This is a genomic window from Sphaerisporangium melleum, assembly GCF_014646695.1.
In the GTDB taxonomy this organism is placed as follows: Bacteria; Actinomycetota; Actinomycetes; order Streptosporangiales; family Streptosporangiaceae; genus Sphaerisporangium; species Sphaerisporangium melleum.
This window is the reverse complement of the sequence record NZ_BMNT01000019.1, coordinates 1-57,671: the sequence shown is the minus strand read 5'-3', so window position 1 is coordinate 57,671 and position 57,671 is coordinate 1. Positions and strand designations below refer to the sequence as shown.

At 72.6% G+C, this 57,671-nt stretch carries 45 protein-coding genes (1 of these 45 running past the window's edge); 22 read left to right on the top strand and 23 right to left on the bottom strand.

From position 1 onward, the window contains the following. The 6 genes from IEY93_RS17940 to lanKC form a co-directional block, all read right to left on the bottom strand. On the bottom strand, positions 1–1,153 hold the 5' portion of the coding sequence (locus tag IEY93_RS17940) for an ATP-binding cassette domain-containing protein (protein WP_189164230.1). 650 nt of this gene lie to the left of the window's left edge; 1,153 of the gene's 1,803 nt are visible here — the first part of the coding sequence; the start codon lies at positions 1,151–1,153; its stop codon lies beyond the left edge, outside the window. Beyond that, entirely contained in the window at positions 1,150–3,081 is a 1,932-nt protein-coding gene (locus tag IEY93_RS17935; RefSeq protein ID WP_229691236.1) for an ATP-binding cassette domain-containing protein, read from the bottom strand. The genes IEY93_RS17940 and IEY93_RS17935 overlap by 4 nt, the downstream gene beginning before the upstream one ends. A 79-nt stretch (positions 3,082–3,160) precedes the next feature. Continuing rightward, positions 3,161–3,286, bottom strand: coding sequence for a SapB/AmfS family lanthipeptide (locus IEY93_RS17930; RefSeq protein WP_189164319.1), 126 nt, complete (start codon positions 3,284–3,286; stop codon positions 3,161–3,163). Between the two features lie 63 nt (positions 3,287–3,349). Further along, positions 3,350–3,475 (bottom strand): SapB/AmfS family lanthipeptide, encoded by a 126-nt coding sequence (locus IEY93_RS17925; RefSeq protein WP_203968687.1) that lies wholly within the window; start codon positions 3,473–3,475, stop codon positions 3,350–3,352. A gap of 41 nt (positions 3,476–3,516) precedes the next feature. Further along, a complete protein-coding gene (locus IEY93_RS17920) occupies positions 3,517–3,642 on the bottom strand; it encodes a SapB/AmfS family lanthipeptide (protein ID WP_189164228.1) in 126 nt (41 codons plus the stop codon). A gap of 6 nt (positions 3,643–3,648) precedes the next feature. Continuing rightward, positions 3,649–6,339, bottom strand: coding sequence for a class III lanthionine synthetase LanKC (gene lanKC, locus IEY93_RS17915; protein ID WP_203968678.1), 2,691 nt, complete (start codon positions 6,337–6,339; stop codon positions 3,649–3,651). Between the two features lie 530 nt (positions 6,340–6,869). Here lanKC and IEY93_RS17910 point away from each other — a divergent pair. After that, positions 6,870–7,061 (top strand): DUF2795 domain-containing protein, encoded by a 192-nt coding sequence (locus tag IEY93_RS17910; protein ID WP_189164227.1) that lies wholly within the window; start codon positions 6,870–6,872, stop codon positions 7,059–7,061. 182 nt (positions 7,062–7,243) lie between these two features. Here IEY93_RS17910 and IEY93_RS17905 read toward each other — a convergent pair whose 3' ends face one another. Both IEY93_RS17905 and IEY93_RS17900 read right to left on the bottom strand, forming a co-directional pair. Further along, complete coding sequence (locus IEY93_RS17905) at positions 7,244–7,915, bottom strand: response regulator (protein WP_189164226.1); 672 nt, start codon at positions 7,913–7,915, stop codon at positions 7,244–7,246. Further along, the gene (locus tag IEY93_RS17900) at positions 7,912–9,402 is read right to left on the bottom strand and encodes a sensor histidine kinase (RefSeq protein ID WP_268241563.1); all 1,491 of its coding nucleotides are present in this window, start codon (positions 9,400–9,402) and stop codon (positions 7,912–7,914) included. Before IEY93_RS17900 ends, IEY93_RS17905 begins: the two co-directional genes overlap by 4 nt. 22 nt (positions 9,403–9,424) lie before the next feature. On the opposite strand from IEY93_RS17900, the gene IEY93_RS17895 reads away from it, so the two are divergent. The 3 genes from IEY93_RS17895 to IEY93_RS17885 all read left to right on the top strand — a co-directional run bounded on the left by IEY93_RS17895 (position 9,425) and on the right by IEY93_RS17885 (position 13,790). Further along, positions 9,425–10,621, top strand: coding sequence for an RNA-guided endonuclease InsQ/TnpB family protein (locus IEY93_RS17895; protein ID WP_189164224.1), 1,197 nt, complete (start codon positions 9,425–9,427; stop codon positions 10,619–10,621). Beyond that, positions 10,618–11,304, top strand: a complete 687-nt coding sequence (locus IEY93_RS17890; protein ID WP_275412018.1) for a cation:dicarboxylate symporter family transporter — start codon at positions 10,618–10,620, stop codon at positions 11,302–11,304. Before IEY93_RS17895 ends, IEY93_RS17890 begins: the two co-directional genes overlap by 4 nt. Positions 11,305–11,723: 419 nt before the next feature. Next, positions 11,724–13,790, top strand: a complete 2,067-nt coding sequence (locus IEY93_RS17885) for an aminotransferase class I/II-fold pyridoxal phosphate-dependent enzyme (protein ID WP_189164223.1) — start codon at positions 11,724–11,726, stop codon at positions 13,788–13,790. A 107-nt stretch (positions 13,791–13,897) separates the two neighbouring features. On the opposite strand, the gene IEY93_RS17880 is transcribed toward IEY93_RS17885, so the two are convergent. Continuing rightward, positions 13,898–14,959, bottom strand: coding sequence for a serine hydrolase (locus IEY93_RS17880; RefSeq protein ID WP_189164222.1), 1,062 nt, complete (start codon positions 14,957–14,959; stop codon positions 13,898–13,900). A gap of 52 nt (positions 14,960–15,011) precedes the next feature. Between IEY93_RS17880 and ppgK the strand changes: the two genes are divergently transcribed. From ppgK to IEY93_RS17855, 5 genes are all read left to right on the top strand, one after another. Next, a complete protein-coding gene (ppgK, locus tag IEY93_RS17875) occupies positions 15,012–15,782 on the top strand; it encodes a polyphosphate--glucose phosphotransferase (RefSeq protein WP_189164221.1) in 771 nt (256 codons plus the stop codon). Positions 15,783–15,902: 120 nt separating this feature from the next. Then, positions 15,903–16,334: an ATP-binding protein gene (locus IEY93_RS17870; RefSeq protein ID WP_189164220.1), complete on the top strand. Its 432-nt coding sequence runs from the start codon at positions 15,903–15,905 to the stop codon at positions 16,332–16,334. Between the two features lie 248 nt (positions 16,335–16,582). Then, complete coding sequence (gene hrpA, locus IEY93_RS17865; RefSeq protein WP_189164219.1) at positions 16,583–20,485, top strand: ATP-dependent RNA helicase HrpA; 3,903 nt, start codon at positions 16,583–16,585, stop codon at positions 20,483–20,485. A gap of 278 nt (positions 20,486–20,763) precedes the next feature. Next, on the top strand, positions 20,764–21,807 hold the full coding sequence (locus tag IEY93_RS17860; protein WP_229691235.1) for a polysaccharide deacetylase family protein: 1,044 nt from the start codon (positions 20,764–20,766) through the stop codon (positions 21,805–21,807). 188 nt (positions 21,808–21,995) lie between these two features. Continuing rightward, positions 21,996–22,673: an HAD family hydrolase gene (locus tag IEY93_RS17855; protein WP_189164217.1), complete on the top strand. Its 678-nt coding sequence runs from the start codon at positions 21,996–21,998 to the stop codon at positions 22,671–22,673. Positions 22,674–22,724: 51 nt separating this feature from the next. Here the strand turns inward: IEY93_RS17855 and IEY93_RS17850 are convergent, their stop codons facing one another. From IEY93_RS17850 to IEY93_RS17830, 5 genes are all read right to left on the bottom strand, one after another. Then, entirely contained in the window at positions 22,725–24,692 is a 1,968-nt protein-coding gene (locus IEY93_RS17850; protein WP_189164216.1) for a sensor histidine kinase, read from the bottom strand. A 79-nt stretch (positions 24,693–24,771) separates the two neighbouring features. Beyond that, positions 24,772–26,076: an amidohydrolase family protein gene (locus IEY93_RS17845; RefSeq protein ID WP_189164215.1), complete on the bottom strand. Its 1,305-nt coding sequence runs from the start codon at positions 26,074–26,076 to the stop codon at positions 24,772–24,774. Then, on the bottom strand, positions 26,073–26,897 hold the full coding sequence (locus IEY93_RS17840; protein ID WP_189164214.1) for an energy-coupling factor transporter transmembrane component T family protein: 825 nt from the start codon (positions 26,895–26,897) through the stop codon (positions 26,073–26,075). The genes IEY93_RS17845 and IEY93_RS17840 overlap by 4 nt, the downstream gene beginning before the upstream one ends. A gap of 4 nt (positions 26,898–26,901) precedes the next feature. Continuing rightward, positions 26,902–27,465 carry an ECF transporter S component gene (locus IEY93_RS17835; RefSeq protein WP_189164213.1) on the bottom strand — a complete coding sequence of 188 codons (564 nt, stop codon included), beginning with the start codon at positions 27,463–27,465 and terminating at the stop codon, positions 26,902–26,904. After that, complete coding sequence (locus IEY93_RS17830; RefSeq protein ID WP_189164212.1) at positions 27,465–29,117, bottom strand: ABC transporter ATP-binding protein; 1,653 nt, start codon at positions 29,115–29,117, stop codon at positions 27,465–27,467. The genes IEY93_RS17835 and IEY93_RS17830 overlap by 1 nt, the downstream gene beginning before the upstream one ends. 306 nt (positions 29,118–29,423) lie before the next feature. Here IEY93_RS17830 and IEY93_RS17825 point away from each other — a divergent pair, with 306 nt between their 5' ends. Beyond that, the gene (locus tag IEY93_RS17825; RefSeq protein WP_189164211.1) at positions 29,424–30,290 is read left to right on the top strand and encodes a tyrosine-protein phosphatase; all 867 of its coding nucleotides are present in this window, start codon (positions 29,424–29,426) and stop codon (positions 30,288–30,290) included. On the opposite strand, the gene IEY93_RS17820 is transcribed toward IEY93_RS17825, so the two are convergent. Continuing rightward, positions 30,283–31,332 carry a Gfo/Idh/MocA family oxidoreductase gene (locus IEY93_RS17820; RefSeq protein ID WP_189164210.1) on the bottom strand — a complete coding sequence of 350 codons (1,050 nt, stop codon included), beginning with the start codon at positions 31,330–31,332 and terminating at the stop codon, positions 30,283–30,285. The two genes, IEY93_RS17825 and IEY93_RS17820, sit on opposite strands and share 8 nt — an antisense overlap. Next, on the bottom strand, positions 31,329–32,231 hold the full coding sequence (locus tag IEY93_RS17815) for a proteasome assembly chaperone family protein (protein WP_189164209.1): 903 nt from the start codon (positions 32,229–32,231) through the stop codon (positions 31,329–31,331). Before IEY93_RS17815 ends, IEY93_RS17820 begins: the two co-directional genes overlap by 4 nt. A 221-nt stretch (positions 32,232–32,452) precedes the next feature. Between IEY93_RS17815 and IEY93_RS17810 the strand changes: the two genes are divergently transcribed. Beyond that, complete coding sequence (locus IEY93_RS17810) at positions 32,453–32,797, top strand: ankyrin repeat domain-containing protein (RefSeq protein ID WP_229691245.1); 345 nt, start codon at positions 32,453–32,455, stop codon at positions 32,795–32,797. Positions 32,798–32,858: 61 nt separating this feature from the next. Then, complete coding sequence (locus IEY93_RS17805; protein ID WP_189164207.1) at positions 32,859–33,854, top strand: 4-epi-cubebol synthase; 996 nt, start codon at positions 32,859–32,861, stop codon at positions 33,852–33,854. A 31-nt stretch (positions 33,855–33,885) separates the two neighbouring features. On the opposite strand, the gene IEY93_RS17800 is transcribed toward IEY93_RS17805, so the two are convergent. After that, positions 33,886–36,000: an ATP-binding protein gene (locus tag IEY93_RS17800; RefSeq protein ID WP_189164206.1), complete on the bottom strand. Its 2,115-nt coding sequence runs from the start codon at positions 35,998–36,000 to the stop codon at positions 33,886–33,888. A 188-nt stretch (positions 36,001–36,188) separates the two neighbouring features. Between IEY93_RS17800 and IEY93_RS17795 the strand changes: the two genes are divergently transcribed. Then, on the top strand, positions 36,189–36,356 hold the full coding sequence (locus tag IEY93_RS17795) for a hypothetical protein (protein WP_189164329.1): 168 nt from the start codon (positions 36,189–36,191) through the stop codon (positions 36,354–36,356). A gap of 141 nt (positions 36,357–36,497) precedes the next feature. On the opposite strand, the gene IEY93_RS17790 is transcribed toward IEY93_RS17795, so the two are convergent. Next, complete coding sequence (locus tag IEY93_RS17790) at positions 36,498–37,835, bottom strand: hypothetical protein (RefSeq protein ID WP_203968679.1); 1,338 nt, start codon at positions 37,833–37,835, stop codon at positions 36,498–36,500. Between the two features lie 220 nt (positions 37,836–38,055). Between IEY93_RS17790 and IEY93_RS17785 the strand changes: the two genes are divergently transcribed. Further along, positions 38,056–38,997, top strand: a complete 942-nt coding sequence (locus tag IEY93_RS17785; protein ID WP_189164205.1) for a hypothetical protein — start codon at positions 38,056–38,058, stop codon at positions 38,995–38,997. A 70-nt stretch (positions 38,998–39,067) separates the two neighbouring features. Here the strand turns inward: IEY93_RS17785 and IEY93_RS17780 are convergent, their stop codons facing one another. Together IEY93_RS17780 and IEY93_RS17775 are read right to left on the bottom strand one after the other, a co-directional pair. Next, positions 39,068–39,946, bottom strand: a complete 879-nt coding sequence (locus IEY93_RS17780; RefSeq protein WP_229691234.1) for an ABC transporter permease — start codon at positions 39,944–39,946, stop codon at positions 39,068–39,070. Then, positions 39,943–42,663 carry an alpha/beta fold hydrolase gene (locus tag IEY93_RS17775; RefSeq protein WP_189164204.1) on the bottom strand — a complete coding sequence of 907 codons (2,721 nt, stop codon included), beginning with the start codon at positions 42,661–42,663 and terminating at the stop codon, positions 39,943–39,945. The genes IEY93_RS17780 and IEY93_RS17775 overlap by 4 nt, the downstream gene beginning before the upstream one ends. Positions 42,664–42,784: 121 nt before the next feature. Between IEY93_RS17775 and IEY93_RS17770 the strand changes: the two genes are divergently transcribed. Further along, positions 42,785–43,993 carry a DUF3488 domain-containing protein gene (locus tag IEY93_RS17770; protein ID WP_189164203.1) on the top strand — a complete coding sequence of 403 codons (1,209 nt, stop codon included), beginning with the start codon at positions 42,785–42,787 and terminating at the stop codon, positions 43,991–43,993. A 144-nt stretch (positions 43,994–44,137) separates the two neighbouring features. On the opposite strand, the gene IEY93_RS17765 is transcribed toward IEY93_RS17770, so the two are convergent. Continuing rightward, complete coding sequence (locus IEY93_RS17765) at positions 44,138–45,274, bottom strand: CopD family protein (RefSeq protein ID WP_189164202.1); 1,137 nt, start codon at positions 45,272–45,274, stop codon at positions 44,138–44,140. Beyond that, positions 45,271–45,888, bottom strand: a complete 618-nt coding sequence (locus tag IEY93_RS17760) for a copper resistance CopC family protein (RefSeq protein ID WP_189164201.1) — start codon at positions 45,886–45,888, stop codon at positions 45,271–45,273. Before IEY93_RS17760 ends, IEY93_RS17765 begins: the two co-directional genes overlap by 4 nt. A gap of 288 nt (positions 45,889–46,176) precedes the next feature. Between IEY93_RS17760 and IEY93_RS17755 the strand changes: the two genes are divergently transcribed. Continuing rightward, positions 46,177–46,986 (top strand): class I SAM-dependent methyltransferase, encoded by an 810-nt coding sequence (locus IEY93_RS17755; RefSeq protein WP_189164200.1) that lies wholly within the window; start codon positions 46,177–46,179, stop codon positions 46,984–46,986. 433 nt (positions 46,987–47,419) lie between these two features. Here IEY93_RS17755 and IEY93_RS17750 read toward each other — a convergent pair whose 3' ends face one another. Further along, the gene (locus IEY93_RS17750; RefSeq protein ID WP_189164199.1) at positions 47,420–48,433 is read right to left on the bottom strand and encodes a LacI family DNA-binding transcriptional regulator; all 1,014 of its coding nucleotides are present in this window, start codon (positions 48,431–48,433) and stop codon (positions 47,420–47,422) included. A gap of 240 nt (positions 48,434–48,673) precedes the next feature. On the opposite strand from IEY93_RS17750, the gene IEY93_RS17745 reads away from it, so the two are divergent. From IEY93_RS17745 to IEY93_RS17720, 6 genes are all read left to right on the top strand, one after another. Beyond that, positions 48,674–49,969 (top strand): extracellular solute-binding protein, encoded by a 1,296-nt coding sequence (locus IEY93_RS17745; protein WP_189164198.1) that lies wholly within the window; start codon positions 48,674–48,676, stop codon positions 49,967–49,969. A 135-nt stretch (positions 49,970–50,104) separates the two neighbouring features. Then, positions 50,105–51,103, top strand: a complete 999-nt coding sequence (locus tag IEY93_RS17740) for a carbohydrate ABC transporter permease (RefSeq protein ID WP_189164197.1) — start codon at positions 50,105–50,107, stop codon at positions 51,101–51,103. After that, positions 51,100–51,960, top strand: a complete 861-nt coding sequence (locus IEY93_RS17735) for a carbohydrate ABC transporter permease (protein WP_189164196.1) — start codon at positions 51,100–51,102, stop codon at positions 51,958–51,960. Before IEY93_RS17740 ends, IEY93_RS17735 begins: the two co-directional genes overlap by 4 nt. Positions 51,961–52,084: 124 nt before the next feature. Next, positions 52,085–55,105 carry an endo-1,4-beta-xylanase gene (locus IEY93_RS17730; RefSeq protein ID WP_189164195.1) on the top strand — a complete coding sequence of 1,007 codons (3,021 nt, stop codon included), beginning with the start codon at positions 52,085–52,087 and terminating at the stop codon, positions 55,103–55,105. 42 nt (positions 55,106–55,147) lie between these two features. Continuing rightward, the gene (locus IEY93_RS17725) at positions 55,148–56,683 is read left to right on the top strand and encodes a glycoside hydrolase family 43 protein (RefSeq protein WP_189164194.1); all 1,536 of its coding nucleotides are present in this window, start codon (positions 55,148–55,150) and stop codon (positions 56,681–56,683) included. Positions 56,684–56,926: 243 nt separating this feature from the next. Further along, positions 56,927–57,671: glycoside hydrolase family 27 protein (locus IEY93_RS17720; RefSeq protein ID WP_229691233.1), on the top strand; the 745-nt coding region annotated here is incomplete at its 3' end.

Below are 57,671 nucleotides of genomic sequence, written 5' to 3'. Positions count from 1 at the left end.
GCCCGACGACGGCCAGGTGGTCGCCGTCCGGCACCGCCAGGTCCAGATCACCGACCACCGGGTCGGCGCCGGGCCCGTACGCGAAGCGCACCCCGCGCAGCCGCAGCGCCGAGCCGGGCGGAGGCCCCGCGTCGCCGGTCGTGGCCGGTGGCCGGGCGCTGGTGGCCGAGATCCGCTGGAGCGCGGTCATCAGCCGCACGCCGTTCACCCCCGCGCCCTGCACCAGGCCGCCCAGAGCGGGGGTCAGCGACTGCGCCACGTAGGTGAGCGTGCCGAGGATCATCCCGGCGGTCGCGCCCTGCCGCACCAGGGCCGGCGCGGCGACCAGCACCAGCAGGATCGGCAGCCAGCCGCCTATGGCGAGCGCGACGGTGCGCACGGCGGTGAGCCGGGCCAGCGCGCGGGCGGCCCGTGCCTGCCGTTCGACGTCCAGCCCCGCCGCCGCGGCCACGCGTTCCTCGGCGCCGCACGCCGTCACGTCGCGCAGCCCGTCCACCACCCCGGCCAGCGACGCGGCCGTGCGCTCCTCGGCCAGGATCAGCGTCCGCTGCGCCCGGGCCATGGCCGGCAGCGAGATCGCGAACAGCGCCAGCCCGGCGGCGAGCGGCAGCAGCACCAGCGGGAGCACGGCGCCCATCAGCGTCAGCACGCCGAACACCACTCCGGTCACCGAGAACAGGAACGACCGGACCACGGCGATCACCGAGCCGAACGCGTCGCGGGCCAGCTCCACCTGACGGGTCAGCCGGGCGACCGCGGCGTTGTCCGGCCGGGTGCCGAGCGCGGCCGCCCGGTGCAGCGTGCCGTCCACCACATGGCGCAGCAGCTCGTCGCGGAACGGTTCCACGATGCCCGCGAGCGCCAGCAGCCCCTGCCGCGCGCCCAGGGCCCCCACCAGCCAGGCCGCCGCCAGCACGCCCAGCCAGCCGAGACCGGTCAGCGGGCGGCCCGCGGCGAAGCCGTCGTCCAGGGCGTGGGCGATGGCCTGTCCCGCGGCGAACGATGGCGCCGCCTCGGCGAACGACCAGCACAGCAGCCGCACCAGATGACCCCGGCGCTCGCGCAGCGCCCGCCGCGGCACCTCCCAGACACGCGACGGCGTGCCGCTCTCCCCGTGGCCGGGGGGCCGCCGGCGCACCCGCAGGGCCTTCATTCCCGCTCCGCCGCGGCGACCGTGAACACGGCCCGGTAGCCGGGGTCGCGCCACAGCGCCTGGTGCGTGCCGCGCCCCTTGACCTGCCCTTCCTCCAGCCACACCACGAGGTCGGCGCGCGCCGCCGTCGCGGCCCGGTGCGCGACGATCAGCCGGGTGCGGTCGCGCAGCTCCTCGGTCAGGGCGCGGGCGACCTGGTACTCGGTGACGGTGTCCAGGCTGGAGGTCGCGTCGTCCAGGATCAGCAGCCGCCCGCCGTGGGCGAACGCCCTGGCCAGCCCGATGCGCTGGCGCTCGCCCCCCGACATCGGGGCGTCGTCGACGAGCGTGTCGTAGGAGCGGGGCAGCCTGCGGACGAACGGGTCGGCCGCGGCGGCCCGGGCGGCGGCCCGGGCCGCGCCGTCCGGCCGGCCCACGGCGATCGCCTCGCCGATCGTGGCGCCGAACAGCACGGGCCGCTCGAAGGCGTACCCGACGGCCTCCCGCAGGGCGTCGTGGGCGAGCCGGGGGAGCGGCATCCCGTCCAGCAGCACCTCGCCCTCGTCGGGGTCCACCAGCCGGCCGGCCACCGCGGCGAGCAGGGACTTCCCGCTGCCGGACCGGCCCACGACGGCCAGCGCGGCGCCGCCGGGCACGGTGAGGCTCACCCCGCGCAGCGCGGGCCGCCCGTCCACGCGCACGGTGACGTCCCGCAGCTCCAGCCGCCCCCGCTCGGCGTGGCCGGCGCCGGTCGGCAGGCCCAGACCCGAGGACAGAGGGCGCGGGTCGTCGACGTCCCGTCCGGCGAGGTTCCGGTGGGCGGCGTCCTTGCCGACGCCGTTCCGATGATCACCGGCGTCCCGCCCGGCAGTGCCACGACGACCGGCGTCGCCGGTGGCGGGCAGATGCGCCTCGCCGTACGCGGGAACGGGATGGCCGAGGACCTCACGGACCCGGCGGGCCGCCGAGCGGGCCCGGCCGAGCCGGTTGAGCTGGCCGAGCGCCGCGCCGATGCCCGCGCCCAGCACGGCGTACCGGGCGGCGGCGAACAGTTCGCCGGTGCTCATCTCGCCTGCGGCCAGGCGGACACCGCTCACCCCGATGACGGCGATCTCCAGCAGCGGCACGGCGAGGGCCGCCTGGACGCCCGCCCGGGCGTTGACCCGCCACAGGGCCATGCCGTGCGTGCGCAGCCGGGCCAGCGGCGCGAGCACCCGGTGGACCTCCCGCTCCTCGGTGCCCGCGGCGGCGATGGTGCGCGCCCCGGACAGCGCGTCGATGAGGCGGGCGGCGATGTCGCTCTGCGCCTGCTGGTAGCCGCCGGCCGCGGCCGTGGTGCCGTGCAGGAAGGCGCGCAGGACGAGCGCGACCAGGGCGAGGCCCGCCGCGAAGGCCAGCGCGGGCCAGATGTCGATGAGGGCGAGCGCGACCAGGGAACCGGCCGCGGGCACCAGCAGGGCCACGGCGGTGATGATCGACTCGGGCGCGGTGCCGACCTCGTCGGTGTTGGCGCCCGCCCGGGTGACCAGGTCGCCGGGGGAGAAGCGCCGGGTGACGGCGGGGCCCGCGCCGAGCAGGTGCCGGACGACGCGCAGCCGCAGCAGGCGCGCCGCCTGGGCGCCGCCCGCGCCGGCCGCGAAGACCGCCACGGCGTCGCACGCGACGAGCACGGTCACCAGGAGCAGGCAGTGCAGCAGCGCGCCGGACGGGATCGTGAGGCCGGCCGCCGTACCGGCGTCCGGCAGGAGCGCGGCCGGGCCGACCAGGTCGTCCACCGCCTCGCCCAGCGCGGCGGGGAGCAGCAGCTCGACGACGGCGCCCGCCAGTGCGGTGACCGCGTACACGGCGGGCCAGTGTCCGCTGCGGCGCAGCACCTGGAAGAGCAGCCCGTCCGCCCCGGGAGGCACCGCGGGCGTCGCCGGCCCGGCCGAGGTCGCCGACGCTGCCAAGGTTTTCCCTCCGGAGATCTCGGGAATGGTCAAGCCTGGAGCGGCCGGGTGAGGGCCGCCCCAGGCTTCAGTGCCGCTGTCAGCCGCAGAGCAGGCTCAGGCTGCTGTTCTCGTGGGGGGTGCAGCCCACGAGGCTCAGGTTGCTGCCGCCACCGCCGTGGCCGCCGCCGGGAAGCTCCATGTCCTGCAGGTCGAGAAGCGCCATGGGGATCACGCCCTTTCTATACGTACGGAGGGTTCGCTGTCCGGGAGATCCGGACGGGAGGGGTCAGCCGCAGAGGATGCTGAGGCTGCTGTTCTCGTGGGGGGTGCAGCCCAGGAGGCTGAGGTTGCTGCCGCCGCCGCCACCGTGGCCGCCGGGGAGCTCCATCTGCTGCAGGTCGAGAAGCGCCATTCGAATCACGCCCTTTTCTTGATGGTTCGTAAGGATGGGGATCAGCCGCAGAGCAGGCTGAGGCTGCTGTTCTCGTGGGGGGTGCAGCCGACGAGGCTGAGGTTGCTGCCGCCGCCGCCGTGCCCGCCGCCGGGGAGCTCCATCTCCTGGAGGTCGAGGAGAGCCATTACCGATCACCTCCTTCCGGTGCTCGTCGGGTCCGCCGGCCCGGCGGGGGCGCCGGGCGGGGAGATCAGGGGGATGGCCACCGGCCGGTCGTGCAGGACGGTGCCGAGGGCGAGCAGGATGCCCGCCGTGCCGGTCGCCAGGTCCATCGACAGCCGCAGCAACTGGTTGCCGGGGAAGGCGAGCCCGCCCGCGTAGGGCATGGCGTGCCAGGCCAGCCGGCGGATCTGCCCGGCCATCTCGGGGGAGGTGGGCCCGGCACCGGGCCGCAGGCCGAGGGCCAGGGCCGCGATCATGCCGGCCCGGCCCGCGAACAGGCCCGACTGCACGTAGTAGTCCAGGGTGGCCACCGGGCCGATGTCGGCGAGCGCCTGCCGCAGGCCCTCGTCGTCGCGGTGGGTCAGATAGCGGGCGAGGACGACGCCGATGCCGGCCGAGCCCTCGTCCAGGTAGGGGTTGGTCCGCCAGCCCTGCTGCACCTGGAGCTGCCCGTCGGAGCGGTGGGTGCAGCGGCGCAGGTCCTGGCGCAGCGCGACCTCGGCGTGGTCCAGCAGCGCGGCGTCGCCGGTGAGCTCGTACGCCCGCAGAAACAGCAGCGCCGGGCCCGAGGAGCCGCGCATCAGCCCGGCGTGCGGGTTGCCGCTGCCGCTGACCTCGGGCACGCTGTCCACCGTTCCGAGGCGGCCGGCCACCATCTCGGTGACCCGCAGGGCGGTCGCGGTCAGCTCGCGCTCGCCGGTCGCGGCGCCGAGGTGCAGCAGGTTGAGTCCGATGCCCGCGAGGCCCGAGTACAGGCTCTGGCCGAGCTGGTCCCACTTCTCCCGCAGGCATGCGGCGGCCAGCTCCAGGGCGTCCTGGCGGCGGCCGAGCGCCTCGAAGGCGTAGGCCACGCCGTGCAGTCCGTCATAGAAGCCCAGGCTGGTGCCGGGTTTGGGGGCCATGGCGCGCTCGCGCAGCCAGCTCTCGTACTCCGGATGGCGCCCGCCGCCGGTCTGGGCGAGCGTGTACAGCACGCCCGCGGCGCCGTTGGCCAGGTTGAGCCCGCCGCCGGGCTGGAACTGCGCGGCGTCACCGGGGAACAGCCGGTCCTGGCGGTCCGGGGTGGCCGAGGCGAGGATGGCGCGGTGCGCCGCCTCGCGGACCGCCGCCCACGGGTCGCGCCCCGGCAGGGGCAGCTCGCGCATCGCCGCCGGGTCCTGCGCCGGGGCGGGAGCCGAGGTGTTCAGCGGGACGGGGGATGCCGCCGTGGCCGAGGCCTGGACCACGGCGGCGGAATCGGGGGCGGTCGAGGAGTCGCCGAGGATCGTGCGGACGGCCTCCTCGAGGAAGGGGCGCGGCACGGGGAAGGTGTCCAGGATCAGTTCCGCCAGGTGGGTGACCTTGGCGCGGTGCAGCGGGATCAGCACGGTGGACATCGGGGCGAACAGGTTCAGCCGCATGCAGGCGAGCGCGTAGCGGTCCGCCGCCACGCCCCGCCGGTCCGGGGGCGGGCAGAAGCCGGGGTGGGCCAGGGTCGGCCGCGCCTGGTCGGTGGCCAGCCCGGCCACCTCGAAATCGATCAGCACGACCCGCTCGTCCTCGACCAGCACGTTGAACGGGTGCAGGTCGCCGAAGACCACGCCCCGCTCGTGCAGCGCGGTCACCGCCCGGTCGACCCGGTCGAGCATGCCGAGAGCCCATTCGGTGTACTCGGCGGCGTCCTCGCGGGTGATGGTGGCCCGGGTCAGCGGGTGGCGGTGCACCGACTCCTGGCTCAGCGTGGTGCCGTCGATGAACTCCTGCACCAGGAAGTGGTGCTCGCCGAGGACGAAGTAGTCGCGCAGCGCCGGCACCACGTCCAGCCCTTCGAGGCGGCGCAGGATGTCGGCCTCGTGGCGGAGGCGGGCGACCGCGTCGCGCCCCGCGGCGTCCAGGCCGGCGTGCGGCCTGGCCTCCTTCAGCACGACCGTCTCCCCGGTGCGGGTGTCCACTCCCTGGTAGACGCCGCCGCCGTTGGAGAAGTGCAGCACCTTCTCGACCTGGTACGGCAGGCCGGCGAGCGTCACCGAGTTGCGGGCCTCAAGGTGCGGGCGCAGGAAGTCCGGCAGGGGCACCCACGAGGGCGGCGAGAACGACGGTCCGCGCCGATCCGGCACCAGGACGCCCTCGTCGTTCTCGATCGCGAGGACCTGCTCGCGGTTCTGCGTCAGGCAGTAGCGTTCGGCGAAGCCGCCGTAGCGCACGTACAGGGGCCCCTCGCCGTAGCGCAGGTCGCTGAGGATGTACGGGCCGCGGACGCCGTGCAGCAGCTCGCCCAGTTCCTTGAGCACCAGCTCCAGCTCGGCCTCGTCCACCGGGTAGATCGTGACCAGCTTGCCGCTGCTGCCGCGTTCGGCGTACTTGGAGTTGAGCATCATGACCACGCGCGGGCCGCGCAGGAACTTGAAGGCGAGCCGGCGGCCGACGCAGTAGTCCCAGACGGTGGCGAGGGTGCGCTCCGCGTCGTCCAGACGGGCCGAGATGTGGATCTTCCACCCCTGCGGAGGGAGGGACCGCTCCTCCGGCATGTAGTGCAGCCAGGTGTCGGTGGCGCGGTGCTGCCATCCGTCCGGGACTTCGCTCCGCGATATGGGGAAGTCTGGATACTTTCCCCGCTGGCTGTCAAGGGTGTCGTAAAACAGTGGATCGGCGAGGCAATAGATCTCGTACCTGTCGATCACGCCCTGCACCCCTCTCGTCATCCGGCGCCGCGTCGCGCTAAGAGGAGGGTTACGGATAGCCCCAGCCGTGCCTAGTGACCGGTCCCATAGTCGTCATGTGCCAATGTCACTATTGTTTTCGTGATAACTGTCATAGTCAGGTGGCTTGACCAGTACTTCTCGCTACTAACGACAATGCAGTTGACAGTGCGAAAAATCTGACCTTGACAGGAGATGGTGCGCCGGGCGGGGAATCCCGAGCGGCTCCGCCGGCCTCTCCGGGGAGGCGGGGCCGGCGCGGAGCTCGGGTGATCCGTGGATGTGACCTGGCGCTCTGCCTGGGGTTTGTCCGGTTTGATGCTCATTAGGATGTGCTATATCCACCTATTTAGGCATGTCGTGTTCCGTGACGCCTGAGGCGACCGACTAGAACGGAATCCCGTTCGGATGGATCAGGCAAAGAGTCCGTCGCGACCGACCGGCTAGGTGGAATGCGTAGTTTCTTGACATCTGTGAAGGGACACGAAGTACATCGCGACAAAGGAGGACGCATGACGCAGGTGGACTTCATCCACGTTCAGAAATTCCTGTCCGGGGTCGACTACCCCGCGACCAAGGAACAGCTCGTCGAGCACGCCGGGAAGAAGGGCGCGGACGAACAGGCCATGCAGGCGCTGCGCCGACTCCCGGAGAAGGAGTACGACGGACCCAACGGAATCAGCAAGGAACTGGCCAAGTCCTGACATAGCCAGTAAAGCACCAAAAGTCGGAATTCTGCCGACGGTCGGACGTCGTCGGTGCCTGCGGGCGTTGGGCCCCGCACGGCCCGGCGCGCGTCCGCGAGGGCTCTGCCCGTCTCCGGCGCGCTTACACCTCCCGCGCCGGACGAATTCTCACATCGTGCCAAAGCCCCAGGTGAGAACGCTCAGATGAGCTGGTACAGCAGCTCGGGCCGCCCCAGGCCCCCGTACTGCGGCACCCGCCGGGCGAACCCCGCACCGGCGAGGTGCTCCAGGTAGCGGCGGGCCGTCACCCGCGAGACCCCGATCGCCGCCGCCACCGCCTGCGCCGACATTCCGCCGGGCGCCCGGCGCAGCTCACCCGCCACCGCCTCCAGCGTCTGCTCCGCCATGCCCTTGGGAAGCGAGATGCCGGCGGTGTCGCGCAGGGCCGAGAGCGCGCGGTCCACATCGCCCTGCCCGCAGACCTCTCCGGCCCCCGATACGGAGGAGTGGAAGTCGGCGTACCGCCCGAGCTTCTCGCTCAGCGCGGCGAAGGTGAACGGCTTGAGCAGGTACTGCACCACCCCGACCGACACCGCCGAGCGGATGACGGACAGGTCGCGGGCCGAGGTGACCGCGATGACGTCGCAGAACACGCCCGCGGCGCGCAGCGCCCGGCACACCTCCAGCCCGTGCATGTCCGGCAGGTACAGATCGAGCAGCACCAGGTCGGCCGGGTGGCTCCGCAGGAAGCCCAGCGCCTCGCCGCCCGAGTGGACCACCCCGGCGACCCGGAACCCCGGCACCCGCTCGACGTAGAGCCGGTTGGCCTCGGCGGCGAGCTTCTCGTCCTCCACGATCAGCACCGAGATCACGACGCTCCCTCCGCGTCCCCGGCCGTCCGGCCGCCGGTCTCCCGCCCGGCCGGGCCGTCCCCGGGGAGTGCCAGGCCCGCCGCGCCTCCCGGGGTGTGCGGCTCCGCCGGGGACGCCGCCTCGGGGAGGGGCAGGCGTACGGTGAACACCGCGCCCCCGCCTTCCGCGCCGTCATCGTCCCGCCCGGCCTCGATCGTGCCGTGCAGGCGGCGCACCGCCTGCCCCACCATCGCCAGGCCGAGGCCGCGGCCGTCGCCCTTGGTGGTCCAGCCGCGCCGGAAGGCCTCCGTGGCCGCCGCCGCGTCCAGCCCGGGGCCGCTGTCGCTCACCCGCACCAGGAAGCGGCCGTCCCCGGCGCGCAGGTGGACGCGCACCCGTGCCGGGGCCGCCCCGCCCATGGCGGCCTCGACGGCGTTGTCGACCAGGTTGCCGAGGATGGTCACCAGGTCGCGGCCGTCCAGCGCGACGTCGTCCAGCTCGCTGTCCGGGCTGATCGACAGCTCCACGCCCCGCTCGGCGGCCTCGGCGGTCTTGCCCAGGAGCAGCGCGGCGACCACCGGCTCGCGTACGGCGCCGACGACGCGGTCGGTGAGCTGCTGGGCGGTCTTCAGCTCGGCGGTGGCGAACGCGACGGCCTGCTCGGCGCGGCCCAGCTCGACCAGCGTCACCACCGTGTGCAGCCGGTTGGCCGCCTCGTGCGCGGCCGAGCGCAGCGACTCGGCGAAGCCGCGTTCGGCGTCGAGCCGCCCGATGAGCGCCTGCAACTCGGTGTGGTCCCGCAACGTCACCACCCTGCCCAGTGACCGGCTGCCCGAGCGCACCTCGGCCGCGCTGACCACCAGCACCCGGTCACCGGTCAGGTGGATCTCGTCGGCGCGGTCCTCGCCCGAGGCCAGCGAGGCGGCCAGCGCGGGCGGCAGCCCGAGCTCGCCGACCGGCCGGCCCTCGGCGTCGGCGGGCAGATCGAGCAACTCGCGCGCGCCGTCGTTGGCCAGCGTCAACCGGCCCGCGCCGTCGATGAGCAGCAGCCCTTCGCGTACCGCGTGCAAGATCGCGTTGTGGTACTCGTACATGCGGTTCAGCTCCGAGGAGCGCAGGCCGTGGGTGTGGCGGCGCAGCCGCACGCCGACCAGGTAGGTGCCCCCGGTGCCCGCCGACAGGCCGACCAGCCCGGTCAGCAGCGCCCCGGCGAGTTGTTCGCGGAACTGCGCGCTGATCTTGCCGATGATGATGCCGGCGCTCACCAGCGCGCGCACCCGGCCGGCGGCGTCGCGTACCGGCGTGACGGCCCGCATGGAGGGGCCCAGCGTTCCGGTGTAGGTCTCGGTGAACGTGGCCCCGGCCAGGGCGGGCGCGGTGGTGCCGAGGAACCGCCCGCCGATGCGCCGCGGGTCCGGATGGGTGTAACGCATGCCGAGGTGCTGGGCGGCGCCGGCGCGGTCGCCGTTGTGTTCACGGATCGCTCGGATTCCCCTACGTTGAGTCACGGGTTGGGTGACAATGATTGCCGTGCGGCTTCGTTACCGGTACCGGCTCTACCCGGACGCCACCCAGCGTGCGGCGCTGGCGCGGGCGTTCGGGTGTGCGCGGGTGGTGTTCAACGACGGGCTGCGCGTACGGATCGAAGCTCGCGCTCAAGGACTGCCGTACGTCTGTGATGGGGAGTTGTCCAAGCGGGTCATCACCGAGGCGAAGAAGACGCCCGAGCGCTGCTGGCTGGGCGAGGTCTCCAGCGTGGTGTTGCAGCAGGCCCTAGCGGACCTCAACACGGCGTACCGCAACTTCTTCGCCTCGATCTCGGGCAGGCGCAAGGGCCGCAAGATCGCCCCGCCCCGGTTCCGGTCCCGTAAGGACAACCGGCAGGCCATCCGGTTCACCAAGAACGCCCGATTCTCTGTGACAGCGGGCGGGAGGCTGCGCTTGCCGAAGATCGGGGACGTGGCCGTGCGCTGGTCCCGTGATCTGCCCTGTGAACCGTCTTCCGTGGTGGTCATCAAGGACGCGGCCGGGCGGTACTTCGCATCGTTCGTGGTCGACGCCGGCGACGAGCCGCTGGCCGAATCGGTGTCCGAGGTCGGGATCGACCTGGGTCTTGCGCACTTCGCGGTGCTGTCGGACGGCCGGAAGATCGGCAATCCCCGATTTCTGCGCCGGGCTGCCAAGAAGCTTGGCAAAGCCCAGCAGGCCCTGTCCCGTAAGGCGAGGGGGTCGGCGAACCGGAAGAAGGCCGTTGTGAGGGTCGCGCGGGCGCATGCCCGGGTGGCCGACGCGCGCCGCGACTTCGCCCACAAGCTCTCCACGCGGCTCATCCGCGACAACCAAGCGGTGCACGTGGAGAACCTGTCGGTGAAGGGACTGGCACGCACGAAACTGGCCAAGAGTGTCCACGACGCGGGCTGGTCACAGTTCGTCGCGATGCTGGAGTATAAGGCCGCCCGGCACGGGCGGACGTTCGTCAAGATCGACCGATGGTTCCCATCGTCGAAGCTGTGCTCGGTGTGCGGGGCCGTCGCCGAGTCGATGCCGTTGAACGTCCGGTCGTGGACCTGCCCGTGCGGGGTGGCCCATGACCGGGACGTCAACGCGGCGATCAACATCCTGGCCGCCGGGCGGGCGGACAGGCTAAACGCCTGTGGAGACCAGGTAAGACCACCGCTCGCGGTGGCACAGGTCGGCGAAACAGGAAGCCTCAGAGGTGCCGCATGACGTGGCACGGGCTGAGTCCCCGGCCTTCAGGCCGGGGAGCGCGTCAACTGGGCCGGGAGTTCCTGCTGATCCTGTCCACCTCGTCATCAGAGTCGGCGCTGCCGCGCCTGATCGCCAAGATGGAGCACCTCGGCGTAAGCCGCGCCGTCGTCGGCATCACCGTGCCGACCGGGTACTCCTTCAACCTCGACGGCACCGCCATCTACCTGACGATGGCGACGCTGTTCGTGGCCTCGGCCACCGGCGCCCCGCTGTCGATCGGCGAGCAGGTCGCCCTGCTCGTCTTCATGATCATCGCGTCGAAGGGCGCCGCGGGCGTGACCGGCGCGGGCCTGGCCACCCTGGCCGGGGGCCTGCAGTCGCACCGGCCGGGCCTGGTGGACGGCGTCGGCCTGATCGTGGGCATCGACCGCTTCATGTCCGAGGCCCGCGCGCTGACCAACTTCGCCGGCAACGCCGTGGCCACCGTGCTGATCGGCACCTGGGTGCGCGACTTCGACCGGGAGCGGGCCGTCGAGGTGCTCTCCGGACGCGCCCCCTTCGACGAGGCCACCTTCGTCGACGACCACACCCCCGGCCCTTCGGCGCCGGACGGCGCGGATGGTGCCCCGGGTCGGGGGCCCGCGGACGGGCCGGTCGCGGGGCCGGTCGGACGCGCCTCCGGCGAGACCGCCGGCCGCTGAACCGGACCGGACGGACTTCCAGGCCGGCCTCGGCATCCGCCGGGCGTAGTGCCGTGGTGATCGCCATGGGCCGCGGGGACGCCTGCCCCGTCTTCCCCGGCGAACGGGACGAAGACCGGCCGCTCGACGACCCCGCCGGCCGGGGAATCGAAGCCGTCCGGCCGATTCCGCCGGCCGGGATGAGATCCGGGCGCCTGCCGGGAGACTCGGGCGTCCAGTGAAAGGTGCCTGGTGGACGGCCGGGCGTCGCCGGGACGGCCTCGAGCCGGCTCCGGATCGGTCAAGATCGGTGAAACCGGATGGTGTCCGGCGCCGTCGAACGGGATGAACCCGCGACGACCGGGACGCGTACCTCCTGGTGTCGCGCCCCGGGGACGCCCGAGCGCGCGGCGCGATCACCACAGTCATGAGGAGACCCCTTGGCCGGTTCCACCGATCTCAGCCCGCTGCGCGGCGAGGCGAACGGCCTGCCTTCCCTCGCCCACCAGCGGGGAGCCGGGGGGCACCACGGCGCCCCGGTCGACTTCCGTTTCCCCGGCAACCCGTACTTCCCCACCGCCGAGCTGTCGGAACTGCTCGCCCGGGACGCCGTCGCCGTCCTGCGCCGCCCGCCGGGCGACCCCGCCGCCGTCACGGCAGAGCTGTGCGCGGCGCTCGGGCACAAGCCGCAGACGGTCGTCCCCGGCAACGGGGTCGACGAGCTGGTCACCTGGATCGACCATCTGCTCGTCCAGGAGAGCCTCGCCGTCCCCATCCCCGGCCCCGGCCGATGGACCCGCGAGCCGATGGGGACCGGCAGGCGCCTGGACATGTTCCCGCTGCAGGAGGACCGCGGCTTCGCGCTGGACGTGGAGGCCTATGTCCGCTTCATCCGCCGGCGCGGCTCCCGGGTGGCCGTGCTGTGCAACCCGGGCGACCCCGACGGCGGTTACCTCCCCCGGGCCCGCGTTCTGGAGTTCCTCGACGCCCTGGGCGACCTGGACCTGGTGGTCGTGGACGAGTCCTGCGGCGACCACGTGGACGCCGAGGCCGCGCCGAGCGTCGCCGACGAGGCCGCGATCAGGCCGAACGTCATCGTGCTGCGCAGCCTGGACCGGCCCTTCGGCCTCCCCGGGGCCCGGCTCGGCTACCTGGTCGCCGGGCCTGCGCTCGCCGGGAAGGTACGCAGGGCGCTGCCGCCCGGCAACCTCAACTCCTTCGCCGAGTCACTGGTCTTCATGATCAGGGAGCACCTGCGCGACCAGCGGGAGAGCCTGCGCACGCTGGCCGCCGACCGCGAGTCGATGTCCCAGCGCCTGTCGGCGCTGCCGGGGGTCACGGTGTACCCCTCGCAGGCGGACTTCCTGCTGGTACGGCTGCCCGAAGGCAAGGACGGTCGCGCGCTGAGCGAGCACCTGCTGTCGGCGCACGGCATCGCGGTCCGCGACTGCGGCGACGACCTCGGCATCGGTGGCGGTTTCCTGCGCCTCGCCGTCCGGCCTCGCGAGGACGTGCAGCGGCTCATCGACGGCATGCACGGGTTCCTGTTCTCGGTCGGCAACGCCCACCACACGGTCCGCCCCATCGCCCTGTCCTCCACCCCGGACGTCCCGTCCGCCGCCCCGCAGCCCTACCCGGCCCTCACCCGCCAGGACGCCTACCTGACCTCCTCGTCCAGGCCGGAGACCTACGCGACGCCGTCCCCCCGGTCCGACGCCTACCCTGCGCCGTCCTCGCGTCCGGACGCCTACGCCGCGTCCTCCTCGCGCCCGGACACCTATGCCGCGTCCTCCTCGCGGCCCGATACGTACGCCGCCTCCTCGTCGCGGCCGGACGCGTATCCGGCTCCGTCCTCCCGTGCGGAGGCCTACCTGACGCCGTCGTCCCGCTCTGAGGGGTATTCGACGGCTTCCGCGCGGCCGGACACCTACCTGACGTCCTCCTCGGCCCGGCCGGACGCCTACGCGGCCTCTTCCAGCACCGACCCCTACGCGACGCCGTCCTCGCGGCCGGACACCTACACCCCGTCATCTTCCCGGCCGGAGGCGTACCCGGCGCCGTCCTCGCGGTCGGACGGGTACCCGGCTTCCTCACGATCGGACGGGTACCCGGCGTCTTCTTCGCGGCCGGACCCGTACGCCGCGCCGTCTTCCCGGCCGGAGGCCTACCCGGCGTCGTCCACCGGGCCGGAGGCGTACCTGACGCGGTCGTCCCGTTCCGACACGTACGTGACGTCCGCCGCGGCCCGCTTCGACGCCTATCCGGCCTCCTCCGGCGACCGGGCGTACTCCGATCAGGCGCCCGCCAGGCAGCCGATGACCTACCCGACCGACTCCTCCTCGCCGGCCGCGGCCGCCTACCTGGCCGACCCGTTCGTCGTGGGCCGGGACGACCCCCGGCACGGCCGCCTCGACCCGCTGGACACCTCCACCCGCTGGCGCTTCGGCGAGAACACCGCCCCCTTCGACGCCATCTCCCCCACCGACCGCCGGCCGCCACGGACCTGAACCACGATGGCCCGACGCGGGCTCCCCGCGGCGGTATCAGCCGGGCGCGACCGGGAGCCGGCCAGGGACAGGACGTCCGGCGGCCGGGGCGACCGGCGCCGGGGTTCTCAGGAGGAGTGGGTCCGGGCCAGGCCGGCGCGGTAGACCTGCTTGGTGAGGGCGGTGAGACGGGCGGCCGAGGCGGCGTAGGAGGCGCCGGCCGGTTGCAGGGTCAGCACCACGACGATCAGGCGGTCGCCCTTGCCCACCAGGCCGGTGGTGTGCAGCACCGGGCGCGCGAGGTTCACCGGCGGCCGGGTGGAGACCGGCCCGGTGGCCGGCCCGGCGTTCGCCTGACCGGGAGCGGCGGCCTGCGTGGCGGCGGCCTGCGCCGGAGTGGCGCCCTGTACAGGGGCGTGCGCGGGAGCGGTGACCTGCGGGGCGGTGGCGGGCGAAGGAGTGGCGGCCTGCGCGGCGGCGGAACCGGCGGACCGGCCACCGGAGCAGGGCACGGCCGGGACGGTGCCGTACCCGGACCAGCCCTGCTTGACCGCCCACGGCTTCGGCACCGCGCTCGGGATGCCGAAGGACTGGTCGAAGTCGTCGCTCGCGCACCGCGTGGAGCGCCGCAGGTGGCCGAGGATGAGGTCGCGGATCTTGGGATCGGCGCGGTCGAGCAGATAGCGGTAGGTGCGCACCATGTCGGCGGCGCTGAGCGCGGTGTAGCCCCAGAAACCCGGCCGGGACGGGGGCGGCGGGTCGGTGTCGCGCAGGCCGACGCGGCGCACCATGCGGTCGATGATGGCCCGTTGCCCGCCGCGCCGCCAGAAGGCCGACGCGGCGGCGTCGTCACTCGACCGCAGCATGCGCTTGAGCGACTCGCCGTCGGCGGCGGGGACGGCCTTGCCCGGCGTGCGCGACTCCAGGTAGTCCAGCGCGATGAGGATCTTCACCAGGGAGGCCGAACGGAAGCGGCCGCGTGCGTTGTGCGCGAGTGCCGTGCGGCCCGTCACCCGGTCGACCACCATGTACCCCGCGGTCGTGCCGGCCGGCACGCGTGGCGGCGCGGCGGCCCGGACGGTGCCCGCTCCCGCGGTGCCGGCCGCCGCGGCGGTTCCGGCGGGGAGCGCGGTCACGGCGAGCGTGGCGGACAGCAGCAAGGTCAGCGGTGATCTCAGCGAGTACGGCATCATGCCGACGATAGCGGTAATCAATGCGGGACGGGCTCGACGAGGAGTGGAAATGAACGTTCTGGGAATCGACATCGGCGGATCGGGCATCAAGGGCGCTCCGGTCGACACGGTGGCCGGGGCTCTGACGCAGGAGCGCCTGCGCATCCCGACACCGGTCCCGTCCGCCCCGGATGCCGTCGCTGAGGTGGTACGGCAGATCGCCGAGCACTTCGCCTGGACCGGTCCGGTCGGGGTGACCTTCCCCGGCGTGGTGGTGGAGGGACAGACCCGCACCGCCGCCAACGTGGACCGCGGGTGGATCGGCCTGGACGCGCGGGGGCTGTTCTCCCGGGCCACCGGGCTGCCGGTCGCCGTGCTGAACGACGCCGACGCGGCGGGCGTCGCCGAGGCCAGGTTCGGCGCCGGCCTCGGACGCCGGGGCCTGGTGCTCGTGCTCACCTTCGGCACCGGCATCGGCAGCGCGCTCATCATGGACGGCGTGCTGGTGCCCAACACGGAGTTCGGGCACATCGAGATCGACGGGCACGAGGCCGAGCACCGTGCCTCCGACCACGCCCGTGAGAAGCACGACCTCGGCTGGGAGGAGTGGGCGAAGCGCGTGCAGAAGTACCTCGAGCACATGCGGGCGCTGCTGTCGCCGTCACTGATCGTCATCGGCGGCGGGGTGAGTAAGAAGGCCGACAAGTTCCTGCACCACATCGATCTGCCCGGCACGCCGGTCGTGCCGGCGCGGCTGCTCAACGAGGCCGGCATCATCGGCGCCGCGCTCGCCGCGGAGACCGCGGGGGCCGCGGTCGGCACCGCCTCCGCCCGGGCCTGACGTGCCGCACGCCGGTGCCGTCCGCATCCGGACGTCAGGGAGATCGCATGGCCTCGGTCACTTTCGTGTTTGCCCCGGTCCAGGGGGGCACTTTACGGAAGTGGGCCGGAAGGAGGAAGTGTGGAGGTGACCATTGCATTGCGTTTGCCACGCGATGCGGCGAGCGTGTCCGTCACCCGGCAGATCCTTGGGGCGGAGCTTTCGATCCTGGGTGTCGAGCAGCAGATCAAGGAGGACATCCTGCTGATGCTGACCGAGGCGTGCTCCAATGTCATCAAGCACGCCACGGAGGGTGACGACTACACGGTGAGCGCCCAGCTCGTCGCCGAGAAATTCGTGATAACCGTGATGGACGCCGGGCAGGGGTTCGACCCGGACGAGGTCGGCACGCGCGGCCCGATGGCCGAGCACGGGCGCGGGCTGCAGATCATGCGCGCGCTCGCCGACGACGTGCGCTTCATCTCCAGGCCCCGGCAGGGGGCGATCGTGTGCCTGGAGAAGTCGCTCAAGTACACCCACGACTCGCCGGGCGAGCTGTTGCGCGCGCACTGAGCGCCGGCCGGCCCCTGCCGGCCGGCGCCCGTCCGCCGCCGGGCCCGCGAGCGCCGGCCGTGCCCCCCGGCCGGCCCCGGTGGGGGAGTCCCGGGAGCGCGGCGCGCCGCCCGGGGGCATCGCCGCAGGCCAGGCCGGGTGCCGCGCCTTCGGCGGCCGGGAGGCGGTAAACCATTGGCGGAGAGCCCCGGAAGGTTGCTTATCCTTGCCGGTGGCGGTCGTTCGACGAGACGGCCGAGAAAGCGACCATGGGAACGTCTTCGTTGAAATCGCCCCTGACCGATCTGCGGGACCGCCTGCCCGCGCTCATGCTGCGTGACGAGCTGCGGTTGCGCCGCCGCATCGACGGCGCGCGACGCGTGCGCGACGGCAAGGCCCTGCGGTCGATCGCCGACCAGGTGGCCACCGAGATCGACGCCGCCGAGGCGCGGGTCGCCGCCCGGCGGGCGCTGATGCCCGAGATCACCTATCCGGAGAACCTGCCGGTCAGCGCGCGCAGGGACGACATCCTCGCCGCGCTGCGCGACCACCAGGTGGTCATCGTGGCGGGCGAGACGGGCTCCGGCAAGACCACCCAGATCCCCAAGATCTGCCTGGAGCTCGGCCGGGGCGTCAAGGGGCAGATCGGGCATACCCAGCCGCGCCGCATCGCCGCCCGCACGGTCGCCGAGCGCATCGCCGAAGAGCTGTCGGTCCCGATGGGCGGCGCCGTCGGCTACAAGGTGCGCTTCACCGACCACTCCGGCGACGACACCCTCGTCAAGCTGATGACCGACGGCATCCTGCTCGCCGAGATGCAGCGCGACCGGCTGCTGTCGCGGTACGACACCCTGATCATCGACGAGGCGCACGAGCGCAGCCTCAACATCGACTTCATCCTCGGCTACCTCAAGCAGCTCCTGCCCAAGCGGCCCGACCTCAAGGTGATCATCACCTCGGCGACCATCGACCCTGAGCGGTTCTCCCGCCACTTCGGGGACGCGCCGATCGTCGAGGTGTCCGGCCGCACCTACCCGGTGGAGGTGCGCTACCGCCCGATCCAGGACGAGCAGGAGGACCAGGCGCAGGCGATCGTCGACGCGGTGGACGAGCTGTGCCAGGAGGGGCCGGGGGACATCCTGGTGTTCCTCAGCGGCGAGCGCGAGATCAGGGACACCGCCGAGGCGCTCAAGGGCCGGCCGGAGGAGGTGCTCCCGCTTTACGCGCGGTTGTCGGCCGGCGAGCAGCACCGGGTGTTCCAGCAGCATCGGGGGCGCCGCATCGTCCTTGCCACCAACGTCGCCGAGACCTCGCTGACCGTTCCCGGCATCAAGTACGTCGTGGACCCCGGCTTCGCCCGCATCTCTCGCTACAGCCATCGGCTGAAGGTCCAGCGCCTGCCGATCGAGCCGATCTCCCAGGCGTCGGCCAACCAGCGCAAGGGCCGCTGCGGCCGCACCTCCGACGGCGTGTGCATCCGGCTGTACTCCGAGGAGGACTTTCTCGGCCGGCCCGAGTTCACCGACCCCGAGATCCTGCGTACCAACCTCGCCTCGGTCATCCTGCAGATGACCACGCTGGGTCTCGGCGACATCTCGGCGTTCCCGTTCGTCGAGCCGCCGGACCAGCGGCAGGTCAAGGACGGCGTGAACCTGCTGCAGGAGCTCGGCGCGTTCGACGAGCAGCGCAAGCTCACGCCGATCGGTTCCAAGCTCGCCCAGCTCCCGATCGACCCCCGGCTCGCCCGCATGGTGCTCGCCGCCGACGGCAACGGCTGCGCCACCGAGGTCATGGTGATCGCGGCCGCGATGTCCATCCAGGACCCGCGCGAGCGCCCCGCCGACAAGCAGGCGCAGGCCGACCAGAAGCACGCGCGGTTCGCCGACAAGGAGTCGGACTTCCTGAGCTACCTCAACCTCTGGGACCACCTGCGCGAGCAGCAGCGTGAGCTGTCCTCCGGCCAGTTCCGCCGCATGTGCAAGGCCGACTTCCTCAACTACCTGCGGGTACGCGAGTGGCAGGACATCTTCAGCCAGCTCAGGCAGGTCGCCAGAGGGCTCGGGATCACCCTGGACGAGGACCGCGCCGACCGGGCCGACCCTTACCTCGTCCACGTCTCGTTGCTGGCCGGCATGCTGTCCCACATCGGCGTGCTGGACGTCGTGGAGAAGTCCGACCGGGGCGACGCCGCCCCGCGCCGCCGCCCGGCCCGCGAGTACATCGGCGCGCGGGGCGCCCGGTTCGCCATCTTCCCGGGGTCGGCGCTGGCCCGGAAGAACCCCCGATGGGTGATGGCCGGCGAGCTGGTGGAGACCTCCCGGCTGTGGGCGCGGGTGGTCGCCAAGATCGAGCCCGAGTGGATCGAGCCGCTGGCCCGGCACCTGGTCAAGCGCACCTACAGCGAGCCGCACTGGGAGAAGAACCAGGCCGCGGTCATGGCCTACGAGAAGGTCACCCTGTACGGGGTGCCGGTCGTGGTGGACCGCAAGGTGAACTACGCCAGGGTGGACCCCGAGCTGTCGCGGGAGCTGTTCATCCGGCACGCCCTGGTGGAGGGCGACTGGGAGTCCCATCACCGCTTCCTGCAGGACAACCGCCGGCTGCTGTCGGAGGTCGAGGAGCTGGAGAACCGCGCCCGCCGCCGCGACATCATGGTGGACGACGAGACGCTGTTCGACTTCTACGACAAGCGGGTGCCCGAGTCGGTGGTGTCGGGCGCCCACTTCGACAGCTGGTGGAAGCGCAAGCGGCAGGACGAGCCGCAGCTGCTCACGTTCTCCGCCGACATGCTGATCAACCAGAACGCCGACGCCGCCGACCTGCAGCAGGCCTACCCCGACGTCTGGCGGCAGGACGGCCGGCGGATGCGGCTGAGCTACCAGTTCGAGCCGGGCGCGGACGCCGACGGCGTGACCGTGCACATCCCGTTGCAGGTGCTCAACCAGGTCGAGGACGACGGGTTCGACTGGCAGATCCCGGGCCTGCGCGAGGAGCTCGTCACCGAGCTGATCCGCTCGCTGCCCAAGGTGGTGCGCCGCAACTTCGTCCCGGCCCCGAACTACGCCAAGGCCGTGCTCGAACGGGTGACGCCCGGCAGCGAGCCGCTGGTGGAGGCCGTGGCCCGCGAGCTGTTCGCGCTCACCGGCGTGCGGGTGCCGGCCGAGGCGTTCGATCCGCAGCGGCTGCCCGACCATCTGCGCGTCACCTACCGCGTCGTGGACGAGCGCAAGCGCGCGGTGGCCGAGGACAAGGACCTCGACGCGCTCAAGCGCCGGCTCGCGCCGCGGCTGCGCGAGACGCTGTCGCGGGCCGGGGAGAGCATCGAACGCACCGGCCTGCGCGCGTGGACGTTCGGCGAGCTGCCCAAGGTGTTCGAGCACGGCCGGGTCAAGGGGTATCCGGCGCTGGTCGACCAGGGGAGCAGCGTCGCCATCCGCGTCTTCGAGACCGAGGCCGAGCAGCGCGCGTCGATGTGGGCGGGCATGCGGCGGCTGGTGCTGCTGAACGTCAACTCCCCGGCCAAGGCCATCCTGCGCGGGCTGAGCACCCAGCAGAAGCTCGCGCTGAGCCACAGCCCGCACCGCGACGCCGCCGACCTGTTCGAGGACTGCGTGACCTGCGCGGCCGACGCGCTCATCGCCGAGGCGGGCGGCCCGGCGTGGGACGCCGCGGCGTTCACCCGCGTTCACGACCATGTGCGCGCCGAGTTGCACGACACCACGGCGGAGGTCGTGGCCAGGGTCGAGCGCGTCCTGGTGGTCTGGCAGAAGGCCCGCGCCGTGCTCGGCGCGATGAAGGACCCGCAGGACGTCATCGAGGAGATCGACGAGCACCTGTCGTCGCTGGTGTTCCCCGGCTTCGTCACGGCCACCGGTCTCCGGCGGCTGCCCGACCTGCAGCGTTATCTGCGCGCGGTGGAGCGGCGGCTGGAGAAGCTTCCCGACGACCCCTACCGCGACCGCGAGCTGATGCTGAAACTCGACGAGGTGCGCGTGGCGTACGAGGACGCCGTGGACGGGCTGCCCCCGGCGCGGCGGTCCGAGCAGGCGGTCATCGACATCCGCTGGATGCTGGAGGAACTGCGGGTGAGCTACTTCGCCCAGACCCTCGGCACGCCGTACCCCGTCTCCGACAAGCGCGTCAGGAAGGCCCTGGAGCGGCTCACCGCCTGACCTCCGGCGGGTCCGTTTCTGGCGCGGGCGGCCACCCGGGCGGCCGGCGGCGCATCTCTGGAGGCGTACCCACCGCCGCGCTACCGACCGCATCCTGGCAGGGACTCGAAAGTTTCATCGGCATCCGACCTGCTCACTCGTGGATTAACCGGTTCATTGAGCTGAAACGTTTCTGCATGGCATTGACATATTTCAGGGCAGTTCCCAGAATTGCGCGCAGGCCGGCCGCCCGCACCATCCCCACCCGCGACGATCAGCGTTCCACTGGAGGAACAGACGTGGTCGACAGCGCCGTCCCGGACACCGGGACCCGCAGACGCCTCTCCGGCGTCCGCAAAGCACTCGTCGCCGGCATCGTCGGCATTCTCGGAGCCGGGCTGGCCGTGAACCTGCCCACCTCGGCAAGCGCAGCGGACTGCAGCGCCGGCTACGTCGGGCTGACCTACGACGACGGGCCCAACCCGAGCAACACCAACAACCTGCTGAACGCCCTGAAGTCCAACGGCCTGCGGGCGACGTTCTTCAACATCGGGCAGAACGCGCAGAACAATCAGGCGCTGGTGCGGGCTCAGCGGGACGCCGGCATGTGGATCGGCAACCACAGCTACACCCACCCCCACCTGACCCAGATGAGCAGCTCGCAGATGCAGTCGGAGCTGCAGCGCACCCAGCAGGCCATCCAGCAGGCCACCGGGACCGCGCCGCGGCTGTTCCGCCCGCCCTATGGGGAGACCAACGGCACACTGAGGTCGGTCGAGCAGCAGCTCGGCCTCACCGAGATCATCTGGGACGTGGACTCCCAGGACTGGAACGGCGCCAGCACCTCGGCGATCGTGCAGGCCGCGGGCCGGCTGCAGAACGGCCAGGTCATCTTGATGCACGACCAGTACGCCACCACGGTCCAGGCGATCCCGCAGATCGCCGCCAACCTGCGCAGCCGCAACCTGTGCGCCGGAATGATCTCGCCCTCCACCGGCCGCGCCGTCGCGCCCGACGGCGGAGGCACCCCGTCCGACCCGCCCAGCAGCCCGCCGCCCAGTAGTCCGCCGCCCGGCGGCTCCTGCACCGCCACCCTTTCGGCCGGACAGCAGTGGGGCGACCGCTACAACCTCAACGTGTCGGTGTCCGGTTCGAGCAACTGGACGGTCACGATGAACGTGCCGTCACCGGCGAGGATCATCAACACCTGGAACATCAGCGCCAGTTATCCCAGTTCCCAGCAACTGGTCGCCCGGCCGAACGGCAGCGGCAACAACTGGGGCGTGACGATCCAGCACAACGGCAACTGGACCTGGCCGAGCGTCTCCTGCCAGTCCGGATGAGCCCGGCGTCGCCGGCTTGAGGGCGCCGGCGGCGGCCGGTGTGCGGCGTGGCGATCTCCTCGGGGCGCCACGCCGCACCCATGTCCACTTCTTCTGGTACGACCCGCCGGCCCGCGGGCGCGTTCCCCGGCGGACCGCCCGCCTCATGGGGAAAGTAGGGTCGGGTCGTGGCGTACGGGAGGAGTGTCGTGGTTCGCAGCGTGGTGTTCGATGTCGGGGAGACGCTGATCGACGAGACCCGCATCTGGTCGAGGTGGGCCGACCGGCTCGGGATCTCGCGGTTCACCATGCTCGGGGTGCTCGGCGGGATGGCCGCCCTCGACCGGTCCTTCCCCGAGGCGTTCCAGATCGTCCGTCCCGGACTCGACCCCGACGCCGAGATCGAGGCCTGGCGACGGGAGGACCCCACCGGCCTGCGGGAGAACTTCGACGCCGACGACCTGTACCCGGACGTGCGGCCCGGCCTCGCGGCGCTCCGCGCGGCGGGCCTGCAGGTGATCATCGCGGGCAACCAGCCGCCCCAGGCGTACGACGCGCTCGTCGCCATGGACCTGCCGGTGGACGCGGTCCACACCTCCGCCGCCTGGGGGGTGAGCAAGCCGCATCCGGACTTCTTCGCCAAGGTCGTCGCGGTGGCCGGTCGCGAGCCCGGCGAGATCCTCTACGTCGGCGACCGGCTGGACAACGACGTGCTCCCGGCCCGCGCGGCCGGTCTGCGCACCGCGCTGCTGCGCCGCGGCCCCTGGGGGCACCTGCACGCCGACCGCCCCGAGGCCGGGGCCGCGGACGCCGTCGTCGACGACCTGCACCAGCTCGCGGCCCTCCTCGCCGAAGACGGCGGGCTCGGCGCCCCGCGCCCGTCCTGAAGACCGCGCCGCTACAGGACGGCCGCGCGACGGGGAGCCTGAAGGACGCGGTCAGACGAGGTTGCCGCCGGGCTCGGGGGCGGTGGCCGGGCGGGGGGTGAACTCGTGGTCGGGGTCGGGCGGCAGGTCGTCGTCCACAGCGGTGATGATCAGCTCGTGCGGGAGCAGCACCACGGCCGTGGTCCCGCCGTACGGCGAGCGGCGCAGCGTGACCCGTATGTTGTGCCGCTCGGCGAGCTGGCTCACCACGAACAGGCCGAGCCGGTCGCTGTCGGCCAGGTCGAACTCCGGCGGGTTGGCCAGCCGCCGGTTGATCTCGGCCCGGTCCGTGTCGCCCATGCCGAGGCCGCGGTCCTCCACCTCGACGGCGAAGCCCCGGCCGACCAGCTCGCCCCGGATGTTCACCCGGGTGCTGGGCGGCGAGAACACCGTCGCGTTCTCGATCAGCTCGGCCAGCATGTGGATGACGTCGGCGACCGCCGTGCCGACCAGCGAGGCGTCCGACATGGGGAGCACGGTCACCCGCGTGTAGTCCTCCACCTCGGCCACCGAGCCGCGCACGACGTCGTGCATCGGCACCGGCTTGCGCCAGGCCCGGCCGGCCGGCGCGCCGGACAGGATGATCAGGCCTTCGGCCTGGCGGCGCATCCGGGTGGTCAGGTGGTCCAGCCGGAACAGGTCGGCCAGGGAGTCGGGCGCGCTGGTCTTGCGCTGCATCGCGTCGAGCTGGGTGAGCTGGCGGTGCAGCAGCGACTGGTTGCGCCGGGCCAGGTTGCGGAAGACCAGGCTGACGCCGTTGCGCAGCTCGGCCTGCCCCACCGCGGCCTCGACGGCGGTGCGGCGTACGGTCGAGAACGCGTGGGCGACGTCCTGCACCTCCATGGTGGTGCCGGTGACCAGGATCGGCGGCGCCTCGCTCTCGACGTCCACCGGCTTGCCGACGCGCAGCTTGGCCACGACCCGGGGCAGCCGCACGTCGGCGAGGTCGATGGCCGCGCTGCGCAGGTCCGCCAGCTCCTGGGCGAGCCCGCGCCCGAACCGGGCCGAGAGCACGACGGCCATCAGGATGGCGACCAGGCCGAGCCCGGCCGAGGCCACGATCTGCGCGATGATGCCCGAGGCGGTGGCGTCGGTGCGGTCGTTGAGCAGCGCGGCGCGGCCGGTGGCGACCTGGTCCAGCCGTGACCCCAGGGTGGCGGCGAGCGGCGGCCAGGCCGCGGCCTGCTCGGGGGCGCGGCCCTGGGCGATCACCTGGTTCTCCATGGTGGTGAGCCGCTTGTAGTCGGCCGAGGCGACCAGATCGTCGTAGGGCCGGCGCAGCTCGGTGTCCAGCGCGTCCGTGCCGCGTGACAGCAGCAGCCGCCGGCCGGACACCATGTCGGCGAACGTGCGCCGTTCCTCGTCGCCCAGCACGCCCTGCAGGATGGCCCCGGACAGCAGGGCCTCCTCCTGGGACAGCAGTTCGCGGGACCGGACGACGGTCTGCAGGCCGACGGCCTTGCGGTACAACGCCAGGTCGGGCACGGTGACCAGCTGGTCGTACATCTGGTACAGCGTGTCCTGGATCTCGGTGTACCCGCGGATCGCGGCCAGGCGGCTCAGCATGCGGCCGTCGGTCTCCTGGCGCAGCTCGCCCAGCCGATGCAGCTGCCGCTCCAGCTCGGCCACGCTGTGCACGGTCTCCGGTCCGGTCGCCGACTGCGCCTCCAGGGAGGTGGCGCGCTGGTGGAACAGGCTCACGGCCTGGTCGGTCTCCGCCCGCGCGGCCGACAGGCGCCCTCCGTCCGGGCCGGTGCCGCTCAGGTAGACGGCCGTGAGCTGCCGCTCCTGCTGCAGGTGCCCGGCCAGCCCGGCGGCCGGGGTGGCGACCTGGTCGAACAGCGTGACGGCGCGGCGCAGGTCGAAGAAGTCGCCGACGAGGTGCCCGGTCATCGTGATCCAGATGGCGATCAGGGCGACGATCGGCAGGCTGAGCAGCGAGTACAGCTTGAAGCGAATAGTGCGGTTCTGAGAAGCCATGTCTCCGCGCCTTGCGTTGGGCCTGCGTGAGGTCCTTCGGGGGGATGCCGCGCGCACCTTGGTGCGGATCGCGGCGAGGCTAGTGCCCATGGCGCCGCTCCGGTGCCGAGATCGCCAGGTGCACCTGGCCGGCCTGGTCGCCGCCGGTGACGGTCGCGACGCATCCTCCCGGCCCGTCCTCGACCAGCGCCCGGTACGGGTCGCGCTCGCCGGGGTCGAGGGGGAAGACCGCGAAGTCGCAGCGGGCGCCGGGCTCCAGCACGCCGATGCGGCCCGCGCCGTTCGCCATGCCGAGCGCGCGGGCGCCGCCCGTCGTGGCGGCCTCCACCAGCCGCCGCGCCAGGTCCGGGCTCTGGTATCCCTGCCGCCGGGCCAGCCGGTGCAGCGCCCGTACGTCCTCCAGCAGGTCGAGCGAAGGGCTGGAGGCCGGCGAGTCGGTGCCGACGGCGATCGGGTTCCCCTCCCGCAGCAGCGCCGCGATCGGCGGCCCGCCCTGCCCGAGCGTGCGGTTGGAACGCGGGCACAGCGCCACGCTCACCTCGCGCTCGCGCAGCAGGGCGCGGTCGCGGGCGTCGAGGTGGACGCCGTGCGCGATGTGGCAGTCCGGCCCCAGCAGCCCGAGGGAGTCCAGGAAGTGGGCCGGGCCCTGTCCGCTGCCGCCCGCGCGCAGGATCTCGAAGTCGAAGCCGAGCCGCCGGACCATGCGGGCGAGCGGCCCGCTGCCCGACATGGTGTACTCGCGTTCGTGCGCCGACTCCAGCAGGTGGATGTGCCGGCGCAGCCCGAACCTGCGGGCCAGGACGCCGAGGTCGGCCAGCACGCCGGTGTCCAGGGTGTAGGGGGCGTGCGGGGCGATGCCGATGACGCCACCGGGGGCGCCGCTCAGCTCGCGCAGCGTCGAGATGAGGTGGCCGCGGCCGGTCTCGGCCCAGCCGGCGTCGGTGTCGCCGAGCACTTCCAGGTAGGAGACGCCGGTCAGCCCGGCCTGCCGGGCCACCGGCATCGCCTCGATGTCGGTCACCACGTCCGCGACCGCCGTGGTGCCGTGGCGCAGCGCGAGCAGCGCCCCGTCGCGGGCATCAGAGGCCCAGTCGGCGGCCGGGCGGTCGCGGTAGGCCGCGTCGAAGGTGTCCGACCACTCCTCGAACGAGCCGTACCGGCGGGCGCCGACCGCGGCCATGCCGGTGAACTGCAGATGGGTGTGCGCGTTGACCAGGCCGGCCACGATCATGCCCGGCCAGCGCAGCTCCTGCGCGTCCGGATACGCGGTGAGGATCTCCCGCCGGTGCCCGACCGCGACCACCATGCCGTCGGCCACGGCCAGCGCGCCGTCCCGGATCGGCGGGCGGGAGACGGGGAGCAGCAGCGGCGCCGAGTGGATCACGGAACCCATACCTCGCCGGTCAGGCCGAGGATCTTGGCGGTGACCATGACCGCGGCCACGGCCGAGAAGCCCGCGAGGATCAGCAGGTCGGTGCGGTCGAAGGCCAGGTCGCGCATCCAGGTGCGGTGCCGCCCGCCGAAGCCGCGCAGGTCCATGGCGTTCACCGTGTCCTCCGCGTCGATCAGCGCGTTCACCGTCAGCGGGACCACCACCGGCCGCAGCGACAGCAGCCGCCGGACGGGGTTGCGGCTGCGGCTGTGCTCGTAGCCGCGGATGCGCTGGGCGTCCACGGTCTCGCGCAGGCTCGCCGCGGTCGAGGGCAGGAACCGGAAGGTCAGGTCCACCCCGTAGGCCAGCCGCTGGGACAGGCCGAGCCGCGCGAACGCCACGCCGAGGTCGGAGGGCGCGATGTTGAACGCCACCGGGAAGCTGACCAGGGCCAGCGAGACATAGCGCACCAGGACGGTCGCCGCGTACGACAGCGTGGTCCAGGTGACCGGGGAGTGCGTGATCGGGGCGTTGAACAGCACCTGCTCGCCCGGGCCGGCCTGGGCGCTGACGGCGGAGGTGAGGATGCTGTTGGCCAGGACCAGAAGCGTGGTCAGGGTCAGCATGAACGCCCAGTTGGCGCGCACTCCGCGCCACGGGATGCCCGCGGCGCGGTAGTACGCGAGGGCCACCGCGGTGCAGGCGAGCACGACGCGCAGGTCGTCGACGCCCGCCACGGCCACGATGTAGAGCACGGGGACCAGCAGGAGCACGCGGGGGTCGCGGCGGCTCAGGAAGGACCCCGCGCCGAGATAGCGCGGTGTGACGTCCACCCGGTTACCGTCCGGTCCGCTTGGACAGCGGCTCCCAGATGGCGTCCAGCGCGGGGACCAGGATGACGACGGCGATGGCGTCGGAGATCAGCGCGGGCAGGTAGTTGATCGAGATGACCGTGGTGACGTCGATGCCCTGCACCCAGATGTCGGTGAACACGAACAGCAGGCCGACGGCGGTGGCCAGCAGCGCGCCGAGCGCGGTGACGACCAGCCGCAGCGCCTCGTTGGCGATCGGCGGCAGGTAGGCGAACAGCAGGCCCGCGAGCGCGCCGACCAGGCCGTTGGCGACGCTCCAGTTCCAGTACGTCAGGCCGTAACCCGAGATCAGGTCGATGATGGCGTTGCCGACCAGGCCGGTGAACAGGCCGGCGATCACGCCGAAGCGCTTGCCGAAGAAGGGGACCAGGGCGAAGGCGGGGCGCACCTGAACGGCCTGCGTGCCGGGGATCAGGAAGCTGAACAGGCCGAGGACCGCGTAGAGCGCGGCGCCGACCGCGCCGTACACGACGGTGCGGGAGGAGAGGGATAAGACGGGCTCGCGCGGAGTCGTCGCGTCGGTGCTCATCAGGGGGTTCCTTCCTGCGGGGAAGAGGGGGAAGGGGGAAGGAGTGCAACACGGCGGGCCAGATCGAAGGGGTGGGGGATCGATCCCGCGTCCGGGAGGTGCTCGCGGACCGCGCGCACCAGGCTGGTGGCGGCCAGGCCCGCCCGCGACCACACCGCCTCGTCGCCGGCCAGCTCGGCCGGGGTGGCGTCGGCGGCGATGCCGCCGTCGTCCACGACGATGACGCGGTCGGCGTGGGTGAGGGCGAGGTCGACGTCGTGGGTGATGAAGTAGACGCTCTCGACGTGGCCGGCGGCCAGCGCGTGGCCCATGAACTCCGTGGTGGTGCGCAGGTCCTGCCCGGCGGTGGGCTCGTCGAGGATCAGCGTGCGCGGGCGCATCGCCAGGGCGAGCGCGACGGTGAGGCGGCGCTGCTGGCCGAACGACAGCGTGCGCGGCGGCCGGGCCATGATCTGGGCCTCACCGTCCAGCAGTACGGCCCGCAGCGCCCTGCCCGACTCCTCGGCGATCTTCTCGGCGCTCCAGCCGAGGTTGCGCGGGCCGAACGCCAGCTCCTGGCCGACGGTGGCGCAGAACAGCGCCTGGCCGGGGTTCTGGAACACGTAGCCGAAGGTGGTGGCCAGGCTGAGCACCGAACGCTCGGCGACCGGCGCGCCGTCCACCAGGACCTCGCCGCGGGTGGCGTCGACCAGCGACACCGCGGCGCGCAGCAGCGTGGACTTGCCCGCGCCGTTCCGGCCGAGGACGGCGACCCGCTCGTACGGGCCGAGCGAGAGGTCGACGCCGGACAATACGGTGCGCTCGCCATAGCCGAGCCCCACCCCGTGGTACTCCAGGCGGGGGACGGTGACGCCGGACCCGCGCGCGGCCGGCTCGGGCACGGCGGGCAGTTCGGCGGCGCGCGCCACCAGGGTGGAGAAGGGCAGCTTGACGTGCCCGACCGGCGCGACCTTCAAGAACCCCTCGGCCGGGCCCTGGTGGCGGGGCCGGCCCTCCTCCAGGTAGAGGACGCCGGTGGGGGAGAACTCCAGGATCTCCTCGACGCGATGCTCGACGACGACCGCCGCGCCGCCCTCGTCGGCGAACCTCCTGATCTCCCGCATCAGCCGCAGCCCGGCGGCGGGGTCGAGGTTGGCCAGCGGCTCGTCCACGACGATCACCTGGGGGCGCATCACGAGCACGCCGGCGAAGGCGACCATCTGCAGTTCGCCGCCGCTGAGGGAGGCGGTCGCGCGGTCCAGCAGGTGCTCGATGCCGACGCGGCCGGCGACCTCGGCGATCCGGCCGCGGATCTCGGCGCGGGACAGGCCGAGGTTCTCCGGGCCGAAGGCGATCTCGGCGGCGACGGTGGTGCCGACGATCTGCTTGCGCGGGTCCTGCAGCATGGTGCCGACGACGGTGGACAGGTCGCGGATGCTCCGTCCGGCCACCGGCGCGCCGCCGACGAGCACCTCGCCGGTCACCTCGGCGCGGTAGGCGTGCGGGATGAGCCCGTTGAGCAGGCGCAGCAGGGTGCTCTTGCCGCAGCCGGACGGTCCGCAGACCAGGGTGAGGTCACCGGGGCGGACGGTGAGGCTCGTCCCGGCCAGCGCGGTGTGGCCGGTGGAGAGGTAGCGGACGCTCACGTCACGGACCTCGATGAGCGCGGTCATGACGCGATCCCTGTCTCCCCTCCGCCCGCCGGGCGCCGTGGTGGCGCGTGCCGGATGGTCGTCCAGTGGAGATTAAAGGGGAGATCAATGCCTTACGCAATTGCTGGTGAAAGGCCGGTATTGGGATGGTGTAGCCGAAAAATCCGGTTTCGGGGGTCTTAATTACATTTGCGTGTCACGCTGGTGGGCGACGGTTACGCCGCCGTTTCCCCGTGCGGGCCCGCAGGGCCGCCGCGGCCGGGCGGGCTCACCGGTCCCGCCCGCCTTCTTCATGCCCGACATACCGCGCATATAGGGTTGTCGGTGATGAGTGAAGCAACGAGGTGGATAGCCCTGGACGGCGCCGTCAACGTGCGGGACCTGGGAGGTCTCCCCACGGCCGACGGCCGGACGACCAGGTTCGGGCGGGTGCTGCGCTCGGACAACCTGCAAGGACTGACCGAGGCCGACGTACGGCGGCTCGTCGGCGAGCTCGAGCTGCGCGACGTGGTCGACCTGCGCTCGCACGCCGAGGTCGCGCTGGAGGGGCCCGGCCCGCTCACCCGCGTGCCCGAGGTGAGCATCCATCACCTGACCCTCTTTCCCGAGGTCGGCCGGCACACCGACGTCGATGCCGACACGCCGGAGGCCGCGGAGCTCGCGGAACTCGCAGGCGACGCCGCCCCCTCGCGAAGCGGCGGCGCGCAGCCGCACATCGAGGCCGACAAGGTGCTGCCCTGGCAGGGCAAGGACGAGGAGCACCCCGACGTGCGCGCACTCGGGTTCTACTACGCCTACCTGCTGGACCGGCCCGACTCGGTGCTCGCCGCCCTGCGCGTCCTCGCGCACGGCGACGGCGCGGCGATCGTCCACTGCGCCGCGGGCAAGGACCGCACCGGGGTGGTGTGCGCCCTGGCGCTCTCGGTCGCCGGAGTCACCCGTGACGCGATCGTCGCCGACTACGCGGCGACCGGCGACCGCATGGCGGCCATCCTGGCCCGCCTGCGCGCCAGCGACACCTACCGGGACGACCTCGACTCGCGTCCGGCCGACAGCCACCTGCCCCGGCCGGAGTACATGGACCACTTCCTGCGGATGCTGGAGGACCGGGACGACGGCCCGCTCGGCTGGCTGTCCCGCCACGGCTGGACCGGCGAGGACGCCGCCGCCCTGCGCTCGCGCCTGCTCAGCTGACCCGCGCGCCGGGCGGCTCCAGGGCCACGACCCGGCGCTCGGCGGCCGACACCCGGGCGGCGGCCAGGACGGCGAGCGCCTCGGCGGCCTCCAGCGGGTCCACCGGGGGAGGCGCGCCCGTGGTGAGGGACGCCACCACGCCCGCGTAGAACTCCTGGTAGGCGCCGGGCAGCGTCTCGACCGGGCGGGTGTCGCCCTCGGTGCCGAGCAGGCCCCAGTGCTCAGGAGAGTCGGCGCCCCACCCGGGGCCGCCCGGGCGCTCGCCCGCCCGCAGGCGGTCCTCCTGCGGATCCATCCCCCACTTGACGTACGCCCCGCGCGAGCCGAGCACCCGGAACCTCGGCCCGGGGCGCGCGGCGACCGCGCTCATCCACAAGTGGGACCGGGCGCCGCCCGCGTGGGTCAGCGCGATGAACGCGTCATCGTCCGCGCCCACCCCCGCCCGCCGGACGTCGGCCTCGGCGTACACGTCGGTCACCGGCCCCAGGTAGCGCAGCGCCTGGTCGACCAGGTGGCTGCCGAGGTCGTACAGCAGCCCGCCCAGCTCCTCCGCGCCGCCGTTCTCCCGCCAGCCGCCCTTGGGCACCGGCCGCCAGCGCTCGAACCGCGACTCGAACCGGTGGACCTCGCCGAGATCGAGCGTGGTCAGGGTACGGAAGTCGCCGTCCCACCGGCGGTTGTGGAACACGGTGAGCATCACCCCGCGCTCGCGTGCCAGCCCGTCCAGCTCAACGGCCTCGGCGGAGGTGGCGGCCAGCGGCTTGTCCACCACCACGGGGACTCCGGCCGCCAGGGCGAGCCGGGCGAGCGGGACGTGCGTGCGGTTGGGGGAGGCGACCACCAGCAGGCCGGGCTCGCGGGCGAGCAGCTCCTCGGCCGAGGCGACGACCGTGGCCCCGGGGTGGTCGCCGGCCACCAGCGCCGCCCGCTCGGGGCTGCGGGTGACCACGGCGTCCAGCTCCAGGCCGGGCGTGGCCCCGATCAAAGGCGCGTGGAAGAACCGCCCTGCCGGGCCGTATCCGGCCAGTCCGACCTTGATCACGAGTCTTTCTCGTCCCGCTCGGCGAGGAAGCGCTCGAACTGCGCGGCCAGCTCCTCGCCGGTCGGCATGGGCGTGCTCTCGGCCATGAGGTTCTCGCGCTCGGCGCCGTGGAAGGCGTCGTACTGCTGCTCCAGCCCCTGGATGGCGGTGGACAGCTCGGCCGAGGCGATGATCTGCTCCTCGATCTCGGCCGTGGTCTTCTCGGCGGCGTCGCGCAGGCCGTCCATCGGGAACACCAGCCCGGTGTCGCGGCTGACCGCCTCCAGCGCCGTCACCGCCGCCCGGGGGTACTCCGCCTGGGCCAGGTAGTGCGGCACGTGGACGGCGTAGCCGAGCGCGTCGTACCCGCGCGAGCCCAGGCGCAGCTCCAGCAGGGAGGCGGCGCTGCCCGGCACCTGGATGCGGCCGAACGGGCTGCCCGGCCCGCTGGTCAGCCCGGGACGGGTGCCGTGGCCGGTCAGGCCGAGCGGCCGGGTGTGCGGCGCGGCCATCGGGATGCCGTGCGCGGTGACCAGCTTGCCGATGTTCAGCCGGGTGGCGAGCGTGCCGACGGCCTCCACGAACAGCTCCCACTCGCGGTCGGGCTCGGGGCCGTGCATCACCAGGAACGGCGTGCCCGCCGCGTCGTGCGTGAGGTACACCACCAGCTCGGGCGACTCGCAGTCGACCCACCGGTCGGTGTCGAAGGTCATCAGCGGCCGCCTCGACCGGTAGTCCAGAAGACGGTCGACGTCGAACGTCGCGACGACCCGGTGCTCCAACTCGGCGAGCAGGTGGCCGACCGCGAGCCGGCCCGCCCCGCCCGCGTCCACGAACCCCTCCAAGTGGTAGAGCAGCACCGGATCGGTCAGCTCAGGGACATCACCGCTGAGCCGGTAAAGATCCGTCGGGTCGAACACCTTGGGTCCCAGCCTTTCTATCGTCTCTCAACAGAGAACCTATGGGATGTCCTGACGATTCCGCCGGTGAGTCCCCTGGTCTGCTGCCCGGGCGGCCACATCCGGTCCCCCCCGCGCGGGCCCCGCGCCGGGCCTCCGCCGCCGGGCACGGGGGCGCCGGGCACAATGGAGACGTGGAAGAGGACGCCGAGGTCGTGGAGCTGGCCACCCGGCTGTTCCAGATGGCCAGGGCCGGCGACACCGACCGGCTGTGCGCGTACGTGGACGCGGGCGTCCCGGCCGGCCTGGCCAACGACAAGGGCGACACCCTGCTCATGCTCGCGGCCTACCACGGCCACGCCGAGACCGTGCGCGCGCTGCTGGAGCGCGGCGCCGACCCCGATCGGGCGAACGACCGGGGGCAGACGCCGCTCGCCGGCGCGGTGTTCAAGAAGGAGCCGGACGTGGTGCGGGCCCTGCTCGCGGCCGGGGCCGATCCGCACCGGGGCAACCCGTCGGCGTACGCGACCGCACAGATGTTCGGGCAGGCCGAAATGCTGGCGTGGTTCACGCCGGAAGCGAAGTAACCGGTCGAATCACCACTGTCGGCCTGTAGTTAATTGGTTACTTTGTTGCCATCATGGGGGAATGGCTGATTTAGCGCCGCTCAAGCTTCTTCTTCCCTCCTTGTCGTGTCCGTTCCCCAGCGTGGTCAGCCCGCACGCCGAGCAGGTCGACGCCGAGACCTTCTCCTGGCTGGTGGAGAGCCGGATGATCGACGACCCCGCGGAGCTCGATCGCTACCGCGAGGCCCATTACGGCTGGCTGGGCGCCCGCACCTACCCCTACGCCTCCCGTGACATGCTCCGCCTGGTGACCGACTGGTGCGTCTGGCTGTTCGCCTTCGACGACGCCTTCTGCGAGTCCGACCGCCGGGCCGCGGAGATCGCCCGCGCCCTGCCGCAGCTGCTCGCCGTCCTGGACGAGGACGCCGGCTCCCGCGTGCGGGTGGAGGCTCCGTTCGCGTGCGCCTTGCTGGACATCATGTGCCGGGTCCGCGACGCGGGCAGCGCCGACCAGCTGGACCGCTGGCGCACGGTCACCAAGGACTATCTGTACGCCCAGGTCTGGGAGGCCGCCAACCGTGAGGACGCCGTGATCCCCACCTACGGCGACTACATCTTCATGCGGCGCAGAACCGGCGCCATGCTGACCGTCTTCGCGCTGATCGACCTGGCCACCGGGCACCCGCTCACCACCGACGAATGGCGGCACCGCGACCTGCGGGCGATCACCGACAGCGCCAACGACGTGGTGGTCTGGGACAACGACCTGCTGTCGTACGCCAAGGAGCGCCGCGGGGTCAACGCGCCGAACAACCTGGTCAACGTGCTGGTGCGGCACCTGCACCGCTCGATCCAGCAGTCGATGGACGAGATCGGCCGCATGCGCGACGCCGCCGTCACCCGCATGGTCGCGCTGCGGGCCGGCCTGGACGCGCTCGGCTCGCCCGCCGTCTCGGCCTACGTGCGCGGCCTCGAACACTGGATCAGCGGCAGTGTGGCCTACTCCCTCACCAGCAGCCGCTACACCAAGGCCTGGCAGGACCTCGTGCTGACCCCCGACCACGCCGAACGGAGCTGACCCCTCGCCGGTGCCCCGCCCGGCGCCGCGATCAGGTGGCGGGCGGGGCGGCGGGGTCGATCTCGCCCATGGCGTAGCTGACGGCCTCATCGAAGTTCATCCGGGTGCCCTGCTGGTAGACGTCGAGATAGGCGTCCTCGCCCAGCATGCGCTTGCACTCCTTGACGCACTGCTCGTGCTCGGTGCCGAAGAACGGGGAGCCGAACTGCGGCAGGCCGAACAGCCGCCAGTTCGTCTGCGCCGCGCCCAGGATGCGCGCGGCCCGGGACGGGTCGCCCTGCTCGACGGCGAGCTGCGACAGCGTCTCCATCGCCAGGACGGCGCCCAGCACGTCGTGGAAGTGCCGTTTGATGCGCAGCGACTCCTGCGCGCTCAGCACGGCGTCCTCGACGCGCCCGGTCATCCGTTCGATCGCCGCGGTCGCCCACACCGCGTACGAGCGCAGCCACAGCTCGCCGCGCTCGCCGCAGAGCTGGCGGCAGTCGCGCAGCAGCGCCTCGGCCTCGGCCAGCTCGTTCTGCTGGGTGAGCACCACCGCGAGCTCGACGATCGCCGGGAGCAGCCCGGGATTCAGCTCGCGCCCGCTGCGGTGGAACTCGATGGCCACCCCGAGCAGCGCGGTCGCCTTGTGCAGGTCACCCTGCAGGAACGCGGCCGTGCCCTGCATCTTCGTCGCCAGGATCACCGCGATCGAGTCGCCCACCCGCACGGCCTCGGAGGCGCACTGCTCGGCGGCGTCCAGCGCCCCGGCCGTGTCGCCCTGCGCGCTGCGGACGTAGGCGAGCACCCACAGGGCCTTGCAGCGCTCCCTGCTCGGCTGCGGGCTGGCGTGCAGGGCCCGCTCGAGGTACAGCCGGCCCTCGCGGGCGAACCCGCAGGCGACCCACATGAACCACAGCGAGGACAGCAGGTCGAGCCCCGTGCGCGCCTCGGCGGGATCGCCCAGGCAGTAGTCCAGCGCGGCGCGGATGTTGTCGTGCTCCTGCCGCATCCGCCCGAACCAGTAGACCTGGCGCGGCCCGGACCAGGCGCGCTCGCCCCGCTCGGCGAGCTGCAGGTAATAGTCGCGGTGCCGACGGCGCACCTGGTCGGTCTCGCCGAGCTTGTCCAGCCACTCCCTGCCGTAGTGCCGCAGCGTGTCGATGAGGCGGTAGCGCACCCCGGCCCGTTCGTTCCCGCTCAGCAGGATGGACTTCTCCACCAGCCCGCCGATCAGGTCCAGGACCTGCTCGGCCGGGAGGTCCTCGCTGGCGCACACATGGCGCGCGGCCTCCAGCTCGAAGTCCCCGGAGAAGATGGAAAGGCGCGCCCACAGCAGCCGCTCGGCCGGCTCGCACAGCTCGTGGCTCCAGCCGATGGCCGCGCGCAGCGTCTGGTGGCGGGGCAGCGCCGTGCGGCTGGCCCCGGCGAGCAGGCTGAACCGGTCGGTCAGCAGCGCGAGGATCTGCTCCACCGACAGCGCGCGCAACCGGACCGAGGCCAGCTCGATGGCCAGCGGGATGCCGTCGAGCCGCCGGCACAGCTCCGACACCGCCCCGATGTTGTCCTCGTCCACGGTGTAGCCGGGGAGCACCGCCGAGGCGCGCTCGGCGAACAGCTGGATCGACTCGTTCAGGAACGGGCTCTCGCCGCCGTCGTCGCCCGGCACCAGCAGCGGCGCGAGCGGGATGCCGTGCTCGCCCTGGACGCCCAGCGACTGCCTGCTGGTGGCCAGCACCCGCAGGCGCGGGGCCGCGTGCAGCAGTTGCTGGACCAGCACGGCGCACGCCTCCAGCAGGTGCTCACAGGAGTCCAGGACGACCAGCAGGTCGCGCTGGGAGATCCACTCGGTGAGGGTCTCGACCTCCGGCCGGGCCGACTGGTCGGCGATGCCGAGCGCGGCGGTGACGGCGTGCGGCACCATCGTCGGGTCCTGCAGACGCGACAGGTCGACGTACCAGACGCCGTCGGGGAACTGCGGGCTCATCTGGTGGGCGACGCGCAGCGCGGTGCGGGACTTGCCGACGCCGCCGATGCCGGTCACGGTGACCAGGCGGGACTCCTGGAAGCGTTGCCGGATGGTGGCGAGCAGCCGCTCGCGTCCGACGAAGCTCGTGAGCTCCGCGGGAAGATTACCCGTTCTCCGCCACTCTGCGGGGGATGCCATGGGCCGCCTCACGGGGGTGGTTCCGGCGTGCTGCCTGCTTCGGCATCGTACCCGTGCCGACCGTCGGCTGTCCCAGTGCCGCGGGCGTATGCCCGGCCGGGAGGCGGTGGAACGGGTGGGGGCGATGGGACGGGTGGTGATGGTGGGGGTGCGGGTCGCACCGGCCGCCGGGCGCGTAGCATTGGAGCGTGACTGTGCACGAGCCGGATGACCTGCGTCCGGTGGACCTCTTCGATGAGGGACTGCCGGTGCTGCCTGACCAGACGAGCGACGACACCGACACCGGTTGGGGCGAGTGGCGCTCGTCCGACGACGTGTCCCATCTCCTGGAGGAGCGCCCGCCGCACTGGGACTGACCGGGACACCGTCGCCCGGGCTCCGCGTCCCGCGCGGAGCCCATCTCATGTCCGTCACGGCCCGAAGGCTTCACCGGTCTTCGGGCCGCCACCACCGCCCGCGCGCTCCGGCGCCGCGGGCGGTTCGCCGTGCGAGCCCGGTCAGGCGCCGACCGGATCGGCCGTGGGCGAGGAGCCGTTCATGCTGAACACCGGCTCGAGCTCCGGCTCGCGCCGCTCGGCCCGGTCCGCCGCCGGCCGCTCGGCCTTCTCGGGGACGAGGATCGCGGGGAAGGTCCCGGTGTCGACGATGCCGTGCTCGTTGTAGGCGCTCTCGATCAGCGCGTGCGCCCGCGGCTCGAGCTTCCACAGCGCGCGCACCTCCCTGGCCGTGGTCAGCGGGATGCCGACCTCCCGGGCGATGTCGGCCGCCCTCGGCACGATCTTGCGCTCGATCTGCTTGTCCCAGTACGCCCGCGCCGCGCGCAGCAGGGCGGCGCGCTGGGCGGTGTCGACGACCTGCGGAGCGTGGTCCGGATCCATGATCTCGGCCTCCTCTTCCTCGTCGTCGAGGGCGTTGTAGGCCGCGACCGGCGCCGAGGACGCGGGCAGGGCGTGCCGCCGCTCGTCCTCCTCCTCGGGGCCCCAGGGCACCGGCGGACGCAGGTCGATGAGCGCGCTGGTGTTGTAGAGCGCGCCGATCTGCTGGAGCAGGGCCTCCTGCCGGGTGGAGTCGACGGCGAGGCCGGTGTGCTCCACCGCCTGGTCCATCACCCGGTCGAGCCTGGCGAGCGCCGCCCGCATCTTGCGGTCGGAGGCGCCGGCCTCGCGCAGCGCGCGGGCCCGCTTGGCGGCCAGCGCGACCCGGGTGAGCCTGCGGTGCGCGTCCACCTCGCTGGCCGTGCGATCGCTGACCTCGGCCAGCCCGAGCCGCACCATGGCCCGCTCGGGGGTGAGCCGCCACTTGATGCGCGAGCGGCCGGTGATGCGGTGCCGCTCGATGGCCATGCCGCGCTCCCACAGCCACGCGGCGACCAGCGGGGCGGCGAGCCGGAAGATGGCCTCGGCCAGGCTGCGGGCGTCCAGGCTGGACAGCACCGCGGACAGGCTGGTGAGCGCCCACACGGCGATGCCGTCGATGCCGGCCGAGAAGTTCTCCCGCATGTTGCGGCGCGCCCGCACCGCGCTGGTGATCACCGCGACCTCGATGAACGCGAAGAGCAGCAGGCGCAGCGGCCCGTCGAAGCCGAGCACGTCTCCGGAGAACCGCCACATGCCCTGCGCGGACACCCCGGTGGCGATGCTGGCGGCCACGATGGTGAGGATGTCCTCCGCCGGGCGGTTCTCGGCGAACTTGCGGTAGGCGACGGCGCAGGCGCGGTAGGTCGCGCGGAGAGTGAAGAACGCCAGGACCAAGAGCACCAGGGCGGACGCACAGATGATGGCCGTTTGACCTGGATGATCGGCGGCGAAGGTGGTTATCTGCTCGAAGGGGGGCATCAGTCTCTGTCCGTCATTCTCGATGTCCGACAGGATTACCGGGAGGATCATCGCAGAGTGCCGGGCCGCGCGCGCACCGGAGCCGACATTCGTCTCCGGAAAGTCACCATCCCCACCGCCCCCATCGGTATCACGCCGCTCAGATCACCGCCTTGTCGCAGGACATCTTCGTCTCCTTCACCCCCGTGACGTCGTGCGCACCGCTGCGTAGCATCTCGCTGTGTTATCCATGCTGTTCTATCTGGTCATCGCGGGCATCCCGCTGTCATTCCTCTGTGGCTCGGTGGGTCTCGCGGCGGTGTCGGCCCCGGTCCGCACGCGCGATCGCATGAGCGCGCGCTTCCTGATCTGGGGAGCGGCCTTGGTCGCGACCGGCGCCGCGGCGACCGGGCTCACCGCCTGGAGCACGAGCGAAGACATGCACTACGACGACTTCGGGTCGGCGATGACCGCCCTGGCGGGCGTGTACGGCGCGGCTCTGCTCGTCCTCGGGCTGGGTCCCTTCGTCTCGTTGCTGCTGATGACGCTCCGGCGCCGCGTCGCGCTTCTGCCGCGCGCGCTCCGGCCGGCCGTCCACCAGGCGGGCGCGCCCGCCGGCACCGCGGCGGGAGTGGCGGCGACGATGGTGGCGACCGCCGTCGCGGTCGCACTGATGATCATCGCGCCTGCCGTCACGGCGCAGGGGAGGGCGAGGGACCTTCAGGGATATCAGCCGCAGACCTCGTGGGTGTACGTCGTCGCGCTGCTGATTCTCCTCGCCCTCGCGGGCGCGCTCGCCGCCACCCGCTCGGCCGGCTCCGAGCGCGTCCTGCGCAGGCTCGGTGGCGGCTCGGCCGTGGCCCTGCGCTTCCTCAACGGCTGGCGAGCGGCTTTCCGCGCCGCATGCGGGACGGTGATCGGCCTCGCCGCCGGGTGCGTCATCGGCCTGTCGCTGGCCTGGCCGATGACCACTTATGTCGACTGGGAGCCGGCGCCGCCGCGAGCACCCTTCGAAACGCCATGGACGGCGATCGCCGTCCTCGCCGCCGGACTGCCCGTCCTCGCAGCGGCGATCGCGACCCTCGCCCCTCCCACCTGGCTCACCCGGCCCGCCCGCGCGTCGAGACCTGGTCTCAGCGCCTCCCCGGAACCGGGACGGGTCGCTCCCGCGCCGGAGGCCTGACCCGCATCGCGGCGGGCACCGGGCGCTCGTGTGCGGCCGCCCGTACCGCTCGGCGAGGACCACCGGCAGCTCAGGAGACGATGTCCTTGCGGCGGAAGCGTCGGAAGGCCAGGGCGGTCAGGATCGACGCGTAGGTCACCGACAGCGCGGCGCCGCGGGCCATGCCGCTCCAGTCGAGCTCGGGGACCAGGGCGTCCAGCCAGGCGGTGTTCCAGAAGGTCGGCAGGAACTCGCGCAGCGTGCCGAGTGCCTCCACCGCCTGCAGGATGTTGCTCACGATGACCAGCCCGACCGCGCCGCCGACCGCGCCGAGCGGCGAGTCGGTGCTCACCGACAGCAGGAACGCCAGGGCCGCCACGACGAGCTGGCTCACCAGCGCGTACCCCACGACGATGCCGAACCGCGGCAGCACCGCGACGGCCGGGATCACCTCGCCGGTGCCGGGCAGCCGCACGTCGTTCCAGCCGAAGGCGAGCGTGCCGGCCAGCAGCGACATCACCGGGACCACGATGACCGCCGTGGCCGAGAAGCCCAGGGCGACCAGCAGCTTGCGCCACAGTAGCCGGTCACGCGGCACCGGGGCCGCCAGCAGGTAGCGCAGGGAGGACCAGCTCGCCTCGCTCGCCACGGTGTCGCCGCAGAACAGCGCGACCGCGACCACCAGCAGCAGCGTGGCCGACACCGAGAGCGTGAACGCCGCGAAGTTCAGCCCGCCCTGCGTGGCCAGGTCCGACAGCCGCAGCGCGTTGTTCTGCTGGGCCGCGGGCCCCAGCGAGAACGCCACGACCAGCACCCATGGCAGGGCCAGCAGCAGGCCGAACATCACCGCGGTGCGCCGCCGTTTCAACTGGCGCACGACCTCCACCCGCAGCGGCAGCGTCCGCCCGGGGGCGTACCCGCCGCCCACCGGCTCCTCACGCCCGCCCGGGACCTTCCGCTCCAGCGTCACGCCTTGTCTCCGATCAGGTCCAGGAAGACGTCCTCCAGGCGGCCACGGGAGCCGCCCGCGGCGGCCGGGTCGCCGAGCAGGTCGCTCACCGGACCGGCGGTGACGAGCCTGCCGCGGTGCATGACGACGACGTGGTCGCACGTCTGCTCCACCTCGGACAGCAGGTGGCTGGAGACGATCACCGTACGCCCGCCGGCCGCGTAGCGGATCAGCACGCGGCGCATCTCGGCGATCTGCGGCGGGTCCAGGCCGTTGGTGGGCTCGTCCAGCACCAGCAGATCGGGCAGGCCGAGCATCGCCTGGGCGATGGCCAGCCGCTGGCGCATGCCCTGGGAGTAGGTGCGCACCGCCCGGTCGAGCGCCGAGCCGAGGGCGGCGATCTCCAGCGCCTCGGGCAGGTGGGCGTCGTCCCGTGGCCGCCCGGTGGCCCGCCAGTAGAGCTCGAGGTTCTCCCGGCCGGACAGGTGCGGCAGGAAGCCCGGCCCCTCGACGAAGGAGCCGAGGCGGGACAGCACCGGCGCGCCCGGCGTCACCCGGTGGCCGAAGATGCGGATCTCCCCGGCGTCCGGATGGATCAGCCCCATCATCATGCGCATGGTGGTGGTCTTGCCGGCGCCGTTCGGCCCGAGCAGGCCGAGCACCTGCCCCCTGTCCACCTGGAACGACAGATCGTCCACCGCCGGCTCGCCGTCGCGGTAGCGCTTGCTCAGCCCGGTGATCCGCAACGGCACCCCGGCCAGCGCCGGGTCGGGCCGGCCGGCGTGCCGTACCCGCCCGGTCAACAGAATCGCGGCGGCGACGGCCAGCGCGGCGAGCGGCAGGGCCCAGGTCCACCAGCCGAGCCCGCCGCCGGTGGTCCGCAGCGCGGGATCGGTGGGCACGGTCAGCGTGGAGGAGGCCAGGCCCACGCGGTGCACGGCCGGGGCGATGGGGGAGGCGTAGCCCATGTCGGTGGTGCTCACCACCAGGCGGAGCCGGTGGCCCACCTCGAAACGGTGGTCGATCGCCGGCAGGGTGACCGTGACCGGGGTGCCGGCCGGGGTCGCGGTGACCCGGAACGGCGCCACCAGCCCCTGCGGCAGGAGGGGACGCTGCCCGCCCACGTCGTACAGCTTGGCGAACAGGATCACCTCGCCCTCGCCGTGCACCCGCACGCTCGCCGATGGTGTGCCGGTGACCTCCAGCGGCGCGGTGAGCGGCGCGGACTCGAACGCGGCGGCCTGGCCCGGCATGTCGATCGCCAGGCCGGCGCCGCCGAGGCCGCCCAGCAGGCCCGCCATGCCGGGGACCGTGGAGATCGCGGCCGGCGAGCCGCCCGGCGGGCCGGCCACCTCCTGGTCGGGGCCGGCGAGGGGCACCGGTGTGCGGGCCGCGCCGGCCAGCCCGGGGTAGCGGCCGGCGGCGGCGTGCAGCAGCACCGGGCGGCGCGTGCCGGGGTCGCGGCCGCCGTTCCTGGTCACCGAGAACGCCTCACCCGGCGGCGGGCCGCCGCTCCGGTTCTTCAGCCAGTGGTCGAACCAGCCGATGGTGCGGTCGGCCACCCAGTCGAGCTCGCCGTCGCCGCCGTCGTGCCCGCCGTCGAACCACGCCACCCGCACCGGGGCCCCGGTCGCCGCGATCGCCCTGGCGTTGGCGTCGGCGTGGGACAGCGGGAACAGCGAGTCGTACTTGCCCTGGATGAGCAGCGCCGGCACGCGGATCTTCCCGGGCACCGAGACGGGACTGGACCTGCGCAGGGTCTCGACGGCGGCCGGGGTGGCCCGCCCGGTCTGCGCGACCTGCTGGTACATGTCGCAGATCGCCGGCAGGAACCGCCCGCACCGCACCTCGCGCCCGTCGATCCCACCCGGCGCCCCCTGCCCGGTGTCCTTGTCCCTGGACGCCGCCCCGGTGCCCTGGTCCGTGGACCCCGCACCGGCGCCGGGGGAGGGAGATGCGCCCCCCGGCGGGCTCGTCGCGGGGGTGGGGGAGGACGGGAGGCCTCCGGGCCGGGAGAGGAGGGGTGTGGCGGGCGGGGAGGGCACACCGGGGTCGCCGGTGAGCGGGGAGCCGGAACCGGAGTCGGCGCCGGCGAGCGGCGACTCGACGGCGCGGCTGAAGAACAGGCCCGCCCACATGCGCTTGAACACGCCCTGCTCGGGGCCCTGGCCCGTGGCGTCGGGGAACAGCGCGTCGGCCAGGTCGTACCAGGTGATCTGCGGCACGATGGCGTCGATCCGGTCGTCGTACGCGGCGGCCATGAGGGTGATCGCGCCGCCGTAGGAGCCGCCCGCGAGCCCGAGACGCGGATCGCCGGGCGCGTCGAGCAGCACCTCGGGCCGCCGGGCCACCCAGTCGATCAGTTGCCGGACGTCCTTGACCTCGTAGTCGGGGGAGTTGAGCGCGATCTCGCCGGTGGAGGCGCCGAAACCTCGGGCCGACCAGGTGAGCACGGCGTACCCCGCCTGGGCCAGCCGCACCGCCTGGTCGCGCACGCTGCGTTTGCTGCCGCCGAAGCCGTGGGCGAGCAGCACGGCGGGCCCCCTGCCCCCGTCGGCGGGCGGGAAGAAGGTGGTGTCGAGCAGCACCCGCTGGTCGTCGGCGGGGCCGTCCACCACCGGTATGACCTGCGCGATCGCGCGCACCGGCGGAGCCGGCCACACCGCCCACCCCACTGCGGCGAGCGCGAGCAGCACACCCACGGCCAGCGCCACTCCACGTCTGCCCCGAAGCCTCATGCCGAGAGCCTACTCACCCCCCGTCGAGGTACCGCTGCGACGGCGAGTGCCAGGTGAGTAAGGGATTTCTCGGGGAAACTCCCGATTGCGGAGCATCTCAGGGACCGGCATCATGCTTGGCGTGAAGCAAGGCGCAGGTGACAAGGTCAAGAACGCCGGGGCCGGCGGGCGGATGCTCTTCCCGTACAGATGGGCCAAGGGCAAGGCCGTCCGGGCCGGCGAGTGGGCCCTGCCCTACTGGACCCGGGGCGAGGCGGGGCGCGAGACGCCGCCCGATCTGCTCCGCGTGCTGTACACGAGCTGGATCGTCGCCTTCGTGCTGAAGGTCCTCGGCGCGTCGTGGGACGTGTCCTGGCACTTCAAGTGGCTGCGCGACGACCTCGCGCCGCCACACCTGCTCAACAGCGCCGGCACGGCCATCGTGCTCGCGCTCACGATCGTGCACGGGTACACCGGCTACGGCGTCGACCGCACCGCGCAGCGGCTCATCCAGTGGGGAACGGGAACGTTCCTCATCGCGGTGCCCATCGACCTGATCAACCACCGGATCAACGGGGTGGACATCACCTCGTGGAGCCCGTCCCACATGCTGCTGTACATCGGCACCGCGTTCATGATCGCGGGAGTGATCCGGGGCTGGTACCTCAACGCCCCCCAGGGGCGGCGGCGCACGGTCGTGCTCGGCGGCTTCTTCGTCTTCTTCCTGGAGAACACGCTCTTCCCCAGCGAGCACCAGGAGTACGGCATCCTGGAGCTGGCCTCATTCGAACGCGGGCAGCCGTACGCCGAGCCGAGCCTGATCGAGTTCGCCGCCAAGCAGCTCCAGAAGCCCATCGACCTCGACATGGCGCGGGCCTTCTCGCTGCCGGTGCCCGACTGGGTCTACCCGATGTGGTTCGGCGTGGCCGCCATGCTGGTGCTGGTCATGGCGCGGGCGCTGGTCGGCCGCAGATGGACGGCCACCGCCGTCGCCGGGGTCTACGTCGGCTTGCGTGCGGTCATCTGGCCGCTGCTCGTCGTCGGCGGCTTCCCTCCCTCGGCCGTCCCCTTCTTCCTGCTCGCCGCCGCCGTCTGCGTGGACCTGGCCTTCATGGTCCGCATGCCCGCCGTGCGGGCCGCGCTCGGCGCCCTGCTGGTCACGGCGGGCGTCTACGGCGGGCTGGCCCTGCAGGACCGCCTGCTGGAGGCTCCGCCCTTCCTCGTGGTCTCGGCGCCGGTGACGGCCGTCCTGCTCGGCGCGGGCTGGTACGGCGTCGAGTGGTACCGCCGCCGCTCCGGCGAGCCCGAGGCCCCCGCCGCCCTGCCCATCAGCGCCCCCGCCACCCCCTGAGCGCCCCTGCCCGCGGCACGCCGCGACCCGCCGGATGAGGGCGCGGGCGGCGTGCCGCGAAGCGGATCAAGGTCCAGATGATGCGCATGCCGGCTCGCCGGCGGCCACCGGGTCCACCCGATCGGGCGGACCCACTGGCTTTCGTCAGGCGACCGGGGCGCGGGTGATGGCGACCGCGACGCCGTAGGCCAGGCCCATCACCGTGACCTCCATCGCCGCCCAGGCGGCGAACGCGGTCGTCCCGCCCCGCGCGATGGCCGGCATGAGCCGCCAGCGGATGTGCGCGCCGAGCAGGCCGAGCGCTCCGAAGCAGACGAGCTTCGCGACCACCAGCAGCCCGTACTCCGTGGTGAACAACGACCCCGGCAGGCGGGTCGTGGGGGACAGCGCCAGCTCCACCAGGGCGCTGAACAGCCCGGACAGGCCCACCACCAGCAGGGCCACCGTCGCCAGGCGGGAGAAGGCGGGCAGGGCGCGGGCCAGCAGGTCGCGGTGCCGCGCGAGGAGCACGGCCGTGGCGGCCAGGCCGCCGGTCCACAGCGCCGCGCCGACGACGTGCAGCTCCATCGAGACCATGCTCAGGTCGTGCCAGTACCAGTTGGACGCGTGCCCGCTCACCGGAAGCGGCAGCAGGCCGAACACGGCCACGATCACCCGCAGCTCGGCGGGGACCTTCTCCCCGAAACGCAGCGCCAGCAGGCCGAAGAACGTGTACGCCAGTGCGCACGCGGCGCTGAGCACCAGGCCCTGGCCCGCGCCGATCGCCTCGACGTACCCGCCCGGGTCGGGGAACCGGCCGGGGACGACCTCGGCGGCGCCGAGCAGCATCGCCACCAGCGCGGCGACGGCCCATCCGAAGGCCGCGAGCACCGCCCACACGCGGGCGCGGGCCATGACGGGCTCGGTGCGCCCGGGGTCGTCGAAGCCGAGGAGTTTGGGCAGCAGGCTGAGCCCGACGGCGGCCAGCGCGAACAGCTCCATGAACAGGCGGGTGACCGGCAGGCCGTACTGGACGAGCGGGCCGGGCAGCGTGATGCCGGGGACGGCCTGCGGCGCGGTGCGCCACGTCGCGACCAGCACCGCGACCAGCGACGCCCCGGCGAGCCCCCACACCGGCCACCGCCACACGGCCCCGCTCGCGCTCGCTGCCCCGTCGCCGGGGGACCGGCCGTTGCCGGCCGGTGTGGCGATGGCGGACTCCTGTACGGCGGCCTCCCGTACGGCGTCTCCGACGGCGGCCTCCCGTACGGTGGCGCCGCCGCCGTCGTCCGCGCCGGTCATGCGCCGCCCCCGCCCGCCAGGCGGGCCTGCCGCGCGACGACGAGGATGCCGAGACCCGAGAGCAGGAGCGCGGCGATCAGCACTCCCCACACCCAGCCGCCGCCGCTGGTGCCCGGCACGGCGGCACCGGCGACCGGCGAAGCCACCCCCTGCCCCGGAGCGGCGGGAGACGGGGCACCGGTCGCGGGAGTGGACCCGGTGCCCGGGGAGGCGGTGGTCCCGGCGGAGGGCGGGGAGGCGCTCTGGCCCGCCGCCGGCCCGGTGACGGTGAACTCGATCTTGCCGGTGACCGGATGCCCGTCATTGGACAGGATCTGGTAGCCGATGATGTACGCGCCCGCCGCGCCGCCGGCCGGCAGCTCGGCGGACACCTTGGCGTCCACGACCTCCAGGGCGGCCTGCGTCACCGCGCCGCCCGGAGCCGTCACGGCCACCTTGGCGAAGTCGGCCCGCACCGGCTGGTCGAAGGTCAGCGTGACCCGCCGGGGCACGGCGGTGACCGTGGCCCCGTCCTTGGGGTCGCTGCCGGTGAGGACGTTGTGCGCCTGGGCGGGCGTGACCAGCGCGGCGAGTGCCGCACTTGTCACGAGCAGGACCGTGAACAGCCGTCTCACCGGACACTCCGGCCGAAACTGGACCTCAAGGGACATGACCTTTCCATTGGTGACAGCGGACGCTGCATAGAATCTAGCGAGAGAACCACCAGGTGCACCCCGCGGGGATTCGCCGCGATGCGCGCCGCTGCCGACGGTGTAGCCGTTGCTCACCGCGATCGCGAGCCGGGGGCCGAGTCGGCCGGGCGGGCGGTCGAACGCCGTACGCGAGCAGCGGGCCGCCCTCGGGCCGGCCCGCCCGTTCCGGCCGACGCGGGGACGATCGGGCACCGCACTAGGATGGCCCAGGTGGAGCCACGTCTGCTTTTCGCCAGCGCGGCCGCGCACTACCGCCGCTACCGCAACGGGTACGGCGAGGAGGTCATCGGCCACATAGCCCGCGAGTTGTCCCTGGGCGCGCGCTCCAGGGTCCTCGACCTGGGCTGTGGCCCCGGCACGCTGGCCATCCCGCTCTCGCGGTACGCCGGCACCGTCACCGCGGTGGACCCCAGCGACGACATGCTCGCCGAGGGCGCGCGGGAGGCGCCGGCCGGCATCCGCTGGATCCGCGGCGACTCGGGCCGGCTCGCCGCGCTTCCTCTCGGCCGCGTCGACCACGTCGTCATGGGGCGCTCGTTCCACTGGATGGAGCGGGCCCGGGTGCTCGCCGACCTGGACGCCATGCTGCCGCCGGACGGCGCGGTCGTGCTGGTGGGGCCGGGCCGCGACCCCGTCGAGCCGCCGTGGGAGCCGGTGGTGCAGACGGTGCGGCGGCGGTTCGACATCGAGTGGCGGCTGAACGGCAAGGAGGGTTTCCAGCAGTCCGGGCGGCACCACGCCGATGTGGTGGCGGAGTCGGCGTTCGGCGACATCTCGACGGCGACGTTCCGCCGCACGGTGCGACGTGACATCGAGCAGGTGATCGGCCTGCAGCTGTCGTTCTCGTTCTCCACCCCGGCCCGGCTGGGCGACCGGCTCCCCGGCTTCGTCGAGGCGCTCGACGAGGCGCTGTCACGGGCAGAGCCCGGCGGGAGCTGGGCGGAGACGGTCGAGACCGAGGTCCTCATCGCCCGCAGGCCTCGCGCTGGTCAAGGTGGAGGACACCTCGAGCGCCCATGAGGTGCCCTCCACGTCTTGGACGGCCGGCTCCGGCGTGGTCCCGATGCCAGGCGGGGACGCACGGGCCGGCCGGAGGACGGCCGGGATCACCGCCGGCGACCGGCCGGCGCGGGTGGCGCGTCCGGGAGTCGTGGCGGTTCCCGGAGACCACGGCGGCGAAGGTGCCGCGCTCCGCCGCCGTGATCAGCCTGTGTTCCGCCGGCGACGAGCGGGGCGGCCACCGGACCCTCCGAAACGTTTCATAAGTTTTATGAGAGTTTTCGCTTCAGCAACGTAGAACGCGGGCGGACGGCACGTCAAGACCATGACGATCGATCAGGGGCCGCGGTGCCGGTCTCGCGGTGGCGGTGGCGTGCTTCCACGCTCACGCGGGCCCGCGCGGCAGGGCGGCTCCCGGCTCGTGGCGCGGCCCCGCCTCCCCGGAGGGCGGGCGTCACCGCCGGGGCGCCCCCGTGCTGTCGCGGACGAGCAGGTCGGTGGCCAGCTCGACCCGGCGGGTCTCCAGGGAGTCGCCGCGGGAGATCTCCAGCGCCATGCGGGTGGCGAGCGCGGCCATCTCCTCCAGCGGCTGGCGGACGGTGGTCAGCGGCGGCCAGGCCGATCGGGCGAGCGGCAGGTCGTCGAACCCGACCACGCTGAGGTCGTCGGGGACGCGCAGCCCGGCCCGGCGTACCGCCTCGAAGACGCCGAACGCCTGCATGTCGCTGCCCGCGAAGATCGCGGTGGGCGGGTCGGGCAGCTCCAGGAACGCCTTGCCGTGCTTGTGCCCGGAGTCGACCAGGAAGTCGCCGTAGCGGATGAGCTCGGGGTCCACCGGCAGGCCCGCGGTCTCCAGGGCGGCGCGGTAACCGTCGATGCGCGCCCGGCTGCACAGCATCTCGGCCGGTCCGCCGATCATGCCGATGCGGCGGTGGCCGAGCTCGAGCAGGTGGCGGGTGGCCGCGAGGCCGCCGTGCCAGTTGGTGGCGCCGACCGAGGCGACGTCGGGCGCGGGCTCGCCCTCGGGGTCGACGATGACGAACGGGATGGAGCGCGCGAGCAACTGGCCGTGCTGGCGGCGGGTGAGCCGCGAGGCGACCAGGACGACGCCGTCGGTGCGGCGCGCGGCGATGCGGTCGAGCCAGTCGCGGCCGGGCCCGGAGTGGGTGTGCAGCACCGAGACCACGACGGCCGCGTCCGCCTCGCGCGCGGCCGTCTCGGCTCCGCGGATGATCTCCATCGCCCATGGGCTCTCGATCTCGGCGAAGACCAGGTCGATCAGGCCGACCGGCCCGTCTCCCTGTCCGGTGCGCCGGCGGTAGCCGTGCTCGTGGAGCAGGCGCTCGACACGGCGGCGCGTCTCGGGCGCGACCTCGGGACGGCCGTTGACGACCTTGGACACCGTGGGGACCGAGACACCGGCCTCCTCGGCGATCAGAGCGATGGTGACCCGCCTCTTCGCTGGCATGCCACGGAGTGTATCCGAAAGCTTTCGGAATTTCCCCGCGAGGGGGTCTGTCGCCGGGGGTCTTCCTCCCGCCATGCTGTTCTTGGCGCGAGTAACAGGTTCAGCGGGACTATTGACGTGTTACACGGGGTTTACGTACTCTCCGCAGCACGAAATATTCGGGGGTGTCAGAGAAACTTTCAACTTCTCGACGCGGAGCCGCAGCTCTCGGCGGGTGCGTGCGAGGGAGGAGCCACGAAGATGTCGTTGAGTCGGCGAAGTGTGGTGGTGGTCGCGGCGGCCGCGGCGCTGCTCGCGGGAGGCTGCGGTGGGCAGTCCAACTCGGGAAGCACGGCGACGGGCACCGGAGGGGCGGCCGAGAAGGTCACCGTCGAGTGGTGGAACATCTCCACCACCGAGCCGCTGAAGTCGTTCTGGGTGAAGAAGGTCAAGGAGTACCAGGACGCGCATCCGAACGTCACGATCAAGAACGTACCCATCGAGAACGAGGCCTTCAAGGCCAAACTGACCACGGTCACGCAGTCCGGTAAGACGCCCGATCTGTTCACCACCTGGGGCGGCGGCGTCCTGAAGCAGCAGATCGACGCCGGCCTGGTCAAGGACCTCTCCTCCGAGGCGGCCACCTGGATCGCCGACTTCACGCCCGCGGCCCTGCAGGCGTACCAGTTCGACCAGAAGACCTACGGCATTCCGCACGACATCGGCATGGTGGGCTTCTGGTACAACAAGGAGCTGTTCGAGAAGGCCGGCATCACCACGCCGCCCGCCACCTGGACCGAGTTCCTCGACGCCGTCAAGAAGCTCAAGGCGGCCGGTGTCACCCCGATCGCGCTGGCCGGCAAGGAGAAGTGGCCCGGCCACTACTACTGGGCCTACCTCGCTATGCGCATCGCCGGCCTGGACGCCCTCAAGCAGGCGGCCGTCGACGACGACTTCACCAAGCCCGACTTCATCGCGGCCGGGCAGAAGCTGAAGGAACTGGTCGATCTGCAGCCGTTCCAGAAGGGCTTCCTCGGCGCCGGCTACGGCACCTCCGACGGGCAGGCCGCGGCGATGGGCAACGGCAAGGCCGCCATGGAGCTGATGGGCCAGTGGGCGCCGAGCGTCCAGAGCGACGTCGGCAAGGGCCTGGGCGACAAGCTCGGCTTCTTCCCCTTCCCGGCCGTCGAGGGCGGCAAGGGCTCGATCTCGGACGCCTTCGGCGGTGGCGGCGGGTACTCGGTGGGCGTCAACGCCCCGCCCGCCGCGCTGGACTTCCTGAAGTTCATCTCCAGCAAGGAGATCCACAAGCAGGAGGTGGAGACCGGCGCCGTCCTGCCCGTGCTCAAGGGCGAGGAGGGCGTGGTCAAGGACCCGAACCTCTCCGTGGTCGCCAAGCAGCTCGCCTCGGCCACCGGATTCCAGCTCTACCTCGACCAGGCCTACCCGCCGGCCGTCGGCCAGGAGGTCAACGACAGCGTGGCGGCCCTGATCGCCGGCTCCAAGACCCCCGAGCAGGTCTCCCAGGCCATCACCGAGACGGCCAAGTCCGAGTAGCCCTCCGCACCATCCGCGGTGCCGGGCCGCCGTCCCCGACGGCGGCCCGGCCGCGGCCCTCCACCTCGACCACAGTGCGGCACCGTGCCGCGTCACCCCGGGGCCGCGCCCGGGGCTTCACGCTGAGGGAAGACGATGACACGACCCGCGCTCACCGACCGCCCGCCGGCCGCGCCGGACCCGCCGCGCCGGGCGGGCCGGGCCTCCGGTCCCTCCCGCCGACGCCGCAGACTCGGCGTCCTGGTGACGATCACGCTCTTCGTGCTGCCGGCGCTCGTGCTGTTCACGCTGCTGGTGCTCGCGCCGATCGCCCTGGCGGCGTACACGAGCCTGTTCAAGTGGAACGGCCTGGGCGGCCTGCCGCAGAACTGGATCGGGCTGGACAACTACACCCGGATGTTCGCCGACGAGGTCTTCCTCGGCGACCTCCGGCGGGGCGGGCTGCTGATCGTCCTGTCGCTGGTGATCCAGCTCCCGCTGTCGCTGGGCCTGGCCATGCTGCTCAACCAGAAGATGCGGGGCCGCGCGTTCTACCGGCTGGTCTTCTTCGCGCCGTACGTGCTGTCGGAGGTGATCACCGGTGTGCTGTTCACCATGATCCTCTCGCCGGAGGCCGGCCTGGCGAACCAGATCCTCGGCACCGTCGGCCTGTCGGGCCTGCAGTCGAGCTGGCTGGCCGAGCCGGACACCGTGATGATGTCGCTGTTCCTGGTGATGACCTGGAAGTACTTCGGCTTCCACATGATCCTCTACCTGGCCGGCCGCCAGGGCATCCCCAAGGAGCTCGGCGAGGCGGCCGCCATCGACGGCGCCGGCCCCTGGAAGCAGTTCCGCCACGTCACCCTGCCGCTGCTCGGGCCGACGATCCGCATCAGCGTCTTCCTCTCCGTCATCGGCGCGATCCAGCTCTTCGACCTGGTCTGGGTGCTCACCGCCGGCGGGCCGATCCACTCCTCCGAGACGATGGCCGTCACCATGTTCCAGTTCGGCTTCAAGCGCTCGCAGATCGGCTACGCCAGCGCGATCAGCGTGGTGATGTTCCTGATCAGCCTGATCTTCGCGCTCGCCTACCAGCGGTTCGTCATGCGCCGCGACACCCAAGGAGCCATCACCACCATGGGAGACCAGCGATGACCGCGCGGGCCGGGGAACGGGCGCCCGGGCGCCGCCGCAACCTGCCGCGCAGCATCTCGTTGCACACGATCGTGCTCGTGCTCGGCTCGTTCGTCGTCGTGCCGCTCCTGTTCGCCCTGATCGGCGGGTTCAAGGACACCGGCCAGCTCTCGACCAACCCCTTCGGCCTGCCCTCGCCGTGGGTGCCGGAGAACTACACCGACGTGCTGTTCTCCGGCTCGTTCTGGCGTCAGATCGTCAACAGCGTCTTCATCGCCCTCGCCACGACGCTCATCGTCGTCGGCCTGTCGGCGATGGCCGCGTACGTGTTCGCCCGCTTCGCCTTCCGGGGCAGGGAGCTGCTGTACACGCTGTTCGCGATGGGGCTGATGTTCCCGTTCGCCGTGGCCATCCTGCCGCTGTTCGTCCTGCTGCGGATACTCGGGCTGCTGGACAACCCCTTCGGCGTGATCCTGCCGCAGGCCGCGTTCGGGCTGCCGATGACGATCATCATCCTGCGCGCGTTCTTCCGTACCATCCCCCGGGAGGTCGAGGAGGCCGCGACCATCGACGGCTGCACCCCGTTCGGCTTCTTCTGGCGGATCCTGCTGCCGATGGCCCGGCCCGCGCTCGCCACCGTGTCCGTGCTCGCGATCGTGGCGAGCTGGAACAACTTCTTCCTCCCGCTGGTCATCTTCAACGACCCCAACTGGTGGACCGTCCCGCTGGGCGTGCAGCAGTTCTACGGGCAGTACGCCGCCCAGACCGCCAAGATCCTCGCCTACGTCGTCCTCGCGATGGTCCCCGCACTGGCCTTCTACGCCGTGGCCGAACGCCAGCTCATCGGCGGTCTCACCGCGGGCGCGACGAAGGGCTGACCCGCGGCCACGGCCCGGCCCAGACCTTCGGCGGACGATCGCCGGGACCGCTCCGGTCCCGGCGATCGGCGTTGCCAGGGCCTTCCCGCACCCTGCCCCGCCCGACCTCTCCAAGGAGACCAGCATGCGGTTCCCACGCTCATGGGCGGCGGCGATCGCCGCCTTATGCCTTCCGCTGTCCATCCTGTCGTCCACTGCCGCACGCGCGCAGACGGCGGGCGCGAGCGGGGCCGCGGCGACCGTCCAGACGGCCCGGTACGACTTCGAGGACGGCACCGCACAGGGGTGGGCGCCCCGCGGCTCCGGGGTGTCGGTCCAGGTCGTCCCGGACGCCGCCCACTCCGGCGGCGCCTCCCTGCTGACCACCGGCCGCACCGAGACCTGGCACGGCGCGTCCGTCACCCCGCCCCTGGAGAAGGGGGTGACCTACACGATCACCGCGTACGCGCGCCTGGCCCCCGGGACACCGGACACCACGATCGCCCTCACCGTCCAGCGCACCCCGGACGGCGGCGAGACCACCTACGAGCGGGTCGGCGCCGCCACGGTCACCGCCACCGGCTGGACCGAGATCAGCGGCACCTACTCGTTCGCCACCGAATCGCCCGACCTGCAGCTCTACGCCGAGAGCACCGACGCCACCGCCGCGTTCCACCTGGACGACATCACCATCACCTCCGACACCGAGCCCGGCCGCTCGGGGGTGACCAGCGACTTCGAGACCGGCACCACCCAGGGACGGTCGCCGCGCGCGTCGGCCACGCTGACCGTGACCGGCGACCAGGCCCACGGCGGCACCCGCGGCCTGCTCACGACCGGCCGCAGCGCGTCCTGGGACGGCCCCGCGCTGAGCGTCCTCGGCAAGATGGCCAAGGGGTCGAAGTACACGCTGTCGGTGTGGGTGCGCCTCGGCGCCGGCACCGCCGAGGGCGAGCTCGGCCTGTCGGTCGAACGCAGGCTGAACGGCACGGCGAGCTACGACCGGGTGGCCGCGCCCACCGCGGTCGCCGCCGGCGGATGGACGGAGCTGAAAGGTTCATACACCCTCGCCCACGACGTGGACTTCCTCAGCGTGTACGTCGAGTCGCCGAGCGGAACCTTCCCGTTCCACCTCGACGACTTCACACTGGCGTACGTGCCCGCCAAGCCCGTCCAGACCGACATCCCGGCGGTGAAGGACGTCCTCCCGTTCGACGTCGGCGCCGCCGCCGGGCGGGCGCAGACCCTCGGCGAGCACAGCGAACTGCTCGCCCGGCACTTCGACAGCCTGACCCCCGGCAACGCGCTCGAGTGGGACGCCACCGAGCCCCGCGAGGGCGAGTTCACCTTCGCCGAAAGCGACTACCTCGTCGACCACGCCCTGCGCAACGGCATGAAGGTCCGCGGCCACACCCTGGCCTGGCACAGCCAGACCCCCGACTGGGTGTTCAAGGACGGCGACCGCGACCTGACCGCGACTCCCGCGGACAAGGCGCTGCTGCTCAAGCGGCTGACCGACCACATCAGGGCCGTCATGGGCCGCTACAAGGGCAAGATCGGCACTTGGGACGTCGTCAACGAGGTGGTGGACGAGAACCGGCCCGACGGCATGCGCCGCAGCCCGTGGTTCACCATCACCGGTTATGACTTCATCCGCACCGCCTTCCGCGTCGCCCGCCAGGTGGACCCGGCGGCCAGGCTCGTGCTCAACGACTACAACACCGAGCTCCCGCGCAAGCGCCGGGCCGTGTACGACCTGGTGCGGCGGCTGCGGGCCGAAGGGGTGCCGATCGACGCGGTCGGCCACCAGGTGCACGTCAACATCGAGTACCCCGCCGCCGCCGAGATCGAGAAGACCATCGAGCTGTTCGCCGGGCTCGGCGTGGACCAGCAGGTCACCGAGCTGGACGTGAGCGTCTACACCGACTTCGTCTCCTCCTACGCCACCGTGCCCGCCGAGGTGCTCGCCGAGCAGGGGCACCGGTACAAGGAGATCTTCGACGTCTTCCGCCGCCAGGCGTCCCACCTGTCCTCGGTCACCCTCTGGGGCCTGGCCGACGACGACACCTGGCTGTCGTCCTTCCCGATCACCCGGCTCGACCCGCCGCTGCTGTTCGACGACGAACTGCAGGCCAAGCCCGCCTACTGGGGCGTCGTCGACCCCGCGAGGCTGCCGCCGCTGACCCGCCGCCTGGACGTCCCGCAGGGCACCGTACGGATCGACGGCGCGCGCGAACGGCAGTGGGACCTGCTGCCCGGCACGCCGGTCGCCCGCGTCGGCGCGGTGGCCGCCCGGTTCCAGGCCCGCTGGTCGGCCGCCGGCCTGGCCGTGCTCGCCGAGGTGGACGATGGCACCCGCGACCGGGCCGACACGGTGACGCTGCGGCTCGGCGGCGCCGAACGGGTGGTCAAACGGGACACCGGCGCCACCTGGTACCGCACCGCCGCCGTCAAGGACGGCTACCGCGCCGAGGCCCTGCTGCCGGCCGCGGCCGCGCCCGGCGGGACACTCCTCTTCGAACTGGTCGCCCGGGACGCCACCAGCGGCGCCCGGACCTCCTGGACGGGCGAGCTGACCCTCACCCCCGCCGTCAAGCTGACCAGCGCGGCCAAGGGCACCCCGGTCGTCGACGGCGTACCCGACGCGCTCTGGACGAAGGCCCCCGAGGTCACCACCGCCACCTGGGTGCAGGGCGGCGGCGGCGCGACCGCGAAGGTGCGGGCCCTGTGGGACGCCGGGCACCTGTACGTGCTCGCGCGGGTCACCGACGCGCACCTCAGCGAGGAGTCGCAGAACGCCTGGGAGCAGGACTCGGTCGAGATCTTCGCCGACCCCGGCAACGGCAAGACCAAGGGGTACGACGATGACGACGGCCAGTACCGCGTCTCGTTCACCGGCAGGCAGACGGTGGGCGGCACCTTCGACGCCGCCGGCGTGCGCGACAACCTGGTGAGCGCGGCCAAGACCGTCCCCGGCGGGTACGTCGTGGAGGCCTCCATCGCGCTGCCGACGATCACCCCGTCCGCCGGCGACCTGCTGGGCTTCGACGTCCAGGTGAACGACGCGACAGGGCCCGCGCGCACCGCGGTCGTGACCTGGAACGACTCCTCCGGCCGCTCGTATTCGAGCACGGCGGGATGGGGCGTCCTGGAATTGGGCAGGTAGCCGGGAACGTAGCGTCCCTATGTAAGAGAAAGGCCGTCTGAGGTGCGGTTCACCAACCCGATCCTGCCGGGGTTCCACCCCGACCCCTCGATCTGCCGGGTGGGCGAGGACTACTACCTGGTCACCTCGAGCTTCGAATGGTTCCCCGGAGTTCCGATCTTCCACAGCAAGGATCTGGTGCACTGGCGGCAGATCGGGCACGTGCTCGACCGCGCCTCGCAGCTCCCCCTCGACGGGGTGCGGCCGAGCGGCGGCATCTACGCGCCCACGCTGCGCCACCACAACGGCCTCTTCTACATGATCACCACGCTCATCGACGGGCTGATGGAGTCGGGCAACTTCATCGTCACCGCCACCGACCCGGCGGGCCCATGGAGCGAGCCCTACTGGCTGCCGGAGACCGAGGGGTTCGACCCGTCGCTGTTCTTCGACGACGACGGCCGGGCGTGGGTGCACGGCACGCGCCCCGCCCGGCAGCAGCAGTACGAGGGCCACACCGAGATCTGGCTGCGCGAGCTCGACCTCGACGGCGTGAAACTCGTCGGCGAGGAGCACGTCCTGTGGGACGGCGCCGTCAAGGGCGCCGTGTGGGCCGAGGGCCCGCACATCTACAAGGTCGACGGCCGCTACCACCTGCTGGTCTCCGAGGGCGGCACCGCGCACGACCACGCGATCAGCGTCGCCCGCGCCGACCACGTCACCGGCCCCTACACCGGCAGCTCGCGCAACCCGATCCTCACCCACCGCAACCTCGGCCGCGACCACCCCATCGTCGGCACCGGGCACGGCGACCTGGTCCAGACGCCCGCCGGTGACTGGTGGATGGTGCTGCTCGCCATGCGCCCCTACGGCGGCTACCACTACAACCTCGGCCGGGAGACCTTCCTGACCCGGGTGCACTGGGAGGACGGCTGGCCGGTCGCCGAGCCGGTCCGCCCGGAGGGCGAGGCCCCCGATCTGCCCGCCTGCCGCTGGCCGGCCCCGCCCGCCTGCGACAACTTCGACACCCTGCGGCTGCTGCCCCAGTGGAACCACCTGCGCACGCCCCGCGAGCCGTACTGGACCCTCACCGAGCGCCCAGGCTTCCTGCGGCTGCGCGGCCGGCCGGAGTCCATCACCGAGCGGGCCAACCCGACCCTCATCGCCCGGCGGCAGGAGCACGTCCACTTCGCGGTGCACACCGCGATGGAGTTCGTCCCCGAGGGCCGCGAACGCGCCGGGCTCGCCCTGGTGCAGAACGACGACTTCCACATCCTGCTCGTCATGACCGCGAGCGGTCTCACCGTGATCAGGCGGGAGAACGGCGTCGACCACACCCTCGTCCAGGCCGATGTCGCGCCGGGCAGGCTGTGGCTCGGCGTCGAGGCCCATGGCCAGGAGTACCAGATGCTCTACGGCATCCGCCCGGGGGAGTGGCGCAAGCTGGGCGAGCCGGTGGACGGCCGCGTCCTCAGCACCACCATGGCGGGCGGCTTCATCGGCGCCTACATCGGCGTGTACCTCAGCGGCGAGGGGGACCCCACGGGCAACGTCGCCGACTTCGACTGGTTCGAGTACCTGCCGCTGCCCGAGCACTGAACCGGTCACCGGCCGCGGCCTCACCGCCCGCCGCGGCCATGGTGAGGCGGAGCTGAAACTTTCAGGGGCGGTGCGCTGTCAACGCAGTTCGCCCGGTTTCGGGCCGTCCGGGACTTGACCAACGGTCCGCGGCGCAAGCACGCTCCGCTGGACCACCCACGCCTTCGCGCGTGCCGTCCCGACCTGTTTGTTAGCGCTAACAAAACAGGATTCGCCGTTGAACTCCGCCCCCAAGGAGCCGCGATGACCCCCAAGACCTCGATGACCAGGAGACGGGTGCGGGCCGTGCTGGCCCCGGCCGTGTCGGCGGTGGTGGCCGTGGCCTCGGCCGCGGTGGTGGTGACCACCGGTGCGGCGCCGGCGCAGGCGCTGGAGAACGGGGTGGGGCGGACGCCGCCGATGGGGTGGAACAGCTGGAACACCTTCGGGTGCAACATCAGTGAGTCGCTGATCAAGCAGATGGCCGATGCGATGGTGAACTCGGGGCTGCGGGATCTGGGCTACCAGTACGTGGTGGTGGACGACTGCTGGATGAACTCCACCCGGGACTCGGCGGGCAATCTGCAGGCCAACGCGTCGCGGTTCCCGTCGGGGATGAAGGCGCTGGGGGACTACCTGCACGGCAAGGGGCTGAAGTTCGGGATCTACCAGGCGCCGCTGGACAAGACGTGCGCGCAGTACTTCAACTCCTACCCCGGGGCGACGGGTGCGCAGGGGCATGAGGAGCAGGACGCCCGGCAGTTCGCCGCCTGGGGGGTGGACTACCTCAAGTACGACTGGTGCTCGCCGAGCGGGACGATCGATGACCAGGTGCGCACGTTCGCCAAGATGCGGGATGCTCTGGCGGCGACGGGGCGGCCGATCCTGTACAGCATCAATTCCAACAGTGTGCACGACAAGACCGGGCCGCGGCGCAACTGGGGTGATGTGGCCAACATCTGGCGGACCACCGAGGACATCACCAACAAGTGGGACACCGGTCAGACCA

What these genes read in the sequence shown, in the direction of transcription:
- IEY93_RS17930 (WP_189164319.1), bottom strand. Translation starts at nt 3,286, where the DNA reads ATGGCGCTTCTCGACCTGCAGGACATGGAGCTTCCCGGCGGCGGCCAC.
- IEY93_RS17925 (WP_203968687.1), bottom strand. Translation starts at nt 3,475, where the DNA reads ATGGCGCTTCTCGACCTGCAGCAGATGGAGCTCCCCGGCGGCCACGGT.
- IEY93_RS17920 (WP_189164228.1), bottom strand. Translation starts at nt 3,642, where the DNA reads ATGGCTCTCCTCGACCTCCAGGAGATGGAGCTCCCCGGCGGCGGGCAC.
- IEY93_RS17910 (WP_189164227.1), top strand. Translation starts at nt 6,870, where the DNA reads ATGACGCAGGTGGACTTCATCCACGTTCAGAAATTCCTGTCCGGGGTC.
- IEY93_RS17890 (WP_275412018.1), top strand. Translation starts at nt 10,618, where the DNA reads ATGACGTGGCACGGGCTGAGTCCCCGGCCTTCAGGCCGGGGAGCGCGT.
- IEY93_RS17880 (WP_189164222.1), bottom strand. Translation starts at nt 14,959, where the DNA reads ATGCCGTACTCGCTGAGATCACCGCTGACCTTGCTGCTGTCCGCCACG.
- ppgK (WP_189164221.1), top strand. Translation starts at nt 15,012, where the DNA reads ATGAACGTTCTGGGAATCGACATCGGCGGATCGGGCATCAAGGGCGCT.
- hrpA (WP_189164219.1), top strand. Translation starts at nt 16,583, where the DNA reads ATGGGAACGTCTTCGTTGAAATCGCCCCTGACCGATCTGCGGGACCGC.
- IEY93_RS17850 (WP_189164216.1), bottom strand. Translation starts at nt 24,692, where the DNA reads ATGGCTTCTCAGAACCGCACTATTCGCTTCAAGCTGTACTCGCTGCTC.
- IEY93_RS17835 (WP_189164213.1), bottom strand. Translation starts at nt 27,465, where the DNA reads ATGAGCACCGACGCGACGACTCCGCGCGAGCCCGTCTTATCCCTCTCC.
- IEY93_RS17830 (WP_189164212.1), bottom strand. Translation starts at nt 29,117, where the DNA reads ATGACCGCGCTCATCGAGGTCCGTGACGTGAGCGTCCGCTACCTCTCC.
- IEY93_RS17825 (WP_189164211.1), top strand. Translation starts at nt 29,424, where the DNA reads ATGAGTGAAGCAACGAGGTGGATAGCCCTGGACGGCGCCGTCAACGTG.
- IEY93_RS17810 (WP_229691245.1), top strand. Translation starts at nt 32,453, where the DNA reads ATGGCCAGGGCCGGCGACACCGACCGGCTGTGCGCGTACGTGGACGCG.
- IEY93_RS17805 (WP_189164207.1), top strand. Translation starts at nt 32,859, where the DNA reads ATGGCTGATTTAGCGCCGCTCAAGCTTCTTCTTCCCTCCTTGTCGTGT.
- IEY93_RS17800 (WP_189164206.1), bottom strand. Translation starts at nt 36,000, where the DNA reads ATGGCATCCCCCGCAGAGTGGCGGAGAACGGGTAATCTTCCCGCGGAG.
- IEY93_RS17790 (WP_203968679.1), bottom strand. Translation starts at nt 37,835, where the DNA reads ATGCCCCCCTTCGAGCAGATAACCACCTTCGCCGCCGATCATCCAGGT.
- IEY93_RS17775 (WP_189164204.1), bottom strand. Translation starts at nt 42,663, where the DNA reads ATGAGGCTTCGGGGCAGACGTGGAGTGGCGCTGGCCGTGGGTGTGCTG.
- IEY93_RS17765 (WP_189164202.1), bottom strand. Translation starts at nt 45,274, where the DNA reads ATGACCGGCGCGGACGACGGCGGCGGCGCCACCGTACGGGAGGCCGCC.
- IEY93_RS17750 (WP_189164199.1), bottom strand. Translation starts at nt 48,433, where the DNA reads ATGCCAGCGAAGAGGCGGGTCACCATCGCTCTGATCGCCGAGGAGGCC.
- IEY93_RS17745 (WP_189164198.1), top strand. Translation starts at nt 48,674, where the DNA reads ATGTCGTTGAGTCGGCGAAGTGTGGTGGTGGTCGCGGCGGCCGCGGCG.
- IEY93_RS17740 (WP_189164197.1), top strand. Translation starts at nt 50,105, where the DNA reads ATGACACGACCCGCGCTCACCGACCGCCCGCCGGCCGCGCCGGACCCG.
- IEY93_RS17735 (WP_189164196.1), top strand. Translation starts at nt 51,100, where the DNA reads ATGACCGCGCGGGCCGGGGAACGGGCGCCCGGGCGCCGCCGCAACCTG.
- IEY93_RS17730 (WP_189164195.1), top strand. Translation starts at nt 52,085, where the DNA reads ATGCGGTTCCCACGCTCATGGGCGGCGGCGATCGCCGCCTTATGCCTT.